The sequence below is a fragment of the Streptococcus suis genome (genome assembly GCF_002960625.1).
Classification (GTDB): domain Bacteria; phylum Bacillota; class Bacilli; order Lactobacillales; family Streptococcaceae; genus Streptococcus; species Streptococcus suis_T.
Genome location: NZ_POJH01000028.1, coordinates 1 through 52,144 on the forward strand (window position 1 = coordinate 1; position 52,144 = coordinate 52,144).

General features: G+C 41.8%; 54 protein-coding genes and 1 other annotated feature. Of the genes, 39 read left to right on the forward strand and 15 right to left on the reverse strand.

Features of this window, described 5'->3' with window-relative positions:
• The first annotated feature begins 173 nt into the window (after nucleotides 1–173).
• Nucleotides 174–1,247, forward strand: a complete 1,074-nt coding sequence (locus tag C1G49_RS04905) for a transglutaminase domain-containing protein (RefSeq protein ID WP_238595847.1) — start codon at nucleotides 174–176, stop codon at nucleotides 1,245–1,247.
• 44 nt (nucleotides 1,248–1,291) lie between these two features.
• Here the strand turns inward: C1G49_RS04905 and rpsT are convergent, their stop codons facing one another.
• Together rpsT and coaA are read right to left on the reverse strand one after the other, a co-directional pair.
• Nucleotides 1,292–1,540, reverse strand: coding sequence for a 30S ribosomal protein S20 (gene rpsT, locus C1G49_RS04910; RefSeq protein WP_012027069.1), 249 nt, complete (start codon nucleotides 1,538–1,540; stop codon nucleotides 1,292–1,294).
• Between the two features lie 58 nt (nucleotides 1,541–1,598).
• Nucleotides 1,599–2,519, reverse strand: a complete 921-nt coding sequence (gene coaA / locus C1G49_RS04915; protein WP_105114818.1) for a type I pantothenate kinase — start codon at nucleotides 2,517–2,519, stop codon at nucleotides 1,599–1,601.
• A gap of 112 nt (nucleotides 2,520–2,631) precedes the next feature.
• Here coaA and C1G49_RS04920 point away from each other — a divergent pair, with 112 nt between their 5' ends.
• The 9 genes from C1G49_RS04920 (at nucleotide 2,632) to C1G49_RS04960 (ending at nucleotide 11,057) form a co-directional block, all read left to right on the forward strand.
• Nucleotides 2,632–3,222, forward strand: a complete 591-nt coding sequence (locus tag C1G49_RS04920) for a class I SAM-dependent methyltransferase (protein WP_105124838.1) — start codon at nucleotides 2,632–2,634, stop codon at nucleotides 3,220–3,222.
• Nucleotides 3,219–4,496, forward strand: a complete 1,278-nt coding sequence (locus tag C1G49_RS04925) for a pyrimidine-nucleoside phosphorylase (protein WP_105124839.1) — start codon at nucleotides 3,219–3,221, stop codon at nucleotides 4,494–4,496. The genes C1G49_RS04920 and C1G49_RS04925 overlap by 4 nt, the downstream gene beginning before the upstream one ends.
• 14 nt (nucleotides 4,497–4,510) lie before the next feature.
• Nucleotides 4,511–5,173, forward strand: coding sequence for a deoxyribose-phosphate aldolase (gene deoC, locus C1G49_RS04930; protein WP_105124840.1), 663 nt, complete (start codon nucleotides 4,511–4,513; stop codon nucleotides 5,171–5,173).
• Nucleotides 5,160–5,549: a cytidine deaminase gene (locus C1G49_RS04935; RefSeq protein WP_105114814.1), complete on the forward strand. Its 390-nt coding sequence runs from the start codon at nucleotides 5,160–5,162 to the stop codon at nucleotides 5,547–5,549. The genes deoC and C1G49_RS04935 overlap by 14 nt, the downstream gene beginning before the upstream one ends.
• A gap of 82 nt (nucleotides 5,550–5,631) precedes the next feature.
• Nucleotides 5,632–6,693, forward strand: coding sequence for a BMP family lipoprotein (locus tag C1G49_RS04940; protein WP_105124841.1), 1,062 nt, complete (start codon nucleotides 5,632–5,634; stop codon nucleotides 6,691–6,693).
• Between the two features lie 139 nt (nucleotides 6,694–6,832).
• Nucleotides 6,833–8,368, forward strand: a complete 1,536-nt coding sequence (locus C1G49_RS04945) for an ABC transporter ATP-binding protein (RefSeq protein ID WP_105124842.1) — start codon at nucleotides 6,833–6,835, stop codon at nucleotides 8,366–8,368.
• Nucleotides 8,361–9,422: an ABC transporter permease gene (locus tag C1G49_RS04950; protein WP_105124843.1), complete on the forward strand. Its 1,062-nt coding sequence runs from the start codon at nucleotides 8,361–8,363 to the stop codon at nucleotides 9,420–9,422. Before C1G49_RS04945 ends, C1G49_RS04950 begins: the two co-directional genes overlap by 8 nt.
• Before the next feature lies 1 nt (nucleotide 9,423).
• Nucleotides 9,424–10,377: an ABC transporter permease gene (locus tag C1G49_RS04955; protein ID WP_105124844.1), complete on the forward strand. Its 954-nt coding sequence runs from the start codon at nucleotides 9,424–9,426 to the stop codon at nucleotides 10,375–10,377.
• A gap of 146 nt (nucleotides 10,378–10,523) precedes the next feature.
• Nucleotides 10,524–11,057 carry a dihydrofolate reductase family protein gene (locus C1G49_RS04960; protein ID WP_105124845.1) on the forward strand — a complete coding sequence of 178 codons (534 nt, stop codon included), beginning with the start codon at nucleotides 10,524–10,526 and terminating at the stop codon, nucleotides 11,055–11,057.
• A 39-nt stretch (nucleotides 11,058–11,096) separates the two neighbouring features.
• Here the strand turns inward: C1G49_RS04960 and C1G49_RS04965 are convergent, their stop codons facing one another.
• The gene (locus C1G49_RS04965) at nucleotides 11,097–12,080 is read right to left on the reverse strand and encodes an L-lactate dehydrogenase (protein ID WP_105124846.1); all 984 of its coding nucleotides are present in this window, start codon (nucleotides 12,078–12,080) and stop codon (nucleotides 11,097–11,099) included.
• A gap of 187 nt (nucleotides 12,081–12,267) precedes the next feature.
• Between C1G49_RS04965 and gyrA the strand changes: the two genes are divergently transcribed.
• The 3 genes from gyrA to radC all read left to right on the forward strand — a co-directional run bounded on the left by gyrA (nucleotide 12,268) and on the right by radC (nucleotide 16,230).
• The gene (gene gyrA / locus C1G49_RS04970) at nucleotides 12,268–14,718 is read left to right on the forward strand and encodes a DNA gyrase subunit A (RefSeq protein ID WP_105124847.1); all 2,451 of its coding nucleotides are present in this window, start codon (nucleotides 12,268–12,270) and stop codon (nucleotides 14,716–14,718) included.
• A gap of 4 nt (nucleotides 14,719–14,722) precedes the next feature.
• A complete protein-coding gene (locus C1G49_RS04975) occupies nucleotides 14,723–15,472 on the forward strand; it encodes a class A sortase (RefSeq protein WP_105124848.1) in 750 nt (249 codons plus the stop codon).
• 77 nt (nucleotides 15,473–15,549) lie between these two features.
• Entirely contained in the window at nucleotides 15,550–16,230 is a 681-nt protein-coding gene (radC, locus tag C1G49_RS04980; RefSeq protein WP_105117928.1) for a RadC family protein, read from the forward strand.
• A gap of 42 nt (nucleotides 16,231–16,272) precedes the next feature.
• On the opposite strand, the gene C1G49_RS04985 is transcribed toward radC, so the two are convergent.
• From C1G49_RS04985 to C1G49_RS05010, 6 genes are all read right to left on the reverse strand, one after another.
• Complete coding sequence (locus tag C1G49_RS04985; RefSeq protein ID WP_105124849.1) at nucleotides 16,273–16,914, reverse strand: redox-sensing transcriptional repressor Rex; 642 nt, start codon at nucleotides 16,912–16,914, stop codon at nucleotides 16,273–16,275.
• 144 nt (nucleotides 16,915–17,058) lie between these two features.
• The gene (locus C1G49_RS04990) at nucleotides 17,059–17,262 is read right to left on the reverse strand and encodes a DUF4649 family protein (protein WP_105124850.1); all 204 of its coding nucleotides are present in this window, start codon (nucleotides 17,260–17,262) and stop codon (nucleotides 17,059–17,061) included.
• A 2-nt stretch (nucleotides 17,263–17,264) separates the two neighbouring features.
• A complete protein-coding gene (locus C1G49_RS04995) occupies nucleotides 17,265–17,609 on the reverse strand; it encodes a DUF1831 domain-containing protein (protein ID WP_105124851.1) in 345 nt (114 codons plus the stop codon).
• Nucleotide 17,610: 1 nt separating this feature from the next.
• Entirely contained in the window at nucleotides 17,611–18,726 is a 1,116-nt protein-coding gene (locus tag C1G49_RS05000; protein ID WP_105124852.1) for a cysteine desulfurase family protein, read from the reverse strand.
• 11 nt (nucleotides 18,727–18,737) lie between these two features.
• Complete coding sequence (locus tag C1G49_RS05005) at nucleotides 18,738–19,715, reverse strand: ribose-phosphate diphosphokinase (RefSeq protein ID WP_105117085.1); 978 nt, start codon at nucleotides 19,713–19,715, stop codon at nucleotides 18,738–18,740.
• A gap of 122 nt (nucleotides 19,716–19,837) precedes the next feature.
• Nucleotides 19,838–20,413, reverse strand: coding sequence for a CYTH domain-containing protein (locus C1G49_RS05010; RefSeq protein ID WP_105124853.1), 576 nt, complete (start codon nucleotides 20,411–20,413; stop codon nucleotides 19,838–19,840).
• Between the two features lie 86 nt (nucleotides 20,414–20,499).
• Here C1G49_RS05010 and C1G49_RS05015 point away from each other — a divergent pair, with 86 nt between their 5' ends.
• From C1G49_RS05015 to mutY, 8 genes are read left to right on the forward strand one after another with little or no spacing between them, the layout of a single operon-like run.
• Nucleotides 20,500–21,171: a GTP pyrophosphokinase gene (locus C1G49_RS05015; RefSeq protein ID WP_105114800.1), complete on the forward strand. Its 672-nt coding sequence runs from the start codon at nucleotides 20,500–20,502 to the stop codon at nucleotides 21,169–21,171.
• Nucleotides 21,155–21,973, forward strand: a complete 819-nt coding sequence (locus C1G49_RS05020; protein ID WP_105124854.1) for an NAD kinase — start codon at nucleotides 21,155–21,157, stop codon at nucleotides 21,971–21,973. Before C1G49_RS05015 ends, C1G49_RS05020 begins: the two co-directional genes overlap by 17 nt.
• Nucleotides 21,973–22,866, forward strand: a complete 894-nt coding sequence (locus tag C1G49_RS05025) for an RluA family pseudouridine synthase (protein WP_105124855.1) — start codon at nucleotides 21,973–21,975, stop codon at nucleotides 22,864–22,866. The genes C1G49_RS05020 and C1G49_RS05025 overlap by 1 nt, the downstream gene beginning before the upstream one ends.
• 19 nt (nucleotides 22,867–22,885) lie before the next feature.
• Nucleotides 22,886–23,872, forward strand: coding sequence for a phosphate acetyltransferase (gene pta / locus C1G49_RS05030; protein WP_105124856.1), 987 nt, complete (start codon nucleotides 22,886–22,888; stop codon nucleotides 23,870–23,872).
• A 4-nt stretch (nucleotides 23,873–23,876) separates the two neighbouring features.
• A complete protein-coding gene (locus C1G49_RS05035; protein ID WP_105124857.1) occupies nucleotides 23,877–25,613 on the forward strand; it encodes an ABC transporter ATP-binding protein in 1,737 nt (578 codons plus the stop codon).
• Complete coding sequence (locus tag C1G49_RS05040; RefSeq protein WP_105124858.1) at nucleotides 25,600–27,330, forward strand: ABC transporter ATP-binding protein; 1,731 nt, start codon at nucleotides 25,600–25,602, stop codon at nucleotides 27,328–27,330. The genes C1G49_RS05035 and C1G49_RS05040 overlap by 14 nt, the downstream gene beginning before the upstream one ends.
• Nucleotides 27,331–27,720 (forward strand): PaaI family thioesterase, encoded by a 390-nt coding sequence (locus C1G49_RS05045; RefSeq protein ID WP_105124859.1) that lies wholly within the window; start codon nucleotides 27,331–27,333, stop codon nucleotides 27,718–27,720.
• Nucleotides 27,721–27,772: 52 nt separating this feature from the next.
• A complete protein-coding gene (gene mutY, locus C1G49_RS05050) occupies nucleotides 27,773–28,918 on the forward strand; it encodes an A/G-specific adenine glycosylase (RefSeq protein WP_161942086.1) in 1,146 nt (381 codons plus the stop codon).
• A 575-nt stretch (nucleotides 28,919–29,493) separates the two neighbouring features.
• On the opposite strand, the gene C1G49_RS05055 is transcribed toward mutY, so the two are convergent.
• Entirely contained in the window at nucleotides 29,494–30,294 is an 801-nt protein-coding gene (locus tag C1G49_RS05055; protein ID WP_105124861.1) for a helix-turn-helix domain-containing protein, read from the reverse strand.
• Between the two features lie 130 nt (nucleotides 30,295–30,424).
• Between C1G49_RS05055 and C1G49_RS05060 the strand changes: the two genes are divergently transcribed.
• From C1G49_RS05060 to C1G49_RS05085, 6 genes are all read left to right on the forward strand, one after another.
• Entirely contained in the window at nucleotides 30,425–30,898 is a 474-nt protein-coding gene (locus C1G49_RS05060; RefSeq protein ID WP_105124862.1) for a hypothetical protein, read from the forward strand.
• Nucleotides 30,899–30,908: 10 nt separating this feature from the next.
• On the forward strand, nucleotides 30,909–31,457 hold the full coding sequence (locus C1G49_RS05065) for a hypothetical protein (RefSeq protein ID WP_238595848.1): 549 nt from the start codon (nucleotides 30,909–30,911) through the stop codon (nucleotides 31,455–31,457).
• A 183-nt stretch (nucleotides 31,458–31,640) separates the two neighbouring features.
• Complete coding sequence (locus tag C1G49_RS05070) at nucleotides 31,641–32,792, forward strand: iron-containing alcohol dehydrogenase (protein ID WP_105124864.1); 1,152 nt, start codon at nucleotides 31,641–31,643, stop codon at nucleotides 32,790–32,792.
• A 201-nt stretch (nucleotides 32,793–32,993) separates the two neighbouring features.
• On the forward strand, nucleotides 32,994–33,845 hold the full coding sequence (gene ylqF / locus C1G49_RS05075) for a ribosome biogenesis GTPase YlqF (RefSeq protein ID WP_024404263.1): 852 nt from the start codon (nucleotides 32,994–32,996) through the stop codon (nucleotides 33,843–33,845).
• Nucleotides 33,832–34,611 (forward strand): ribonuclease HII, encoded by a 780-nt coding sequence (locus tag C1G49_RS05080; RefSeq protein WP_105124865.1) that lies wholly within the window; start codon nucleotides 33,832–33,834, stop codon nucleotides 34,609–34,611. Before ylqF ends, C1G49_RS05080 begins: the two co-directional genes overlap by 14 nt.
• Nucleotides 34,608–35,615 (forward strand): YdcF family protein, encoded by a 1,008-nt coding sequence (locus C1G49_RS05085; protein ID WP_105124866.1) that lies wholly within the window; start codon nucleotides 34,608–34,610, stop codon nucleotides 35,613–35,615. The genes C1G49_RS05080 and C1G49_RS05085 overlap by 4 nt, the downstream gene beginning before the upstream one ends.
• A 37-nt stretch (nucleotides 35,616–35,652) precedes the next feature.
• Here C1G49_RS05085 and trhA read toward each other — a convergent pair whose 3' ends face one another.
• The 4 genes from trhA to C1G49_RS05105 all read right to left on the reverse strand — a co-directional run bounded on the left by trhA (nucleotide 35,653) and on the right by C1G49_RS05105 (nucleotide 38,925).
• Nucleotides 35,653–36,303 carry a PAQR family membrane homeostasis protein TrhA gene (gene trhA, locus C1G49_RS05090; RefSeq protein ID WP_105124867.1) on the reverse strand — a complete coding sequence of 217 codons (651 nt, stop codon included), beginning with the start codon at nucleotides 36,301–36,303 and terminating at the stop codon, nucleotides 35,653–35,655.
• Nucleotides 36,293–36,844, reverse strand: coding sequence for a DUF1836 domain-containing protein (locus C1G49_RS05095; protein ID WP_105124868.1), 552 nt, complete (start codon nucleotides 36,842–36,844; stop codon nucleotides 36,293–36,295). Before C1G49_RS05095 ends, trhA begins: the two co-directional genes overlap by 11 nt.
• 108 nt (nucleotides 36,845–36,952) lie before the next feature.
• On the reverse strand, nucleotides 36,953–38,605 hold the full coding sequence (locus C1G49_RS05100; RefSeq protein ID WP_105124869.1) for an FAD-dependent oxidoreductase: 1,653 nt from the start codon (nucleotides 38,603–38,605) through the stop codon (nucleotides 36,953–36,955).
• Nucleotides 38,602–38,925, reverse strand: coding sequence for a rhodanese-like domain-containing protein (locus C1G49_RS05105; protein ID WP_105124870.1), 324 nt, complete (start codon nucleotides 38,923–38,925; stop codon nucleotides 38,602–38,604). The genes C1G49_RS05100 and C1G49_RS05105 overlap by 4 nt, the downstream gene beginning before the upstream one ends.
• A 106-nt stretch (nucleotides 38,926–39,031) precedes the next feature.
• Here C1G49_RS05105 and C1G49_RS05110 point away from each other — a divergent pair, with 106 nt between their 5' ends.
• From C1G49_RS05110 to C1G49_RS05155, 10 genes are all read left to right on the forward strand, one after another.
• Nucleotides 39,032–39,292 (forward strand): metal-sensitive transcriptional regulator, encoded by a 261-nt coding sequence (locus tag C1G49_RS05110; RefSeq protein WP_023370330.1) that lies wholly within the window; start codon nucleotides 39,032–39,034, stop codon nucleotides 39,290–39,292.
• A 10-nt stretch (nucleotides 39,293–39,302) separates the two neighbouring features.
• Nucleotides 39,303–39,860: a sugar O-acetyltransferase gene (locus C1G49_RS05115; protein ID WP_105124871.1), complete on the forward strand. Its 558-nt coding sequence runs from the start codon at nucleotides 39,303–39,305 to the stop codon at nucleotides 39,858–39,860.
• A 58-nt stretch (nucleotides 39,861–39,918) separates the two neighbouring features.
• Nucleotides 39,919–40,761, forward strand: coding sequence for a DNA-processing protein DprA (dprA, locus tag C1G49_RS05120; RefSeq protein WP_105124872.1), 843 nt, complete (start codon nucleotides 39,919–39,921; stop codon nucleotides 40,759–40,761).
• Between the two features lie 92 nt (nucleotides 40,762–40,853).
• Complete coding sequence (gene topA, locus C1G49_RS05125) at nucleotides 40,854–42,947, forward strand: type I DNA topoisomerase (RefSeq protein ID WP_105124873.1); 2,094 nt, start codon at nucleotides 40,854–40,856, stop codon at nucleotides 42,945–42,947.
• Nucleotides 42,948–43,059: 112 nt separating this feature from the next.
• Nucleotides 43,060–43,194: a sequence feature (ribosomal protein L10 leader region), on the forward strand.
• Between the two features lie 26 nt (nucleotides 43,195–43,220).
• Nucleotides 43,221–43,715 (forward strand): 50S ribosomal protein L10, encoded by a 495-nt coding sequence (rplJ, locus tag C1G49_RS05130; protein ID WP_002936486.1) that lies wholly within the window; start codon nucleotides 43,221–43,223, stop codon nucleotides 43,713–43,715.
• A gap of 66 nt (nucleotides 43,716–43,781) precedes the next feature.
• Nucleotides 43,782–44,147: a 50S ribosomal protein L7/L12 gene (gene rplL / locus C1G49_RS05135; protein WP_105117900.1), complete on the forward strand. Its 366-nt coding sequence runs from the start codon at nucleotides 43,782–43,784 to the stop codon at nucleotides 44,145–44,147.
• A gap of 270 nt (nucleotides 44,148–44,417) precedes the next feature.
• On the forward strand, nucleotides 44,418–44,690 hold the full coding sequence (gene rpsP, locus C1G49_RS05140; protein ID WP_105124874.1) for a 30S ribosomal protein S16: 273 nt from the start codon (nucleotides 44,418–44,420) through the stop codon (nucleotides 44,688–44,690).
• 21 nt (nucleotides 44,691–44,711) lie between these two features.
• Nucleotides 44,712–44,954, forward strand: a complete 243-nt coding sequence (locus tag C1G49_RS05145; RefSeq protein WP_002940680.1) for a KH domain-containing protein — start codon at nucleotides 44,712–44,714, stop codon at nucleotides 44,952–44,954.
• A gap of 281 nt (nucleotides 44,955–45,235) precedes the next feature.
• Complete coding sequence (locus tag C1G49_RS05150) at nucleotides 45,236–46,972, forward strand: ABC transporter ATP-binding protein (protein WP_105124875.1); 1,737 nt, start codon at nucleotides 45,236–45,238, stop codon at nucleotides 46,970–46,972.
• A gap of 9 nt (nucleotides 46,973–46,981) precedes the next feature.
• Nucleotides 46,982–48,751, forward strand: coding sequence for an ABC transporter ATP-binding protein (locus tag C1G49_RS05155; protein ID WP_105124876.1), 1,770 nt, complete (start codon nucleotides 46,982–46,984; stop codon nucleotides 48,749–48,751).
• Between the two features lie 39 nt (nucleotides 48,752–48,790).
• On the opposite strand, the gene C1G49_RS05160 is transcribed toward C1G49_RS05155, so the two are convergent.
• Complete coding sequence (locus C1G49_RS05160) at nucleotides 48,791–49,735, reverse strand: polysaccharide deacetylase family protein (RefSeq protein ID WP_161942087.1); 945 nt, start codon at nucleotides 49,733–49,735, stop codon at nucleotides 48,791–48,793.
• A gap of 105 nt (nucleotides 49,736–49,840) precedes the next feature.
• On the opposite strand from C1G49_RS05160, the gene C1G49_RS05165 reads away from it, so the two are divergent.
• Together C1G49_RS05165 and thrB are read left to right on the forward strand one after the other, a co-directional pair.
• A complete protein-coding gene (locus tag C1G49_RS05165; RefSeq protein ID WP_105124877.1) occupies nucleotides 49,841–51,127 on the forward strand; it encodes a homoserine dehydrogenase in 1,287 nt (428 codons plus the stop codon).
• Between the two features lie 3 nt (nucleotides 51,128–51,130).
• Nucleotides 51,131–51,991, forward strand: a complete 861-nt coding sequence (thrB, locus tag C1G49_RS05170) for a homoserine kinase (RefSeq protein ID WP_105124878.1) — start codon at nucleotides 51,131–51,133, stop codon at nucleotides 51,989–51,991.
• The last annotated feature ends 153 nt before the right edge of the window (nucleotides 51,992–52,144 follow it).

A 52,144-nucleotide genomic window follows, 5' to 3' on the forward strand; every position in this document is an offset into this window, starting at 1 on the left:
ATTTTAGGCAAAAACAGAACTTAGTCTGAGACTAAATTCTGTTGGTTTTATGCAGTTTTCTCAGAGTAACTTCTAGATGGACGGGAACTAGAACTTACTTTGAGAATTTACCAGACAAACTAAAAGACCTGCAATTTGAATTTGTTCAGGAGAAAAAAGAACGTGAGGCAGAATTGTCTGCACTAAGGGAAGAAGTTGCGGGGAATTTTTATTTTCAAGAGTTGGATACAGACAGGGAACGGCGTGTCTATCTCCAATTTGTTAATGGCTTGAGAAAAAGAGAAAGCAGGATTGAGATTGATTCGGTCAACCAGGAAACCTATACTCGTGTCTATTTTTCTGTTGCCAATGATTTCCCAGAATACTATTGGTTAACGGATGCCATGGTTGATGGCATTGGTTTTTCAGACTTATCAAATCCTACCTATCCTGATGATGTTGAGCAAGTCAGTCGGCAACTTGAAAATCTTGCCCGAACTATTATCGAACAGGCTCCCAAGGGTTCAGATTATGAGATGGTCAAGTTTTTCTACGAAACCATTATCAAACAAACTGACTATGATTTAGAGGCCCTGTCCAATGACAGTCTTTCTTGGAAAGAACAGGGCATTACTAGTGTTCTTCTTGAACAGAAATCTGTATGTGCAGGCTATAGTCGAACCTTTCAGTATTTATGTAAATTAGCTGGTATAGATTGTATCTATGTGAGTGGAATGGCCAATAGTGAGCAGGGAAACCAAATCGGCCATGCATGGAACCTGGTTCAGATTGATGGTCAGTACTACGGTATTGACACGACCTGGGGTGATCCTGTCTTTGAAGAAGCCATGGGTGGTCAAGCGAAATCAGATATTTCCTATGACTATCTCTGTGTTACGGATGAATTTTTAAATAGAAGTAGAAAGGCTGATAGTGATTTACTGACTTACTGGGGCAAGGAATACCCTTTTCAGTCAAGGCCCTTGGCCTATCCATCTGCTCAAGACAATTCCCTTAATTATTATATGCAGATGGGAGCCTATTTCCCAAGCTTTGATGAGCTAGCTATCTTAGAAAGTGTTCGTCAGCAGAAAGAGCAGGGAGCAGAGAGGATTTTTCTGCAATTTGCAAACCAGCAAGCTTTGCAGGAAATGGTAAACCTGGCAGGAAGTGATAACAATTCCCTCTTTGATGCCCTGGGGTATGTCTATACCTATCAGTACTACTATAATAACCAGACCTATACATTTGAAGTGACAGGTTGGTGAGTATGAGAGAATAAAAAAAGGAAACCCGAAGGTTTCTTTTTTTATTAAGCAAGTTTTGATGCAAGACGTGCTTTGTCGCGGCTTGCTTTGTTTTTGTGAATCAAACCTTTAGTTTCTGCTTTATCGATTGCTGAGCTAGCAGCGCGGAAAAGCTCTTCAGATGGGTTAGCTTCAAATGCTTTGATTGCAGTACGCATAGCTGATTTTTGTGCTGAGTTTTTTTCGTTTTGTTTAACGTTCAATTCAGCGCGTTTGATAGCTGACTTAATGTTTGCCAATGGTTTCACCTCCACCCTTTCTTGTACTAACTATACCATTATATCTGAAAAGATAGGTTTTGACAAGTGAAATTTATTTTTTTAGATAAATTTTATCAATCTCATGGTTATCAGCCTTATGGAGAATAATGTCTGCACGGTTTCGGGTAGGTTCGATGAACTTTTCCAAATTAGCTAGGTTTATATTTTTCCAAGTATTTTGGGCAATGGCAATGATTTCTGGATAGGTCATCTGAGTAAAACGATGGTAGTAGTTGTTGGGATCATTCTTTGCTAGAGTTAATAATTTTTGGAAACGTTCTAGGTACCAGGTTTCAATATGTTCTACATCGGCATCAACGTATATTGACAAGTCGAAATAATCGCTGACATAGAGGCGCTGGTTTTGTGGATTTTGAAACACATTGATCCCCTCGACAATGAGAAAGTCAGGGGCCTTAATTTCCTGAAGCTGATCAGGTACGATGTCATAAATCTCATGAGAATAGACAGGGATTTGACAATCATAACCATTTTTTATCTTATCCACGAAATCAATCAATTTTTCCATATCATAGGACTCTGGAAATCCTTTTTTGTTCAGTATCTGCCGCTCTTCCAGAATGGCATTTGGATAGAGGAAGCCATCTGTTGTGACCAATTCAACCTTGGCGTGTTTAAAGGTGCGGGCGATTAGGATTTGAAGCAGGCGGCTGGTTGTAGATTTTCCTACGGCCACACTACCAGAAACACCGATAATAAAAGGCTGAGGCTTGATGGATTTTTGCAGGAAGAGGCTCTTGGTGAAATTAAGGTCCTTTCTAGCCTTTCGATAAATATGGATGAGGTTGATAAGAGGAAGGTAAATATCAGAAACTTCGTGCAGTTGGATTCGGTCATTGAAACTCTTGATTGAATTGAGCTCTTTTTGGCTCAGGGGAATAGTGGTCTTCCGATGGAGCTGTTGCCAGGTTTTCCGGTCGATTTCTTCAAAATTTAAAAATTCATTCTTCATAGTTTATTCTTTCTAATAGAAGTAAGCGTTTTACATAATACTTACATTTTAACATATTTTCCAATCTTGCAAAACTCTTGAAAACGTTTTTAAGAAATGGTATAATCAGGGTATGTCTAATATGTATTATGAAAAGAATCCAAGTGCAGCACATGATATTCATGAACTCCGTGTCAGCTTGCTGGATACTCCGATGACTTTCTTAACAGATGCCGGTGTATTTAGTAAGAAAATGGTTGATTATGGAAGTCAGGTGCTTTTGAATTCCCTTGAACTAGCGAAGGGAAAAAGCCTCTTGGATGTAGGTTGTGGCTACGGACCTCTGGGATTGACCCTAGCAAAAGTCTATGACTTAGATGTTACGATGATTGATGTCAATAGCAGAGCCTTGGAGTTAGCTGAGAAAAATGCCACCAAGAATAGTGTGTCAGCCACTATTTTTCAATCTAATGTTTATGAACAAGTAGAGGGGCAATTTGATTATGTCATTTCCAACCCTCCTATTCGGGCAGGCAAGTCCGTTGTGCATGAAGTGATTACAGGTGCTAAGGAACATTTGGTTGACGGTGGAAGCCTGACCATTGTTATCCAGAAGAAACAGGGGGCACCAAGCGCAAAAAAACGGATGGAAGAAGTGTTTGGAAATTGCCAAATTATAAAAAAAGATAAGGGTTATTACATCCTTGAAAGTGTGAAAGAATGAGAACAGTTGATTTAATTCAGAAAAAACGTGACGGCTTGGAGTTATCTACTGAAGAAATCCAATGGTTGATTGATGGCTATGTAGACGGTAGTGTTCCAGACTATCAGATGTCTGCCCTGGCAATGGCCATTTACTTTAAAGGGATGTCTACAAGAGAAATTTCAGACTTGACCATGGCTATGGTGCATTCTGGAGAAGAAATTGACCTTTCGGCAATTGCAGGTGTCAAGGTTGATAAGCATTCGACTGGTGGTGTAGGTGACAAGGTTACCTTGATTTTGGCACCGCTTGTGGCAAGTTTTGGTGTTCCTGTTGCCAAGATGAGTGGACGTGGTTTGGGGCACACAGGTGGTACTCTGGATAAACTGGAGTCTATCAAGGGTTACCAAATCGAAGTGAGCCAAGAAGATTTTATTAAACAAGTTCAAGAAACGGGTGTGGCTGTTATCGGTCAATCGGATAATCTGGTTAAGGCAGATAAATTGCTTTATGCCCTGCGTGATGTGACTGCCACGGTGGATATCATTCCGCTGATTGCCAGTTCGGTTATGTCTAAAAAGATTGCGGCGGGTGCGGATGCCATTCTTCTTGATGTTACTGTTGGCGAAGGCGCCTTCATGAAGAACATCGAAGACGCGCGTGTCTTGGCTCGTACCATGGTTGACCTTGGAAAAGCTGTCGGTCGTAAGACAGTGGCTGTTTTGACAGACATGTCCCAGCCAGTAGGCACTTCCATCGGTAATCGTTTGGAAATTCTTGAAGCCTTGGACATTCTTCAGGGTAAAGGTAGAGCAGATGTGACCGAGTTCATCTGTGAATTGGCTCAGATTATGCTCAGCTTGGCAAATGTTGAAAAAACAGTAGAAGAAGTCCGTCAGCATATCGAAAACGGAGCTGCCCTCAAGAAATTTGAAGAGATGGTTGTCGCACAAGGTGGTGATTTGGAAGACTTGTATCGTCCAGTTCAGGTTTCACATCAAGTAGATGTCTTGGCAGATGAAGACGGCTATATTGTTGGACTTCCAGCCTTGGAATTCGGACTATTTGCTATGAGAATTGGAGCTGGTCGGGCTGTGAAGACAGATGATTTGGACTATGAAACAGGCATTGTTTTCCATAAAAAAGTCGGAGAAGTGATTGCCAAGGGAGAAAAAATCGCAACAATTTACGCAAATGAAAATATTTCGGAAAATTTGCTTACAAATTTCAAGAAAAATGTTAAAATAGATAAAGATAGTGTAAAAACGAAAGAAATTATTGAAATTATTTCTTAATGTACGGAGAAAGTATGAAACTGAATAAATATATCGACCATACCATTTTAAAGCCAGAAACCAGTAAAGAACAAGTTGCACAAATCTTGGCAGAAGCCAAAGAATATGATTTTGCCAGTGTCTGTGTCAATCCGACTTGGGTGGCTTATGCAGCTCAAGAGTTGAAAGACAGCGATGTAAAAGTTTGTACCGTCATCGGTTTCCCTTTGGGTGCCAATACCCCAGCTCTTAAGGCGTTCGAAACCAAGGATGCTATTGAAAATGGTGCTGATGAAATTGATATGGTCATCAATATCGGTGCTTTAAAATCTAAAAACTACGATTTGGTCTTAGAGGACATTAAGGCTGTTGTTACTGCTAGTGGCGATAAGCTTGTCAAAGTCATTATCGAAACTTGTCTGTTGACGGATGAGGAAAAAGTAAAAGCTTGTGAACTATCAAAAGAAGCTGGTGCTGATTTTGTCAAGACTTCAACTGGTTTCTCAACGGGTGGTGCAACTGTTGAAGACGTTGCTCTTATGAGAAAAACAGTTGGTGCTGAGATGGGTGTTAAAGCTTCTGGTGGTGCTCGTTCTTATGAAGATGCCATTGCTTTTATCGAAGCAGGTGCAACTCGTATTGGTGCTTCATCAGGTGTTGCAATCATGAAGGGAGAAAAGGCGGATGGAGACTACTAATCTGATTGATTTGGTCGTGGAAAATAGCCGCCATGCTTATGTTCCCTATTCCCACTTTCCAGTAAGTGCAGTCTTGGTTGCCAAAAACGGCCAAGTATTTACTGGAGTAAATATTGAAAATGCCAGTTTTGGGTTGACAAACTGTGCAGAGAGAACAGCCATTTTTAAGGCTGTTTCAGAGGGAGTTCTTGATTTTTCTGAAATCGTCATTTATGGTGAAACAGAAAAGCCAATCTCCCCTTGTGGAGCTTGCCGTCAGGTGATGGCAGAATTTTTTGAACAGGATCTAAAAGTGACCTTGGTCGCTAAAGATAAATCGACAGTCGAGATGACAGTCGGGGAATTACTTCCATACTCTTTTACAGACTTGACCTAAGTTTGTAAGCCAGTCGTTAAGACTGAAACCATTTATCATCGCAACGACATGTTGCCAAAGAATTTTTTAGGAGGGTTCAGAAATGAACAAGAAACTTGTTGGTTTGGGTGTTGTATCACTTGCAGCACTTACTCTTGCTGCCTGCGGTAGCCGTACATCAAATAGCTCATCAAGTAGCGAATCAGCTGAGTCATCAGTAAAAGCTGCAATCGTTACTGACATCGGTGGTGTTGATGACCGTTCATTCAACCAATCAGCTTGGGAAGGTTTGACTGCATGGGGTAAAGAAGCTGGTCTTGAAAAAGGTAATGGCTATGATTACTTCCAATCAGCTAGCGAATCTGACTACGTAACAAACCTTGATTCAGCTGTATCAGGTGGTTACAACCTTGTATTCGGTATCGGTTTTGCCTTGGAATCTGCAATCGCTGAAGTAGCTCCAAACAACACAGATACACATTATGTAATCGTTGACTCTGTTGTTCCAGATCTTGATAACGTTGTGAGCGTAGGCTTCGCAGATCACCAAGCATCTTACTTGGCTGGTGTTGCAGCTGCTAAATCAACAAAATCTAACCACGTAGGTTTCATCGGTGGTATGGAAGGTGTCGTAATCGACCGTTTTGAAGCTGGTTTCGTAGCTGGTGCTAAATCTGTTAACCCCGATATTAAAGTAACAGTTGACTATGCAGGTTCATTCGGTGATGCTGCTAAGGGTCAAACATTGGCTTCTGCTCAATACGCTGCAGGTGCTGACGTAATCTTCCACGCTTCAGGTGGTACTGGTAACGGTGTATTCGCAGCAGCAAAAGCTGAAAACGAAACTCGTAACGAAGCTGATAAAGTTTGGGTTATCGGTGTTGACCGTGACCAATCAGCAGAAGGTGAGTACACATCTAAAGATGGTAAAGCTTCTAACTTCGTATTGGCTTCTACAATCAAAGAAGTTGGTACTGCTGTAAAAGACATCGCAACTAAAGCTGTTGCAGGAGAATTCCCTGGTGGTACTGTAGTTCAATTCTCATTGAAAGATAAAGGTGTAGAATTAGCTGAAACTAACCTTTCAGAAGATGCTTCAAAAGCTATTGCTGAAGCAAAACAAGCTATCATTGATGGTAAGGTTGAAGTTCCAGAAAAACCATAAAAACAAACAATTATTGTTTTTTCCGAATCGGCGGCTGAAATCGGTCGCCCTTTTCGGAGCTGAGAATTTTTCTCAGTAAAGCCTATCAGTGTCTGGTAGGTTTTACTGACAAAAATGATAGTCAGAAAGGAAGAAGATTATGACTAGGGATAATGTCATTGAAATGCGCAATATCACCAAAATTTTCGGTGAATTTGTAGCGAATGACCACATCAACTTACATGTCAGACGAGGTGAAATCCACGCCCTTCTCGGTGAAAATGGTGCTGGTAAATCAACTCTTATGAATATGTTGGCAGGTCTTTTGGAGCCTACCAGCGGAGAAATTGCAATCAATGGTGAGGTTGTATCAATTGACTCACCTTCTAAAGCTGCCCATCTGGGTATCGGTATGGTTCACCAACACTTTATGTTGGTTGATGCTTTCACAGTTGCGGAGAATATCATTCTTGGTTCGGAAACGACTAAGGGTGGTGTGATTGACCTCAAAAAAGCCATTACTGAAATCAAGGAATTGTCAGAGCGTTATGGTCTTGAAGTTGATCCGACAGCAAAAGTAGCAGATATTTCTGTTGGGGCCCAACAACGTGTAGAGATTTTGAAAACCCTCTACCGTGGTGCAGACCTCTTGATTTTCGATGAGCCGACAGCCGTTTTGACACCTGCGGAAATAGCAGAGCTTCTTAAAATCATGAAGAAATTGATTGAAGAAGGTAAGTCTATCATTCTGATTACTCACAAGCTGGATGAAATTCGTGCCGTTGCAGATCGTGTAACTGTTATTCGCCGTGGTAAATCTATTGAAACAGTAGATGTAGCAGGTGCAACCAACGAAGATTTGGCGGAGTGGATGGTTGGACGTTCTGTATCCTTCAAAACAGAGAAAATTGCTTCAAATCCTAAAGAAGTTATCCTTTCTATCAAGGATTTGGTAGTAAATGAAAACCGTGGTATTCCAGCTGTTAAAGGACTAAACCTTGATGTTCGGGCTGGGGAAGTCGTTGGTATTGCTGGTATCGATGGAAATGGACAGAGCGAGCTCATCCAAGCTATTACAGGCTTGCGTAAGGTTAAATCTGGCTCTATTACCATTAAAGGTGAAGAAATTGTCGGGAAAACACCTCGTAAAATCACTGAAATGCAGGTCAGCCACGTTCCAGAAGACCGTCACCGCGATGGTTTGGTCTTGCAAATGTCTGTCGCAGAAAACATTGCCCTACAGACCTACTATAAAGAGCCAAACTCTAAGAATGGTATTCTGAACTACAATAAAATCAATGAAAAGGCTCGTCAACTCATGGAAGAGTTTGATGTACGTGGTGCTAGTGAGTTAGTACCTTCTAAGGCCTTGTCAGGTGGTAACCAGCAGAAAGCCATTATCGCCCGCGAGATTGACCGTAACCCAGATCTTCTAATCGTTAGCCAGCCAACTCGTGGATTGGACGTTGGTGCTATCGAATACATTCGTAAACGTTTGATTGCAGAGCGTGACAAGGGCAAGGCAGTTCTTGTAGTCAGCTTTGAATTGGATGAAATTTTGGATGTTTCAGACCGTATTGCCGTTATTCACGATGGTACCATCCATGGTATCGTAGATCCTGCGACAACAAACAAGCAGGAGCTTGGTGTCTTGATGGCAGGCGGAAAATTAGAGAAGGGAGAAAGTCATGCCTAAGAAATATCACAATGTGGCCCTTCCATTTTTGGCAGTATTTTCTGGTCTGTTGCTAGGTGCCATCATCATGCTTGTCTTCGGTTACGACCCAATTTGGGGCTACGAAGAACTATTTTATTCAGCCTTTGGTAATATTAAATCAATCGGAGAAATCTTCCGTGCCATGGCACCGCTAATCTTCACTGCATTAGGTTTTGCTGTAGCTAGTCGTGCAGGTTTCTTCAACGTTGGTTTGCCTGGTCAAGCCTATGTTGGTTGGGTATTTGCAGGGTGGTTTGCCTTGTCAAATCCTGATATGCCTCGTCCAATTCTTATTCTAGCAACAGTCATCATCGCTATGGTCGCTGGTGGTATTGCAGGTTCTATTCCAGGTATTTTGCGTGCCTACCTTGGAACCAGTGAAGTTATCGTCACCATCATGATGAACTACATCTTGCTCTACTCATGTAACTATATCATTCGTGAAGTATTTGCAGATAATTTGATGAAGAATACGGATTCGACCATCAACGTCTCAGCCAACGCTTCTTATCAAATGGAATGGTTGCGTGCATTGACAGATAATTCCCGTATGAACCTGGGTATCTTCTTTGCAATCATTGCCGTAGTGGTTATTTGGTTCCTCTTAACCAAGACAACCCTTGGTTTTGAAATTCGTTCAGTTGGTTTGAACCCAACAGCCTCTGACTACGCAGGTATGTCAGCTAAACGTACTATTATTCTTTCAATGGTTATCTCAGGAGCTCTTGCAGGTCTTGCAGGTGCTATTCAAGGTCTTGGAACCTTCCAAAATGTCTACATTCAAAGTGGTAACTTGGATATTGGTTTCAATGGTATGTCTGTTGCCCTCTTGGCTTCAAACTCACCACTGGGAATTCCTTTGGCGGCCTTCCTCTTTGGTGTCCTTTCTGTTGGTGCACCAGGTATGGTTCGTGCCCAAATTCCACCTGAATTGATCAACGTTGTTACAGCGTCTATCATCTTCTTTATCGGTGTGAAATTTATCTTTGAGCAGTTGCTTAAAGCCAAAAATAAAGCGAAAGGAGCGAAATAAGATGAATATTTCAATTCTTGCCTTACTCATTTCGCAGATGTTGATTTACTCAGCACCATTGATTTTTACCAGTCTTGGTGGTGTCTTCTCTGAACGTGGCGGTATTGTAAACGTTGGTTTGGAGGGTATCATGGTTATTGGGGCCTTTGCCGGCGTTGTCTTCAACATTGAGTTTGCTGAAACATTCGGTAAAACAACTCCATTGCTAGCTATTCTTGTTGGAGGGCTAGCAGGTGTCCTATTTGCTGCAATTCATGCGGTAGCAACGATTTATCTCCGTGCAGACCACGTTGTATCTGGTACGGTATTGAACCTCTTAGCACCAGCCCTAGGCGTCTTCCTTGTAAAAGTTATTTACAACAAGGGTCAAACAGATAGTATCACTCAGTCATTTGGTAAGTTTTCATTCCCTATCCTAGCTGATATTCCTGTTATTGGAGATATTTTCTTCAAGAATACGAGTTTGATGGGTTATGTTGCCATTGCAACGGCATTCTTGGCTTGGTTCATCCTTTATAAGACCAAGTTTGGACTTCGTCTTCGTTCAGTTGGTGAACACCCACAGGCTGCTGACACGCTTGGTATCAATGTTTATGCAATGCGTTCTGCTGGGGTATTGATTGCAGGCTTCCTTGGTGGTGTTGGTGGTGCCGTAAGTGCCCAATCCGTAAACATTAACTTCTCGGCAACAACTATCGTGGGTTCAGGTTTCATCGCCTTGGCCGCAGTTATCTTTGGTAAGTGGAATCCAATCGGTGCTATGTTAGCCAGTCTCTTCTTTGGTTTATCTCAAAGTTTGGCAGTAGTTGGAAGTCAGCTTCCAGGTTTGAAAGATATCCCAACCGTCTATCTTCAAATCGCCCCATATCTTATCACAGTAGTTGCCCTCTCTGCTTTCTTCGGAAAAGCAGTCGCACCAAAAGCAGACGGTATTAACTATATTAAATCCAAGTAAGGTGGTTGGATAAAAATCTCCATCTAATTGAGATTTGAATAGATTAAATAGCTTAGAATGTAGGTCTCTGACAAGGCTATTCTAAGCTATTTTTTTATATTTTTATGGTATACTGGATAATTGATAATTAGGCTAGGAGGATAGATATGACTAGACGTTTGGTGCTAAACATTGCCATGAGTTTGGATGGTTTTATTGCCCGAACAGATGGAAGCTATGATTGGATAGAAGGGCATGGAACAAATCAATATGATACTGCCCTGCAATTTGATAATCCTGCTTTTTTTAGTGCTTGTGATACAGTCATCATGGGGCGAAAATCGTTAGAGGATTGTCCTTTGGAAATGATTGAGGGCTATCAGAATAAGCAATTTATTATCGCTAGTCGTAGGGCACAGACGGATTATGACAATGTTCGATTTGTGCAGGATATTGTTGCAGAAATTGAGCGATTGCGAGCTGAAGAAGGCGGGGATATTTGGCTTTTTGGTGGTGCAGGGTTGGTACAGACTTGTTTGGAAGCCAAGTTGATTGACCATTTCATTATCGGTATCATTCCGACTATTTTAGGAGATGGGATTTCGCTCTTTGATAAGCTTTCAGATGAGCAGAAGTTGACCTTGGTAGAAACTACAGTTACAGAAGGCATTGCTATGTTGCGCTATGACATTCGGAAATAAAAAAGGTGGACCGCAATGGGTTCACCTTTTCTATATATCTTAGTTTTTAACACCAGCAGCAATTTCTGGGTTTGCGAAAGCATCATCGATGATGTCTTTCAATTGTTTAGCAGATGCTTGCATTTTTTGCAATTCAGCATCATTCAATGGGATGTTTACTGGACGAACGATACCGTGTGCACCGATGATAGCTGGTTGACCGATGAAGACATCTTCAACACCTTCGTATTGACCTGCTTGATATACAGACAATGGAAGAACAGCATTTTCATCGTCAAAGATTGCTTTTGTGATACGAGCAAGAGCAACACCGATACCGTAGTAAGTAGCACCTTTTTTGTTGATGATAGAGTAAGCAGCATCGCGAACAGATACGAACAAGTCAACAAGACCTTGTTCATCGATGTCGCGGTTGTCTTGCAACCAGTCGTACAATTTCACACCAGCAACGTTAGCGTGTGACCATACCGCAAATTCAGAGTCACCATGCTCACCCATGATGTAGGCGTGAACAGAACGTGCGTCGATACCGATTTTTTCAGCCAAAGCATGACGGAAGCGAGCTGAGTCAAGAGAAGTACCTGAACCGATAACGCGCTCTTTAGGGAATCCTGAGAATTTCCAAGTTGAGTAAGTCAATACGTCAACTGGGTTAGCAGCAACAAGGAAGATACCGTTGAAACCAGAGTTAACGATTTCAGAAACGATTTGTTGGTTGATACGAAGGTTTTTCTCTACCAATTCAAGACGAGTTTCACCTGGTTTTTGTGGCAAACCAGCTGTCAAAACAACTAGGTCTGCATCGTGAGCATCTGAATACTCAGCAGAGTAGATTTTTTTAGGTGAAGTGAAGGCCAATGCGTGGCTCAAATCTTCTGCGTCACCTTGTGTACGGTCTTTATTGATATCGATGATACCTAATTCTTGACCGATACCTTGGTTAACAAGGGCATAAGCATAAGCTGAACCTACGGCACCATCACCGACAAGGATAACTTTTTTGTGTTGTTTAGTTGCAGTCATTCTAAACATCTCCTTAGTTTTATTTGGGGATGATATCATCCCAACCATCTACCATTCTAGCACTTTTTATACATTTTGTCACTTGTGAAAGGGACTTTGAAAATGTTTACATGATAGTTTTCAATAAAGAGTTTTGTCGTAAAATATGGTATAATAGAGGCACAATGACTGTTGAAAGAGGCATAAGATGCAAGATAAAAACTTAGTAACGGTAAACCTGACAAATGAGATGAAATCTTCCTTCATCGACTATGCGATGAGTGTTATCGTTTCACGTGCTTTGCCAGATGTGCGTGATGGTCTCAAGCCTGTTCATCGCCGTATTTTGTACGGAATGAATGAGTTGGGGATTACACCAGATAAACCTCATAAGAAATCTGCCCGTATCACAGGGGATGTTATGGGTAAATACCATCCGCACGGGGATAAGGCCATATATGATGCCATGGTTCGTATGGCGCAGTGGTGGAGCTATCGCCATATGCTAGTTGATGGCCATGGAAACTTCGGTTCTATGGATGGTGACGGAGCCGCTGCCCAGCGTTATACAGAGGCTCGTATGAGCAAGATTGCTTTGGAAATGCTCCGTGATATTAACAAGAACACGGTAAATTTTGCGGACAACTATGATGCCAGTGAGCGTGAGCCGGAGGTTCTGCCAGCCCGTTTTCCTAATCTTTTGGTTAATGGTACGACTGGTATTGCCGTTGGTATGGCGACCAACATTCCGCCACATAACTTGGGCGAAACCATCGAAGCTGTGAAGCTGGTGATGGACAATCCAGAGGTAACAACTCGGGAAATCATGGAAGTCCTTCCTGGGCCAGACTTTCCGACTGGTGCCTTGGTCATGGGGAAATCAGGTATCCACCGTGCCTATGAGACAGGTAATGGCTCTATTACCCTTCGTTCTCGTACAGAGATTGAAGAGTATGGAAACGGCCGAGAGCGCATTGTCGTTACTGAGTTTCCATACATGGTTAACAAGTCCAAGGTACAAGAGCATATTGTCAAATTAGTTCAAGAGAAGCGTATAGATGGAATTACAGCTGTTCGGGATGAATCCAACCGTGAGGGTGTGCGATTTGTCATCGAAGTTCGTCGCGATGCTTCTGCCAATGTTATTTTGAATAATCTCTTCAAGCAAACTCAGTTGCAGACTAATTTCAGTTTCAATATGTTGGCCATCCAAAACGGGGTGCCGAAAATTCTTTCTGTCCGTCAGATTTTAGAATCTTATATTGAACACCAGAAGGAAGTAGTCACTCGTCGTACGCAATTCGATAAAGAAAAAGCAGAGGCGCGTGCTCATATCTTGGAAGGCTTGCTGATTGCCCTTGACCACATTGATGAGGTCATTCGAATTATCCGTAACTCTGAAACCGACGCAATTGCCCAGGCTGAGTTGATGGAGAAATTTGACCTTTCTGAACGTCAGAGCCAGGCCATTCTTGATATGCGCCTCCGTCGGTTGACAGGCTTGGAGCGTGATAAGATTCAGTCAGAATATGATGAACTGATTGCTTTGATTGCTGATTTGGCAGATATTTTAGCTAAGCCAGAGCGTGTTGTGATGATTATCAAGGAAGAATTGGATGAAGTTAAACGCAAGTATGCAGACCCACGCCGTACAGAATTGATGGTCGGAGAAGTTCTTTCTCTTGAAGATGAGGACTTGATTGAGGAAACAGATGTCTTGATTACTCTGTCAAACCAAGGTTACATCAAGCGTTTGGCACAAGATGAATTTCAGGCTCAGAAGCGTGGAGGACGTGGGGTTCAAGGAACTGGCGTCAAGGATGATGACTTTGTGCGTGAATTAGTTTCAACTAGTACGCACGACCGCCTTTTGTTCTTTACCAACAAAGGTCGAGTTTATCGCTTGAAAGGGTATGAAATTCCAGAGTATGGCCGTACGGCTAAAGGCTTGCCGGTTGTCAACTTGCTCAAGTTGGAAGAAAATGAGTCCATTCAAACCATTATCAATGTGACCAAGGATCAAGAAGCAGATAGCTATCTTTTCTTCGCAACCCGTCAAGGTGTGGTCAAGCGGACTAGCGTTTCAGAATTTGCCAACATCCGTCAAAGTGGTCTTAAGGCCTTGAACTTGAAAGAAGATGACGAGCTGATTAACGTTTTCTTGACAAATGGCCATGCGGATGTTATAATGGGGACTAAACTTGGCTACTCTGTTCGCTTCACTGAAACAGATGTTCGGAATATGGGACGTACTGCTGCAGGTGTTCGAGGTATCAAGTTACGCGAAGGCGACCATTTGATCGGCGCGACTATGATTACAGATGAACAGGAAGTCCTTGTTTTGACAGATAAAGGATATGGTAAGCGTACTCCTGCGAGTGAATACCCAACAAAAGGTCGTGGTGGTAAGGGGATTAAGACCCTTAAAGTTGCTGAGAAAAATGGTTCTCTGGCAGGTTTGACAACGGTATCTGGTGATGAGGACATTATGGTCATTACCGATACAGGTGTAATTATTCGTACAAGTGTTGCCAATATTTCCCAAACTGGTCGTTCAACCATGGGTGTCAAGGTAATGCGTCTAAACGATGAGGCAAAAATTATGACATTTGCACTGGTAGATGCTGCAGATGCTAAGAATGAAGAAGAGCAGGAGTAGTTGTATGTCAAAACGTACTAAAAATAAAAAAGGAAAAAGTGGGATTTGGCGTAATCTTCTAGCTTTGCTGCTGGTTTTGATTTCCCTGGCTCTCATCTTTAACACCTCTATCCGTAATTTTATAATTGGATGGAATACCAATAAATATCAGATTTCAAAAGTCACTGCTGAGGACATTGAAAAAAACAAAGAGGCAGAAACTACTTTTGATTTTGAACAGGTTCAGGCAATTTCAACGGAAGCCATATTAGCGGCCCAGTGGGAAGCCCAACGGTTGCCTGTAATTGGAGGTATTTCAATCCCAGAACTTGGAATCAATTTACCTATTTTCAAAGGTGTGGGGAACACATCTTTAATGTATGGTGCTGGAACCATGAAGGAAACCCAGGAAATGGGGAAAGGGAATTATGCCTTGGCTAGTCACCATATTTTTGGTGTAGCTGGTGCGGCGGATGTTCTCTTCTCCCCGTTGGACCGTGCTCAGAATGGTATGAAAATCTATATCACTGATAAGACCAATGTCTATACTTATGTGATTGACAGTGTGCAGACAGTTACACCTGAGAGTGTCTATGTCATTGATGATGTAGAAGGACGTACAGAAGTAACATTGGTAACTTGTGAAGACTATGATGCGACTGCACGGATTATCGTAAAAGGTGTGCTAGAATCAACAACGCCTTATACTGAAACCTCACAAGATATACTTGATTCATTTAATAAATCATATAATCAATATGATTATGGTCAGTAAGGTTTAGGACTGAGAATTTTCTCAGTCTTTTTTCATTTTCTTGCTTGTTTACGAATAAAATAAGTGAGGAGGATTTTATGTACCAAATTGATTTTAAGGAAGAGGCACTTTTGCCACGAGAAAGATTGTTAGAAGTTGGGGCAGAAAGATTGAGTAATCAGGAATTATTGGCTATTTTCATCCGAACTGGAACCAAAAATGAGCCTGTTTCTATCTTGTCCAATAATCTACTCAATCGCTTGGAAAGTTTGGCTGCCCTAAGGGAGCTGTCTATTGAAGAATTGCAGAGCTTGACGGGCATCGGTCGTGTTAAAGCAATTGAAATCAAGGCCATGATTGAGCTAGGAAAACGGATTAACCAGTCGGAGCTTTTATTGAATGAACGTATTTTAGGCAGTGAGAAATTGGGCCGAAAGATGATCCAAGAACTTGGAGATAAAAAGCAAGAACATCTAGTTGCCCTCTATCTCAATACGCAAAACCAGATTATCAGCCAAAAAACGATTTTTATTGGTAGTGTTAATCGGAGTATTGCAGAGCCAAGAGAGATCTTGCATTACGCGGTAAAATGCATGGCAACATCCATTATCATTGTTCATAATCATCCATCGGGATCCGTTGAGCCAAGTAGGAACGATTTGTTGTTTACAGAGAATTTAAAAAAGTCCTGCGAAACACTAGGGCTGGTCTTGTTGGATCATTTGATTGTAGGAAATAAGGACTATTATTCCTTTAGGGAAGAAAGTGAGCTATTTTAGAGGATAAAAATAGAGGAGCCGGGAATTCGGTTCCTCTGTTCATTATTCACCCTTGCGCATGAAATAGAGCAGGGTTTGCAACTCGCTGGTCAGGTCAACATACTGAACGACTACATCTTTTGGAACCGATAAATTGATCGGAGAGAAACTGAGAATGCCTTTGACACCAGCTTCGACTAATATATCGGTTACCTCTTGAGCCTTGATACTTGGGACAGTCAGAATTGCTGTTTGGGCATCTGCTTCCAAAATGCGTTCCTTGATTTCGGAAATGGCATGGATGGGAATATTTTCGTCAACCGTTCCAACTGCAGGATTATCATCGGCTTCAAAGGCCATAACAATTTTCATCTTATTGCGCTCATGGAAACGGTAGTGGAGAAGGGCACGGCCCATATTTCCGACACCAACAAGCATGACATTTGTAATCGAATTGTCATTGAGAATTTCCGCAAAGAAATCCATCAATTCTTTTACATTGTAACCAAAGCCACGGCGACCTAGTTCACCGAAGTAGGAGAAGTCACGGCGTACTGTTGCTGAGTCGATACCGATTGCTTCAGCGATTTCCTTAGAACTAGCCTTTTCAATATTTCCAGCATAAAAGCGTTTGAAAATACGGTAATAGAGAGAAAGTCGTTTGGCAGTGGCGCGTGGGATATCTGCTTTTTTATCGTTTTTCACAAGTTGCTCCTTCAATTTGATAGGTAATTATCAATTCCTAGACCTATCATCTATCATTCTAAATCAATTCTTTCTTCTATTCTAGTCCAAGATTGTGAAAAAATCAACAGATTGGATTGAAAAAGACTAAGCATGAAATCTTGCCTAGTCTAGTGTTTGAAAGTAGCGGTAGAGGTCACCAATGGTTCCTTTATAATCTAACTCGTGACCATCTCGTATTAGTTTGGTTACAGGATAGTAATCAGGAAGAGTGAGGCAACCTGAGAAGGCCAGTTTGGCTGCATCCAGATTGTCAAATTCCTGTTTTCTGTCTATTTTGTAAGCATCTTGATAGTGAATAATAATCATGCTTAACCTTCCTTGGTAAATAGGTCACGGTCCACTAAGCTATCCATCAAGAAGTAGAATTTTTCCTGGATGACCTTGTTTCCATTTTCTTTAAAGATATTGACCAAGTGCAAGCCAGATTTGTCTGTGATGTTGATTTTAAAGCCAGTAAGTTCTTTATTGACAATAATCTTTAAAAGAAAACCCTGATTTGAGTTAGGAACTTCTTCCAAGAGGCGCGTGAGTTGGTAGTGCCCTGCTTTTGTTTGTTCAAAAGTGGTATCTCGCAGGGTGTATTTTTTGATGTTAGGGCTAATGTGATAGGTAAATGCGCAATCTTTTAGGCTAACTGATTGTTGAAAGGCCATTTTATCCTCCAATGATTTTTTGTAATTCTGTAAGAAGAATATCTATCTCTTCTAGGGTATTTGTTTCAGATAGGCTGATACGGATGGATTCTTTTAGCCGATGGGAATTTGTTCCGTACATGGCTTCAAGTACATGACTGTTCTGAACAACGCCAGCAGTACAAGCTGACCCACTAGATACAGCAATGCCTGCCAAGTCTAGTCGCATGAGGACTTGCTCATTGAGCTTATTAGGGAAACCGATGTTGATAACATGAGGGAGATGGGGACCTGCTTGGTTGATGTAAAATGAATAGCCATCTAATCCAGCTAGGAGGTGATTTTTCAAGCCTTGGATGTGATGAACATTACTGTCAAGTTGATAGACCTGTTCTTGAAGAGCAAGTGCCATGGCAGCAATGGCTGGAAGGTTCTCTGTGCCTGCTCGGTGTTGATTTTCTTGCTTCCCTCCATGAATAAGGGAATCAAATCCCTGCAAGCGACTGTATAGAAAACCGACTCCTTTTGGTCCGTGGAACTTATGGGCAGAAGCAGCTAGCAAATCAATGCCATAGTCAGCAGGCTTTACATCCATTTTTCCGACGACCTGCACAGCATCTACATGAAATACGGCCTGATGGTTGGCCAATAGTTGACCAATTTCCTTAATAGGAAGGACTTGGCCTGTTTCATTGTTGGCAAACATGGTGCTGACCAAGATAGTATCTGGTCGCAGGGCTTCTTGGATTTGCTGGGCAGTGATGACCTGATTGATGGGTTGAATGTAGGTAACCTCAAATCCGAAGCGGTCTTCGAGGTATTGCATGGTATGAAGAACCGCATGGTGTTCAATAGCAGTTGTAATCAGATGCTTGCCCTTGGCTTGATTGGCAAGGGCATAGCCTTGAATAGCTAGATTATCAGCTTCTGACCCACCAGCAGTAAAAATAATGTGATCAGGATGGACGTCAAGAACTTGAGCAATGTCTTGTCTAGCCTGCCGCAAAATTTGATTGGCTTTTCGACCAGCCTGATGGATACTGGAGGGATTGCCGTAGGTTTCTTGCGCTACTTCCAACATCCGTTGGAGAGCAGTGGGAGATAGGGCAGTGGTAGCTGCATTATCTAAATAAATCAAAGAAGGTACTCCTAGTTTTCTTTTTCAGGATTGGTAAACTTGAAGAGTGGGCTGAGTGGTTGGTGCTCTTGGATACGATGGATGGCATTAGCAATCAAGTCACTAGCTGTTAGGAAGGCGATATTCTTAGGTTCTTGTTCCTTGCTTGCAACTGAGTCGGTCACCAAAATTTCCTTAATTGGAGAAGCGTCTAGCAGTTCAGCCGCACTACCAGCGAACAGACCGTGGCTGGCAACGGCGTAAATTTCAGTGGCGCCACCTTCTTGGACAATTTTAGAAGCTTGAGAGAAGGTACGACCAGTATTTAAAATGTCGTCAACCAAGATAGCTTTCTTACCAGCAACCTCACCAATGATGTAGCCCTCTGCACGCTCTGAATCATCTTGGGCATAGTCGATAATGGCAATAGGTGCGTTCAGGAATTCTGCGATGTTACGCGCACGTTTGATACCAGAGTTTTTTGGACTAACGATTACAACGTCATCACCACAGAGCCCTTTTTCCATGTAGTAAGATGCAAAGAGTGGTTCTGTAAGAAGGTTATCAACCGGAATATCGAAGAAACCTTGAATTTGTGAAGCGTGTAGGTCCAGTGTCAATACACGGTCAACACCTGCTTTGACCAGCATATTTGCAACGAGTTTAGCAGTTATTGGTTCGCGTGGAGATGCCGTGCGGTCCTGACGAGCATAGCCAAAGTAAGGCATCACCGCTGTAATAGTGTTGGCACTTGCACGCTTGCAGGCATCAATCATAATCAGCAATTCCCACAAGTGATTGTTGACTGGGTAGCTGGTTGATTGGATGATGTAGACATCGACACCGCGGACAGATTCTTCAATGTTGATTTGGATTTCACCGTCTGAAAACTGGCGTGAAGATAGTTTTCCAAGTGGAAGACCAGCTGATGCAGCAATTTTTTCAGCAATATCACGATTGCTATTGAGTGAGAAAATTTTAATGTTGTTTTCACCAAGTGGTTGACCCATTTTCAAGTAACTCCTTTAAATGTTAGGCTTTTATAAAAAGCATAAAAGTAAAATTAACAATAGATAATTTTATTCTATCAAAAAAATGAAATTTTTTCAGTATCCAAGTAAAAAAATCAGCCTTATTGGACTGATTTTTGATGGGAAGCAGTTCGTGCAACCTTACTGCTGGCATATTTAAATTGGATGGCCTTCTTCTTGAGAAATTCTTCGAAGAGAATTTTGCCCTCATGGGCATCCGTTACTTCGACTTCAAGCTCGTAGTCTATTTGATTGGCGTATTGATTTTCGTCCAGGGCCATTAGTCCGATAGAGGTTTCTTTTTCATAGCGCTTTGTAGTCAGACTGCCCCAGACAGCTAGTTTGTCAATCGGAACATCTGTTGCGGAGATGATATCGGCAATTTGTCCAGCAGGTAGTTGAAAGTTTTCTAATAGCTGTTGAGCAGTGAGGATGTCCAAAACTTGGTTATACTCTTGGTTGCCAACTTCCTGGGGAATTTTTAGGGTCAGCTCTGCTATTTCTTCAAAAGTCCGAATACGGAGTGAAAAACGGTGCTTTCTCATGTCCAGGTCAGGCGTGTCGATGTAGTGATTGGTTTGAAGAACGGGGCTTATGTCTGAAAAGTCAGAAAGAAGGCGGAGGTACTCGGATTTGGTTAATAAGGTTTTATACTCAATTTCAAGGTGGTTTTTCATGCAGTAAACCCTTTCAATGTGTTATAATAGAATAGTCTTTGTGTTATTCTAATACAATTTAAAAATTTTGACAAGAAAGGGGCAGTATGGACTTTAACTGGGAAGAATTTTTAGACCCCTATATCCAGACAGTAGGTGAGTTGAAGATCAAACTGCGTGGTATTCGCAAGCAGTACCGGAAAGCCAATAGGCACTCTCCTATAGAGTTCGTGACTGGTCGGGTAAAGCCTATTGAATCCATTAAGGAAAAGATGGCCCTACGACAGATTAAGTTAGAAAATCTTGCTCAAGATATGCAGGATATTGCTGGGCTTCGAATTATGGTTCAATTTGTGGACGATATTGAGGAAGTCTTGGCGATTTTACGCAAGCGCAAGGATATGCAGATTGTTCACGAAAGGGATTATATCAACTACCGAAAGGCTTCTGGCTACCGGTCCTATCATGTAGTTATTTCATACCCCGTGGACACTATAAATGGCAATGAAACGGTTCTTGCAGAAATCCAAATCCGTACCCTTTCTATGAACTTCTGGGCGACGATTGAGCATTCCCTCAACTATAAATATAAGGGGAATTTTCCTGAAGAAATCAAGAAGCGCTTGGAAGTGACAGCAAAGATTGCCTATGAATTAGATGAGGAGATGCGAAAAATCCGTAACGACATTCAGGAGGCCCAGGCCTTATTCGATCCTGCACATAGGAAGCTGAATGACGGTGTCGGAAATAGTGATGATACAGATGAAGAATACAGGTAGAAAAAAAATCGCTCTGCTCGCTAGCCGAAATCCAAAGAGTGAGGCAGTTTCCAAAGAACTTTGGACAAAATTGAAAGAAGCAAATTTCATACTGACACCTAAAAATCCTGATATTGTGATTTCAATCGGTGGTGATGGTATGCTCCTGTCGGCCTTTCATAAGTATGAAAAGTTGATTGACCGTGTGCGTTTTGTCGGTATTCATACAGGCCATCTAGGATTTTATACGGATTACCGTGACTTTGAAGTAGATAAACTGATTGAAAATCTTAAATTAGATACAGGTGCAAGGGTGTCCTATCCCATTTTGAATGTAAAGGTCAAACTACTGGATGGTCGGGTTGTGGAGGCGCGTGCTCTGAATGAGGCGACTATCAAGCGTTTATCCAAAACCATGGTGGCGGATGTCATTATCAACAATGTACCGTTTGAACGCTTTAGGGGAGATGGCATCTCAGTATCTACTCCAACAGGTTCGACGGCCTACAATAAGTCCTTAGGTGGTGCTGTTTTACATCCGACTATTGAGGCATTGCAGATTGCAGAAGTAGCCAGTCTAAATAACCGTGTTTATCGGACCTTGGGTTCTTCTATTGTGGTTCCCAAAAAAGACAAGATAGTCATTGAGCCCAAACATAGTGACCGCTATTCTATTGCCGTTGATAACAAGACCTATGTTTATGATAATATCGAAAAGATAGAGTACCAGATTGACCAGCATAAAATTCATTTTCTTGCTACGCCAAGTCACACCAGTTTTTGGAATCGGGTCAAAGATGCTTTTATCGGAGAGGTGGAGTAATGCGGTTTGAATTTATAGCTGACCAGCATACCAAGATTAAAACCTTTCTGAAGAAACACGGTGTTTCCAAGGGCTTATTGGCAAAAATCAAGTACACAGGTGGCAATATTTGGGTCAATGATATGGAACGCAATGCAACTTACTTGCTTGATATTGGAGATAGGGTTACAATTGATATACCAGCTGAGGAGGATTTGACTGGAAGTTTGAAACCGATTTCTTTTCCGCTGGATATTATCTATGAAGATGACCACTTTCTTGCTATCAATAAGCCAGTTGGATATGCTTCGATACCCTCAGCACTCCATTCTTCTACCATTGCCAATTTTGTCAAGGGCTATCTGGTCGATCAGGCTTATGAAAACAAACAGGTTCACATTGTCACGCGCCTGGATAGGGATACTTCGGGGGTCATGCTCTTTGCCAAGCATGGCTATGCCCATGCTCGACTGGACAAGCAGTTGCAGGCCAAGCTTATTCACAAACGCTATTATGCCCTAGTTAAGGGGGATGGCGTTTTGGAAGCTGAGGGGGATATCATTGCTCCAATTGGTCGTCCAGAGGATAGTATTATCACACGCTGTGTGACCAAGACGGGTAAATATGCCCATACTTCCTATCGACTTGTTCAATCATGGGGAGATATTCATTTGGTCGATATTCAACTCCATACTGGTCGAACCCACCAAATTCGTGTTCATTTTTCACATATTGGTTTTCCTTTATTGGGAGATGATATGTATGGTGGCAGTTTAGAATGTGGTATTCAACGTCAGGCCTTGCATTGTCACAACTTGGCCTTTGACAATCCTTTCTCAGCCAAAAGGATTGACTTGGAAGCAGTTCTTCCCGACGATTTTCAGGCTGTTATCAAAATGTTAACTAATAAATAAAATTTTAAGGAGAATTTAGATGGAAATTCGGAATTTATTTGGTGAAATGAAGCAAAAAATCGTAGGTAAAAGACTACGTATCGTTTTCCCAGAAGGTACAGATGAGCGCGTCGTGCGTGCAGCAGCTCGTTTGAAATTTGAAGGTTTGGTAGAGCCAATTATCCTCGGTGTGCCGGAAGCTGTCCATACTTTGTTGACAGACTTTGGCTTCTCAAACCCTGGTATTACAGTTATTGACCCTAATAACTACGGAAACTTTGATGCCATGAAACATGAATTTGTTACTCTTCGTAAAGGCAAGGTTGATGAAGCGCAAGCTGATGAAATTTTGCGTGATGTCAACTACTTTGGTGTTATGTTGGTGCAAATGGGATTAGCAGAAGGTATGGTTTCTGGTGCAATCCACTCAACAGCAGATACTGTACGTCCTGCCCTTCAAATTATTAAAACTAAGCCAGGTGTTAAGCGTACTTCGGGTGTCTTCTTGATGGTTAAAGACCAGCACAAGTTTGTCTTTGGTGACTGTGCAATCAACATTGAACCAGATGCAGAAACCTTGGCAGAGATTGCAATCCAATCAGCAGAAACTGCTAAAACATTTGGTATCGATCCGAAAGTAGCAATGATTTCATATTCTACAAAAGGTTCCGGTTCAGGTCCACGTGTTGATAAGGTAGTGGAAGCAACTCGCTTGGCTCAAGAACTTCGTCCAGACCTCTTGATTGACGGTGAACTGCAGATGGATGCTGCCTTGGTTCCTGATACAGCTCGTTTGAAAGCGCCTGGAAGTCCAGTAGCAGGTCAAGCCAATGTCTTTGTCTTCCCAGCTATTGAAGCAGGCAACATTACTTACAAAGTAGTTGAGCGTCTTGGTGGTTACGAAGCGGTAGGTCCGGTCTTGCAAGGTTTGAATAAGCCTGTGAACGATCTTTCACGTGGATGCAGTTCAGAAGATGTTTACAAGCTTGGTATCATCACAGCTGCACAAGCAATTGCTGCTGAATAAACGGATGAAAAGATTTTTTAGATATTTTAAACCCTATCAGAAGGAAGCGATCCTAGGTCCCATTTTTAAACTATTAGAAGCTAGTTTTGAGCTCCTAGTCCCTTTAATTATCGCTTTCATTGTTGATACAATCATTCCAAATGGCAATCAGGGGGACCTGGTTGCCATGCTTTTATTATTGGTTGGTCTAGCTTGTGTCGGTATTCTCGTTTCACTTACTGCCCAGTATTTCTCAGCTAAGGCGGCGGTTGGAGTGACAAAAGCTTTGACCAATGACTTGTACCAGAAGGTTCTTTCGCTTCCAAAATCTAGTCGGGATATTCTTTCGTCTTCAAGTCTATTGACCAGACTGACCAGTGATACCTTGCAAATTCAGACAGGAATCAATACATTTTTACGCTTATTTTTACGGGCGCCGATTGTTGTATTTGGTTCGCTGATGATGGCCTTCTACATTAGTCCTAGTTTGTCTGTCTATTTTCTAGGAATGATTATCCTCTTACTTATCATAGTGACAGGAATTTCCATTATTACTAGCCGCATGTATCAATCCATCCGCAAGGATGTAGATAGTTTGGTAGGGCAGGTAGGAGAAACGGTTATGGGTTGGAGGGTTATTCGTGCATTCGGACAAAAAGCGCGTGAAATCAAGACTTTCCAGGGCATCAACCGGACATACAAGAAACACCAGTTGCAGGCTGGTTTTTGGTCTAGCCTCCTATCTCCCCTGACTTTTCTTGTTGTTAATACCACCTTGCTCATTCTCATCTGGCAGGGAAATGGTGCAGTTTCACAAAACTTACTTGAACAAGGGATGTTGGTTGCCCTCATCAACTATCTTTTGCAAATTCTGGTTGAGCTGGTTAAGATGATTATGGTTGTTTCTACCCTTAATCAGACCTATATTTCAGCCCAGCGTATCCAAGAGGTTTTTGAACAAGAATCTGAGGATGTGGAAGCTGATTTGCCTGTGATTAATAGTAGGGACCAGGAATTGGTTTTCTCAGTTCATGATCTTACATTTGCTTACCCAAAATCAGCTGAAGAATCCTTGGTTAACATAAACTTCCAACTGCGCAAGGGGCAGTTTATGGGGATTATCGGCGGTACAGGTTCAGGTAAATCTACCCTAGTAGATTTACTACAGGCTCTCTATGCCATGCCGACCAAGCAACTTTCTCTTTATATTGATGGGAAAAGTCCTCGGAATTTGAAAACTTGGCGGCAACAAATAGCGATAGTTCCTCAAGAGGCACAACTCTTCGCCGGAACTGTTCGTTCCAATCTCTCATTGGGATTAGACACTGTGGCGGATAGCGACTTGTGGTCTGCATTGGAAATTGCACAGGCTAAATCTTTCGTTGAGGAAAAAGGTGGTCTGGATAGTTCTGTAGAAGCCTTTGGGAAGAATTTTTCTGGCGGACAAAGACAACGCTTGACCATTGCGCGTGCTATTTTACAGAAGGCTCCAATATTGATTTTGGACGATGCAACATCCGCTCTGGATTATTTGACGGAAAGCCGCTTATTGGCAGCAATTCGTCAAGAATTTCCGGAACAGACCTTGATTATGGTGTCACAAAGAACCAATAGTTTGCGTAGGGCAGATCAGATTTTAGTTTTGGATCAAGGTCACCAAGTTGGACTTGGTCGCCATGAAGATTTGCTAAGAAGCTCTGCTATTTACCAAGAAATCGACCAATCTCAACATAGGGAGGAGGACAGCCATGAAACAATCTAGTTTTAAGCAACTGATTCGATTGGTTTTAAAGCAGCCTCTTAGAATAAGTTTCATGCTGGTGGGAACCTTGGCACAGGTCTTGTTAACAGTCTATCTACCAATATTGATTGGTCAAGCTGTTGATGCGGTGTTACTAGTAGATAGGCAGATTTTGCTTGTCTTACTGGGGAAAATGGTCCTTGTTATCGTGCTCAATACCTTGGTGCAATGTTATCTCCCCCTTGAAACCAATCGTTTGGTCTATGGTATGGTAGCTGATTTGCGTGAGCAGGTCTATATTAAGTTGCATCAGCTGCCTTTATCATATTTAGACCGACAGTCTGTTGGTGACTTGGTCGCTCGTTTTGCCAGTGATAGTGAGCAGTTAACCAATGGCTTGCTAATGATTTTTAACCAATTATTCATTGGTATCTTAACCATATTACTAACCATTTTTACAATGGCTAGGCTAGATATGACCATGATGTTGGTCGTCGTAGCCTTGACCCCGCTTTCGCTGATTATAGCACGCTATATCGCCAAGAAGTCCTACGGTTATTATAGAAAGCAAACTCAGGCGCGTGGTCAACAGTCCCAGTTGCTTGAGGAATCCATTAGCCAATTGACCTTGGTTCAGTCTTTCAATGCTCAGGAGCAATTTACAGAGCATTTTCAAGCAGTAAATGACCAGTATGCGACCTATTCTCAAAAAGCGATTTTCGCCTCTTCAACGGTCAATCCAAGTACCCGCTTTGTCAATGCTCTCATCTATGCCTTGCTAGCTGGTCTGGGCGCCATGAGGATTATGGCTGGTCATTTTACCGTTGGCTCGCTGACAACTTTTCTCAATTATGCTAGTCAATACAGCAAGCCCTTTAATGATATTTCTTCGGTCCTTTCGGAATTGCAGAGCGCTCTAGCTTGTGCAGACAGGTTGTTTGTTATCTTGGGTCAAGCTAGTATTGACGATCAGGCAGAGCGGAAAATCGATTCAGAGGAGTTAAAGGGAGCTATTTCCTTTGAAAATGTTTCTTTTTCTTATAGAGATGACCAATCTTTGATAGAAGACCTGAATATTGATGTCAAATCCGGCCAGAAAATTGCTATTGTTGGACCAACAGGAGCAGGTAAATCAACCATGATTAACCTACTTATGCGCTTCTATGATGTGACGGCTGGTCAGATTGTTTTGGACGGTGTTCCGATTAGCCAGTATAGCCGAGAGGACCTTCGCAGACAGATTGGCATGGTTTTACAGGAGACTTGGATAAAATCTGGGACCATTCATGACAATATTGCCTATGGCTATCCCAATGCCACAAGGGAATTGGTCATTGAAGCAGCCAAAGCAGCCAATGCAGACTTCTTTATTCGACAGTTGCCAGAAGGGTACGATACGGTATTGACAGACGGAGGTGCATCCTTATCACAAGGGCAACGTCAACTCTTGTCCATAGCGCGTGTCTTTGTCAAAATTCCTAAAATCCTGATATTAGATGAAGCTACCTCATCCATTGATACACGGACGGAACTCTTGGTACAAGAAGCCTTTGCCAAGTTGATGGAGGGGCGAACCAGCTTTATCATTGCCCACCGATTGTCAACCATTCAATCAGCTGACTTGATTTTAGTTATGGTGGATGGAAAAATTGTTGAGCAAGGCAATCATGATGATTTAATGGCTAAAAAAGGTATCTATTACCAAATGCAAACAAGCCAGCAATTGGAGGAGGATTAGATGTTAGATAAACTGAAATTAAACTCTATTACAGTATTGGACGACTATTCGGTCGAGATGCTTGATAATCAACGAGTTATGTTAACAACTACAGTGTCAGAGAGTTCTTTAAATCCATATGGAATGGCACATGGAGGCTATCTCTTTACGCTTGCCGATTCTGTTGCAGGATTAACGATTGTGGCCCAAGGTTCATATGCAGTAACTCTGCAATCCAATATCCATTATATGAAAGCGGCTAAACCTGGTGATGACCTATCTGTCATTGGAGCTTGTAGCCATGATGGTAACAGAACAAAGGTCGTTGAGGTAAAGATAGAAAATCAAGATGGTAAATTAATCGCCTCAGCAAGTTTTACCATGTTTGTGACTGGAAAGATAGAAAAATAAATAGTTGGAGTTAGCAAAAGCTAGCTCCTTTTCTTTGTGTTATACTAGATTTATGTTAGATTTGAAAGAATATGGAATTGATATGTGGCCTGAAGAAAAGGTTCAAGCTTTTCGTAAGGCACTTTTGGACTGGTATGATGCCAATAAAAGAGATTTACCGTGGAGAAGAACCAGGGATCCTTATGCAATCTGGGTGTCCGAAATCATGCTCCAACAGACACGGGTGGATACTGTTATTCCTTACTACGAACGTTTTCTCCATCACTTGCCTACGATTAGAGATTTAGCACAAGCACCCGAAGAGGTCATTCTCAAACTCTGGGAAGGACTGGGCTATTATTCACGTGTTCGAAATATGCAAAAGGCAGCCCAGCAAATGGTGGAAGATTTTAATGGACAATTTCCTACCACTCATGCAGCAATTTCCAGCCTAAAAGGCATAGGTCCCTATACAGCGGGGGCGATTTCAAGCATTGCTTTTGATTTGCCAGAGCCAGCAGTAGACGGCAATGTCATGCGGGTTCTTAGTCGATTATTTGAAGTGGATTATGACATCGGCTTGCCAACCAATCGCAAGATTTTTCAAGCTATGATGGAAATCTTGATAGACCCTGACAGACCAGGAGATTTCAACCAAGCTTTGATGGATTTGGGGTCGGATATTGAATCACCAGTCAATCCTCGTCCTCAAGATAGCCCTGTCAAAGACTTTAGTGCTGCCTATCTAAATGGCACCATGAATAAGTACCCTATCAAAGCACCGAAGAAAAAGCCCGTTCCTGTAGCCTATCAAGGCTTTATTATCCGCAATAAAGATAATCAATTTTTATTGGAAAAAAATAATGAGGCTGGGCTCTTATCAGGTTTTTGGTCCTTTCCGCTTTTAGAAAAAGGGGCTGTCGTAGCCAAACAAGTTTCACTCTTTGAAGTCGCAGAAGAAGTTGTGCAATCCGATATGCAGCAGAGCTTTACGGAACTTTACGGCATGACTGTTGACTGGCAGAAGCAAGAATTTGATACCGTTCAGCATATTTTCAGTCACCGCAAATGGCAGATAGAATTGATTGAAGGACTTGCAGAAACAACCAAACTTCCAGAAAATAGGGAATTAAAATGGGTTTCCGTAGAAGACTTTCCTACCTATCCCTTTGCCAAACCCCAACAAAAAATGTGGGAATCCTATGTAAAAGCGAAATAGAATTAAAAAATAGACTTTCGAGCACATAATTGTTTGATAGCGTTTTCTAAAAGTGTTATACTATTCTTAGAAGAAGTCAGATAATGAAGTTGAGATGCTGAACGCCATCTACCCTGCTTGAAAGGAGTATCCTAGCGTTCACCTGATGGTGCTAACTACTAGCCACTTCCTCCAAAGGATGGTGGCTAATAGGGGAAAAGTCCGTTATCCCTACTTTGATGCCTAAGGCATCTGTTGGCAAAATGCATAGCATTCACTCACACTTAGCCTTGCTACCCAGTTCAATCAAAAGTAGGCTAATCCTTATTCGTGTTGTAATACTGTATGGTCAAGGTAGGTCCTTGGCTAGCAACCAAGAAAATCAGAAAACCTCTAGTGATTTTCATCATAATAAGCAATCTCCACACTTAGACAACAAAATAAGAGGACAATCAAAGACATAAGGGTAGCAGAATAATTATTTAATCATTAACTAATTGTCGTGTAACTTTGGTAATGGACTTTTCCGATTTTAAAGACAAAAAGGAGGCTAAGGGGCCTCCTTTTCTGTATGGTCATGCTATGGATTGTTGCTATTAGGATGGACTATAGACATCTACCACTCGACCAATAGGGCGAATATGGTCTTCTTCGCTAAGGTAAATATCCTCATAGTCTGGATTGAGGGACTGCAGGTAGGTCCCCTTGTATTTCTTAACAAAATTTTCCCCGTTGACTGAGAAAATTCCAATGCTATTTAGAGGGATATCAGGTGTCAGACGAATGAAGAGGTAGTCTCCATCCTGAATACTAGGTGCCATGGAATCACCGACAACCTGAGCGATAGTATCGTATTGCTGACTATCAGGGATATCCTCACTATAAAAGGACACTAGGTTGTCGAAATCACTATCCTGCCAGTAACCAGTACCAGCCGACACCTTTCCTGGAACAGCTAAGTCAATTTGTTCACGGTAGTCATCTAAACGAAGTATGCTTGCTGATTGAGGAGTAGATACGGTCTGCATGATTGTCATTTGTTCTTGTCCAAAGGCAATCCATCTGTCATGAAATTCCCCTTCAAGTGTTTGATCTAAGAACTGTGCCTGCTCGGAAATGGCTTGATTAAATTGTCCAAATTGAGCAGGTGTAAGCGTTAGGGCGATGGCTTGGTTGTCATCAAGTTTCTGAATTAAATCTGTAACAGCTATGTTCATACCTTTGGCAACTTTCTCCAATGTTTCCATGGTGGGCAGGAGAGCTTTTTTTGTTTTGGGGTGCTGATTTTTTTCCAGCATCGAAATATAGCCCTTTGTTAAGCCAGATAGTTCTGCAAACCTATCCATAGAGAGCTTATTTTGGCTTCTGAATTCTTTTAAAATATCACCTAGAATCATGCTAGTACCTCGCTTTGTTTAACATATTATACCATAAGCATATTTTTTTGACAAGTTCTGTTTAACGTGTTTGACAAAAATAAAAAATGGTGTTATGATGGTATCACATTAAAGTTGGAGAGTGAAGAAAATGAAACAAGAACATGAGATTACTTGGGCAGATATTTACAGAGAGTGGGAAGTCTATGCAGAACATTTCCATTTGCATCCTGTGATGAGCAAAGAGAGTAAATTTCAAGTAGCCAGTACTGAAATGAGTAGAGGTAGCCAGCTAACATTTCAGTTATTAAAACATTATCAAGATGATGAAGTAAAGTATGCGGCGGTATGGCTAGCGTCATTTTGTCGTGATTTAATGCAGGATTATGCCTATTTGTTAAATAGCAAAGCCTATATGATGGTTAGTCAAGTATATTTTCAGTCGGTCAAACAGTTTGATGTCGGTGTTCAAGCTTGGGCAAAACCGCTCACAAGATTGCAGCCAAAATCGTTTATCTCCCATCGTCTGTTTGAAAGTATAGACTTAACCAATCTTGCTTGTCTTGTAGAATTAGCTATGATACAAGCTAGTTTAGTTCAAGCCCAAATGCTAGAAAGAATGTAGAAAGGTAGATATGAACATGTTTATTTGGAATAAGAAAACGACAAATCTTTTATCAGTTGTAGAATATTGGGCAGATCGCTTGCTTGCCTTGGGGATTTTAAAGGATACTGAAGTATTAAATCCTTCTTGTTGGCGTTGCCACACCAGTTATGGAGTAAAAAATGTTCCGATTCTTTCAGGGCAATGGTTTCATGCAGAAAGTTTGTCCAATCAGCTATTGCTGTGCCAGGCCTGTGAAGTAGAGAAGCCAAAGACTAAGCAAGCTGATGTTGTTTGGAAGTGGTTAAAAGATGAAAGTAGTGAATATTACTGGACCATTGAGGCCATGAAAGAATACGAGAAGCAGTTTCACACAAGTGTCCTTCAAGAACTTTGGAATATGGGGATTAGGGATGGAGAAGAGGTAGAGATCCTAGTTCAAAAAGTGATGAAAGATATTCCTAAGAAGTCACCATCATTCAATCGTGCCAGCCTTGCCCAAGCATTCCGAGTGGAAATTGAAAAAATGCGTAAAGAAGCTTTTACAAACTGGACAGGAGTATTCCAAGTGGCTAGTTGAATGGACTAACATTCAAGCTGACAGGAACACTAAATAAGTCTAGGCCTTCCCGATAGAATTGTATTTTGTTTATAATATCACATACTATTTGCAAAAACCATTTATATATAGTATAATAATATAAAAGAACTCATAAGTAATCAATAACATAATACGTCATATAAATCTAAAAGGAGGTTGTCTATGGCAACATTTTACGTCCCAGCGGTCAACTTGATTGGTCGCGGTTGTGTCAATGAAATCGGTGGTTACGTTAAGGATTTGGGTTATAAGAAGGCTCTGCTTGTGACGGATGAATTTATCCGCACTAGCGATATTCTTCCTAAGGTAACCAAGCCTCTGGATGAAGCAGGAGTAAACTATGTGGTATTCAGTCAGGTTGATCCAAACCCGACCTGTAAAAATGTTTATGATGGACTAGCTACTCTTCAAGAAAATGACTGTGATTTCATCATCTCAGTTGGTGGCGGTTCTCCTCAAGATGCGGCAAGCTGTATTTCTATCATGGCAACCAATGGCGGTAAGCCACAGGACTATGAAGGTCTTCATAAGTCTGAAAAACTTGGCTTGCCTGTTGTGGCCATCAATACAACAGCAGGTACTTCAGCAGAAATTACTATCAACTATGTTATTACCGATGAAGATCGTAAGGTAAAAATGGTTATGGTAGACAAAAATAGCTTGGCTGTCATGTCAGTCAATGACCCTGAACTGATGCTCTCTAAACCAGCGGATCTGACAGCAGCGACAGGTATGGATGCTCTAACTCATGCTATTGAAGCTTTGGTAACACCGGGTGCTTATGGCGTGACTAAGAAACTTTCTATGGGTGCGATTGAGCTTATTAAAGAGTACTTACCTCGTGCAGTTGAGAATGGACAGGATATCGAAGCTCGGGAAGCTATGGTTCATGCTATTTTCCTTGGAGGTATGAGTTTCAATAATGCTGGCTTAGGCTATGTTCATTCAATGGCTCACCAGTTGGGTGCTGTCTATGATCTGCCACACGGTGTGTGCTGTGCTATGATTTTGCCAATCATCGAACGTGAGAATGCCAAACGTGTGCCTGCAGCCTTCCGTGATGTTGCTAAAGCACTGGGACTTGATATTGCAGGTAAATCTGATGAGGAATGTGCAGACTACGCCATTGCACAAATTGAAGAATTGTCTGCTAAAGTTGGTATTCCTAAGAAATTGACAGAGTTGGACATCAAGGAAGAAGAGTTTGACTTTGAATACCTATCTAAGAATGCCTTGATTGATGCCTGCGCACCGGGTAACCCATTCATGCCAACATTGGAAGAAACCATCGCTTTTTATAAAGAATTGTTTTAACCAATAGATTTTAGAATTTAAATACCTACAATTAAGTATGTAAACGAAGATTGTAGGTATTTTTATTTTTGTTCCCCTAATAAGCAACTATTCATATTCATTTATCAATGAATATGACAAACTGTCTTAATTTTGCTATAATAGGACAAAACAAGCCGTTTGACGGCTTTTTTCAATGAAGTAATACAAAGGAGGTTTTACATGGCAATTATTCAATGGTTTCCGGGCCACATGTCCAAGGCTCGTCGACAGGTACAGGAGAATATCAAGCACGTTGATTTCGTGACTATTTTGGTCGATGCCCGTCTGCCCCTATCCAGCCAAAACCCCATGTTGACCAAAATTGTTGGTGATAAGCCCAAGCTTATGATTTTAAATAAGGTTGATTTGGCAGACCCTGTTCGTACCAAAGAATGGCAGAGCTACTTTGAAGGTCAAGGAATTCGCACCCTTGCCATCAACTCAAAGGAACAAGCGACGGTGAAAAAGGTGACCGACGCAGCCAAGAGCCTGATGAAAGACAAGATTGAACGCCTACGCGAGAGAGGTATTCAAAAAGAAACCTTGCGGACCATGATTATCGGTATTCCAAATGCAGGCAAATCCACCCTCATGAACCGTCTGGCTGGGAAGAAGATTGCCGTTGTCGGTAACAAACCAGGTGTAACCAAAGGCCAACAGTGGCTCAAGTCCAATAAGGACCTTGAAATCCTTGATACGCCAGGAATTCTTTGGCCAAAGTTTGAGGACCAAGAAGTCGGGCTCAAATTGGCTCTGACAGGAGCTATCAAGGATCAGCTCTTGCCTATGGATGAAGTGACTATTTTTGGTTTGGACTACTTCAAAGCCAACTACCCAGAACGCCTACAAGAGCGGTTCAAAGGCATGGATTTGGAGCAGGAAACGCCTGAACTCATCATGGACTGGACCAAGAAATTAGGCTTCCGAGATGATTATGACCGTTTTTACAATCTCTTTGTCAAGGACGTTCGGGACGGGCGTTTGGGCACCTATACATTGGACAAGGTGAGTGACTTAGATGGCAACGATTAAGGAAGTGACTGCTCTGCTGGCTCAGGTAGACAGTCTGGACAGTCAAGTCTGGGACCAAATATCTCAGGATGAGCGAGCAGGGGTTCAGGCTGCTATTAAGAAACGCCGTAAGGAGCTGGAAAAAGAAGCAGCAGAAGACACTCGCTTAGAAGCTATGCTATCTTACGAAAAAGCCCTTTATGAAAATGGGGTGGAGTTCATCGCTGGTATCGACGAAGTCGGCCGGGGGCCTCTAGCAGGTCCTGTGGTGGCAGCGGCGGTGATCTTGCCCAAGGGTTGCAAAATCCGCTACCTCAACGACTCCAAGAAAATCCCTAAGTCCAAGCACGAGGCCATTTACCAAGAGGTCATGGAGCGGGCGGTGGCAGTCGGTGTGGGAATAAAAGATGCAACAGTCATCGACCAAGTCAATATCTACGAGGCGACCAAGTTAGCCATGTTGGAGGCTTTGGGGAAATTAAGCCAGAAACCTGACCACCTGCTCATCGATGCCATGAACTTGGATACGCCTATTTCGCAAACTTCCATCATCAAGGGAGATGCCAATAGCCTATCTATCGCAGCGGCTTCAATCGTTGCCAAAGTGACGCGGGACAAGATGATGGCGGACTATGACAAGGAGTTTTCTGGCTATGGTTTTGCTAAAAACGCAGGTTATGGAACAGCGGAACATCTGGAAGGCTTGAACAAGCTAGGTATCACGCCCATTCACCGTAAGACCTTTGAGCCGATTAAATCTATGCTAGCAGGAGGGAAATCGTCATGACGGTCTTTTTCTGGCTTTTACTAGCTTCCATCGGATTATTTGCTCTTCTTTATTTCCGGGAGCGACGGTCGATTTTTATCTCCCTATTTGCCTTGAACATCCTTGTCTGGGCTTTGGCCTGGGTCGTGTCAACAGGCATTTTAGAAAATAACGAAATCTTGCGGTTGTTGGCAATCGCTCTGGCAATGGTATTGGCTCTAGCCTTCTTGAGTGGTCCATTTGTCTTGCTGATTACCCTCTATCTGAACGGTTTTCGGATTTTGAAGCGAGAAGGTGTCCGTTTTCATAACTTTTTATCGTTAGGATTAGCTATCGGCTTAACTTTCTATCTCTTTATCGCGCCGTCTGTAGCAAGCACCCTTTCTGCTATCAGCTTTTTCAACATGGTGTTTGTCTATGTTGGATTTTTAGTGTCCTATGCCATTATCATCAGTATGCTTTATACGACATCTAGCTTTGTCAATTTGGTCAATTTTTTCCCTGGAAAACTTGATTATGTGGTGGTTCTTGGAGCTGGTTTGATTGGTGACAAGGTGACGCCACTTTTGGCTTCGAGGATTGACAAAGGCATAGCGGTCTACCAGAAACATCCTGGCAGCAAGCTCATCATGTCAGGCGGACAAGGTCCTGATGAAATCATAGCAGAAGGACAGGCAATGGCAAATTATGCTATGGAACAGGGTATCCCTGCGGGAGATATCATTATTGAAAACCAATCGACCAATACAGAAGAAAATTTGAAATACTCCTATGCCTTGATGAAATCAGGCAGTCGATTTGCCCTTGTAACCAATTACTATCACGTTTTCAGAGCTCTGCTATTGGCCCGACAATTGAAAATCAAATGTATCGGCTATGGCGCCAAAACCAAATTTTACTTTAGCCTTAATGCCTTCATTCGTGAATTTGTGGGTTATGTGGTCATGAGTCGAAAGGCGCATTTGGTATTTTTGGGCATCGTGTCAGTTCTTTACTTGCTTGGTATGATAGTTAGTTTAATGTAGTAAAAACAGCCTCTAGAACAATCTAGAAGCTGTTTTCTTATAGCATAAAATAGACAATGGCCATATATTGTAGTGCGGAAGCCAGTAGAATAAAGAGATGCCAAATCATGTGGAAGTAGGGCTTTTTCTTGGCGTAGAAGAGGGCTCCAATAGTATAAGATAATCCACCAGCCAGCATGAGAATGCCGAATACCATTCCAGTCTTTTGCAGAATGGCTGGCAAGATAAAGACCACCAACCAGCCCATAAAGAGATAGAGAAAGAGGCTAAATTTTTCATTGATTTTTTTGGCAAATATTTTGTATAGAATACCAAAAATAGTCAATCCCCACTGCAAACCAACAATCAGATAGCCCAGCCAGCCACCGACCAAGGAAAGGGCAACAGGTGTGTAGCTCCCAGCGATGGCAATGTAAATCATGCTATGGTCGATAATCCTCAGGATGTACTTGTGAGTAGAAGCATAAGGCATGGAGTGGTAGATAGAAGAGGATAGGAACATGAGGAAAAGGCTGATGACAAAAATGGACATGCCGACCACCGCTGTCACATTATAATCTTGAAAAGAATGAATAGCAGTAATAGGTAGTAAAACCAGCATGAGTAGGGCCCCAACTGCATGTGTCACACTATTTGCGACTTCTTCACCAAAGGAAAGTTTTAGACTTAATTTCACACTAGGATTCATGAAATTTCCTTTCTAATTCAACAGTGAGTTGACGGGTTTTGTAATATAGTTTAACAGACTGGCAGGCATAACGAATGATTTCAGGCGTTTCGTCGCTCTCCTCATTTCGCATGCAGTCAACAAAATGATTGTATAAGGTTTCTGAGTTGCTTGACTGGAGAAGAAGATGTAAGGTCTGACTGATTTCTTGAATGGAAAAGACATTTTTTAAGATGGTCAAGGCAATCAAGCGGGCCACTTGTTGTTTTTGGTATTTTTTCTTAACAGGTTTTTCGAGCTGCTTGTGCTTGACATAGTTGTTTATCATGGCAGCCGTTAATACTCTTCGAAAATCAACATTATCCGTTGTCAACTTGCCTTGATGAACCCCAGTTCTATCATCGGCTTCGTTTTCTAGGCTACTATTGATTTTCATTGAGTATAAACTATTCTGTTCAAGGCTTTCCTGAGAATTGACTACTTGATTAACATAGAGCAGAACTTGGTCTAAATAGAGGTCCAAATCAGGTAATTTATGCCAGTAGGGGAGGGAATGTTTCATATATTATCAACTTTCTCATATCTAGTAATAATAACTAGATTGTACGATATACAATATTTAAAGTCAAGAAAAAACCTTCTGGATCCAAAATCACAGAAGGTTAGTTGCTTATGGTTGGATGATATTTTCAGGCAATGCCATCTTATATAGTGAATAGGCTCCGTCTAGGTTTTTAACGTCAAAACCCTTTTCTTTTAAGATACGTTCGGCAATATAGGAACGAAGTCCACTATGGCAGCTGACAATGTATTCTTTCGAAGCATCCAGTTCTCCAATTCGTTCACGGAGTTGGTCTAAAGGAATATGAATGAATTCCTTGAACTGCCCGTTTGCGACCTCGCCAGGATTGCGGACATCTAATAAAACTTTACCAGTAGCTAACTCGTCGTCTAGTTGGTGCCACTGGATGTTTTGGCTAATCCCTTCTGCGATGTTCATAGTAGCGTAGCCAATCATATTGACTGGATCTTTGGCAGAGCCAAATGGCGGAGCGTAAGTCAATTCAAGCTCAGGCAAATCAAAAATCGTTAGTCCAGCCTTGATAGCAGTGGCAAGGACATCAATTCGCTTATCAATACCTTTTTGACCAACGGCTTGCGCACCGAAAATTTTGCCGTCAGTCGGTGAGAAAATGAGTTTCAGCACAATATCAGTCGCACCAGGATAATAACCAGCATGGTCTTTTCCAGTAGTATGAATAACGGCATGCTCATATCCGAGTGATTGAACAGTACCTTCGCTTAAACCAGTTGAAGCGAAGGCTAGGTCAAAGACTTTAACGATAGCTGTTCCAATAGAACCTTTGTTTTTTCTATCAAGTCCAGCAATGACATCCGCTACCTGTCGTCCCTGACGATTGGCAGGAGAAGCCAGAGAAATCAAGGCATCTTGACCTGTAATTTCTTGTTTAACAACAATAGCATCACCAACGGCATAAATATTCTTCTGACTAGTTTGGTAGTTTTGGTCCACGAGAATACCACCGCGGAGGCCCAGTGCAATTCCAGCATTTTTAGTCAGTTGACTATCAGGCGCAACGCCAACCGATAAAATGGTCACATCAGATGACAAGGTTTGTCCGTTAGACAATTCTAGAACCTGTCCTTTTTCATGAAAAGCAGTGACAGACTGCCCAGTGATAACATTGACACCCTTACTTGTCAGCTCTGCTTCCACATATCGAGCCATCTCTAGGTCAAAAGTAGGCAAAACATGGGGAGCTTGTTCGATAAGCGTGACCTTCAAGCCTTTTAAAGCTAAGTTTTCAGCCATTTCCAGACCGATAAATCCTGCGCCAATTACCACAGCATGACCAGACTTGATCTGGTCTAGTTTAATCATAATCTTGTCCAAATCAGGTACATTCCGAAGAGTAAAGAGATTGTTTGCTTCTTCAATACCAGATAGATTTGGAATGACAGGCTTGGCGCCGGGTGATAAAATCAATTTGTCATAGTTTTCTGTGATTTGTCCACTTGGAGTATTCACTGTGACAGTCTGCTTGTCAGCATTGATACTAATGACTTCATGAAAGGGGCGGACATCTAGATTGAAGCGTTGTTTCAAACTTTCTGGCGTTTGAAGCAATAAACTGTCATGCTCTGCTATTTCTCCAGAAATGTAATAAGGTAAACCACAGTTGGCAAAGGAAACATAAGGTCCTTTCTCAAAAACGATGATTTCAGCATCTTCCATCAGACGACGGAGACGAGTAGCAGCAGACATACCGCCAGCGACACCACCTACAATAATTATTTTCATGCTATTCCTCCTGTCCAGGCATTCATACCGCCTTTAATGTTGATTGCTTGATAGCCTTGAGATTTTAGATATTCTGTCGCCCGTTGGCTACGCATGCCAGATTGACAGATGATAAGATAGTTCTTGGTTTTGTCGCCTTTAAATTGGTCAAGTTGACTTAAGGGCTGGTTGATAGCCTGTGGAATATGACCACTAGCAAATTCTTCAATCTCACGGACATCAAGCAAAACAGTATTTGATGATTGTATTGCTTGTTCTACATCAGTTATCGGAAGACTGTCAGTATTTGAAAACATTCCTGAAAATAATTGTTTAAACATTGTCACTCCTTTATACCCTGTAGGGTATCTAAAATATAACAAGGAATTCGAAAGATGTCAAGGTAAAAAATTGACATTTTTCACTTCAAGCAGTACCATATAGGGTATGAATACTGATAAGAAAAAGATGATAAACCGTTTGAAACGGGCCGAAGGTCAACTCAGAGGCATTCAGAAAATGATTGAAGAAGATCAGGAATGTATTGATATCGTAACTCAGTTGAGTGCTGTTCGTTCCAGCATCAATAGTATGATGGGAATGGTCATTGCTCAGAAGGTCCAAGACTGTATTGCTCATCCGTCTGAAAACCCTGAAGAACAAGAAGCTCGTCTTGCTCAAGCCATCAATCTAATCATTAAAAAATAGGAGTAGGGGTATGTCGACAGAAAGAGAAAAAATGATTACAGGTCAGTTTTATCAGGCTGGTGATCCAGAATTGGTTCAGATGCGGATTTTAGCTCGTCAAAATATGAAACGATTTAACGATGAACTTGATGGTAAGGTTCGTTCGGAGCAATTGAAGAGCTGGTTTGGAACTACAGGCCAACGCATCTATATGGAGCCAAATTTCTACTGTGACTACGGAAGTAATATTCATGTCGGAGAGGATTTTTACGCAAATTTTAACTGTACCATGTTGGATGTTTGTCCCATTACCATTGGGAAAAATGCTATGTTGGGACCCAATGTGCAATTGCTAACTCCTCTTCATCCACTGGATCCTGATGAACGGAATTCTGGCTTGGAATACGGGGCTCCAATTACCATTGGTGATAATTTCTGGGCTGGCGGTGGCGCCATTATCTTACCAGGCGTGACCTTGGGCAACAATGTCGTTGTTGGTGCTGGTTCCGTTGTGACCAAGTCTTTTGGTGATAATGTCGTTTTAGCGGGCAATCCTGCGCGTGTTATCAAAGAAATACCTAAAAAATAATTCTTCTTCGGGAGAATTTTTTCTTTGCCTTGCGAATAGACTAGATGAGGTGAAGAAAATGAATAATTTTGAATTGTATAAATGGAAAAAAGCAGGTTTGACAAATCTCAACATTAACAAGGTCTTAACCTATCAGGAAACAGTTGGCAAAAAGTTATCCCTACGCAATATTGCAGTGGTATCCGAGTGTAAAAATCCCATTCTCTTCATGGAGAATTATAAGAATTTAGATGTCAAAGCCTGTCGGGAAGAATTTAACAAGTTTCCTTCTTTTTCGATTTTGGATGATGTCTATCCACTAGCATTGAAGCAAATTTACAATCCACCTGTACTTTTGTTTTATCAAGGGGATTTAGAATTGCTGGAAAAATCTAAGCTGGCAGTCGTTGGTACACGAAATGCCAGTAAAAATGGTATTCAGTCTGTCCAGAAAATTATCAAGGAATTAAACAATCGTTTTGTCATTGTTAGTGGTCTGGCTAGAGGGATTGATACAGCTGCCCACATTGCCAGCCTAAAAAATGGCGGACAGACAATTGCCGTTATTGGAACAGGTTTGGATAAGATTTATCCCAAAGAAAACAGGGAATTGCAGACCTACATCGGAAAACATCATTTAGTTTTGACTGAATATGAACCAGGTGCAGAACCTCTCAAATACCATTTTCCAGAACGCAATCGCATTATAGCTGGTTTGGTGGAAGGATTGGTAGTCTGTGAAGCTAAGATGCGGTCTGGTAGCCTGATTACCTGCGAACGTGCTTTAGAAGGAGGAAGAGAAGTCTATGCCATTCCTGGTTCCATTTTGGATGGGAAATCAGATGGTTGCCATCATTTGATTCAAGAAGGCGCAAAGTGCATTACATCAGGCTTGGATATCCTTTCAGACTATCAATTATAAAATAAGTTCTCCTATAGGAAAATAAAAATCTTGACACTGACTGAAAAATAGTATATTCTTTGTGAGGTTAAACATATTTGTAAGGAAATAGAATGGCTACAAAATCAGTTAGTAAGAAAAAAACAGTAAGTAAGAAAAATCTTGTTATTGTAGAGTCGCCTGCAAAGGCAAAGACCATCGAGAAGTATCTTGGTAAAAATTATAAGGTTGTTGCCTCAGTCGGACACATTCGTGATTTGAAAAAATCCAGTATGTCTATTGACTTTGATAATGACTATGCGCCAGAGTATATCAATATCCGTGGTAAAGGTCCGCTTATCAATTCTTTGAAGAAAGAGGCGAAAAATGCCAAGCAAGTCTACCTGGCAAGTGACCCGGACCGTGAAGGAGAAGCGATTTCTTGGCATCTGGCTCATATTTTAGGATTAGATGAAAAGGATAAAAACCGGGTTGTTTTCAATGAAATCACCAAGGATGCTGTAAAAAATGCCTTCAAGGAACCACGCGCTATCAATCATGACTTGGTTGATGCCCAGCAGGCTCGTCGTGTCTTAGACCGTATCGTTGGATATTCGATTTCACCCATTCTCTGGAAGAAAGTCAAAAAAGGCTTGTCAGCAGGGCGAGTACAATCCGTTGCCCTCAAGCTCATCATTGACCGTGAAAATGAAATCAACAATTTCAAACCAGAGGAATATTGGACAATTGATGCCACCTTTAAAAAGGGTACTAAGAAATTCCAAGCAAGTTTCTATGGACTAGATGGCAAAAAAGTTAAGGCTGAAAACAATGAGCAGGTCAAGGAAATTCTGGCTCGTTTAAATAGCGATGATTTCTTGGTAGAGCAGGTAGAGCGTAAGGAACGCAAGCGAAATGCACCGCTTCCTTATACAACCTCGACCATGCAGATGGATGCGGCCAATAAAATCAATTTCCGTACCCGTAAAACTATGATGGTTGCCCAACAGCTCTATGAAGGGGTTAGTCTTGGTACAGGTGGTACACAAGGTTTGATTACCTATATGCGTACGGATTCGACTCGTATCAGTCCAGTTGCTCAGGCTCAGGCAGCGGAGTTTATCACAGAACGTTTTGGAGAAAAGTATTCCAAACATGGTAGCAAGGTCAAGAATGCGACCGGTGCCCAAGATGCCCACGAAGCCATTCGACCGTCCAATGTTCAATTAACTCCGGAATCCATTGCCAAATATTTGGATAAGGATCAACTTCGTCTCTATACTTTGATTTGGAATCGTTTTGTGGCTAGTCAGATGGCTGCAGCGGTCTTTGATACCATGAGTGTTCGTCTAGGTCAAAATGGAGTGATTTTCGCTGCCAATGGTAGCCAAGTTAAATTCGATGGTTACATGGCTGTTTATAATGATTCGGATAAGAATAAGATGTTGCCAGATATGGAGCAAGGCGATACAGTTGTACGCACCTCAACAAATCCTGAACAACATTTCACGCAGCCACCTGCTCGCTATTCTGAAGCTACTTTGATTAAGACCTTGGAAGAAAATGGTGTAGGGCGTCCGTCAACTTATGCCCCAACTATTGAAACCATTCAGAAACGTTATTATGTTAAACTTGCTGCTAAGCGTTTTGAACCGACTGAGCTTGGCGAGATTGTCAACAAACTCATTGTCGAATTTTTCCCTGATATCGTCAATGTCAAGTTTACGGCTGAAATGGAGCAAAAACTAGATGATGTTGAGATCGGAAAAGAGCAGTGGCAGAAGGTCATCGATGGATTTTACCAACCATTTAAGGTAGAACTGTCTAAAGCAGAAGACCAGATGGAAAAAATCCAAATCAAAGATGAACCAGCTGGATTTGATTGTGAAGTTTGTGGACACGAAATGGTTATTAAACTTGGTCGTTTTGGAAAATTCTACGCATGTAGCAATTTCCCTGATTGCCGCAACACCAAACAAATTACCAAGGAAATCGGCGTGACTTGTCCAGTTTGTCAACAAGGCCAGGTCATTGAGCGCAAGAGCAAACGTAATAGACTTTTCTATGGTTGTGACCGTTATCCAGAATGTGAATTTACTTCATGGGATAAGCCGGTTGGTCGTACCTGTCCCAAATGTGACCACTATCTCGTTGAGAAAAAAGTCCGTGGAGGTGGTAAACAAGTTGTCTGTCCAAATGGTGACTATGAGGAAGATAAAATTAAATAAGATAAGACTGCTATTCTCAAGGGAATGGCAGTTGTTTTTAGCCTAGCAGGAAAAAAAGTAAAAAAATAATAAAAAAGTCTTGCATTATTGAAGATACTGTGTTATGATAATTGAGGTTTGAAAAAACTGACCTAAGACAGTAGGGGAGCTGGACTCATAAACATCCTACCGAGGCACAAAACGATTATTGAGATAAACGTATTTGTACTTTCGTGTCTAGGTTTAGGTACGATTTTTTTGTGCCTAGCCCAAAATAAAAACGGAGGTAAAAAAATGAGTGAAGCTATTATCGCTAAAAAAGCGGAATTAGTAAATGCCGTTGCTGAGCAAATGAAAGCTGCAACATCTATCGTTGTTGTAGACGCTCGTGGTTTGACAGTAGAACAAGATACAGTTCTCCGTCGTAACTTGCGTGGTGCAGAAGTTGAGTACAAAGTTATCAAAAACTCAATCTTACGTCGTGCTGCTGAGCAAGCTGGTCTTGAAGGTCTTGCAGAATTGTTTGTAGGTCCATCTGCGGTTGCATTCTCAAACGATGCAGTTGCTCCAGCTAAAACAATTTACGATTTCGCGAAAACTGCTGATGCTCTTGAAATCAAAGGTGGTGCTGTAGAAGGTAAAGTTTCTTCTAAAGAAGAAATCGAAGCACTTGCTACATTGCCAAACCGCGAAGGCATGCTTTCTATGTTGCTTTCTGTACTTCAAGCACCAGTTCGCAACGTTGCATACGCTGTCAAAGCTGTTGCAGAAAAAGAAGACGCTGCTTAATGCGTCAGAGCGTAGCTGCTTAGTGCTACAAACTATTTAAAAAACCTAAATTGGAGGAATATCACAATGGCATTGAACATTGAAAACATTATTGCTGAAATTAAAGAAGCTACTATCCTTGAGCTTAACGACCTTGTTAAAGCTATCGAAGAAGAATTTGGTGTAACTGCAGCTGCTCCTGTAGCTGTTGCTGCAGCTGGTGCTGCTGCTGAAGAAGCTAAAGACTCATTTGACGTTGAATTGACATCTGCTGGCGACAAAAAAGTTGGCGTTATCAAAGTTGTACGTGAAATCACAGGTCTTGGTCTTAAAGAAGCTAAAGAACTTGTTGACGGTGCACCAGCACTTGTTAAAGAAGGTGTTCCAACAGCTCAAGCTGAAGAAATCAAAGCTAAATTGGAAGAAGCTGGTGCTTCAGTTACTCTTAAATAATCGAGTAACTACTCAAGTAGCTTAAAAACATGATTAAACCGCTATTCTTCGGAGTGGCGGTTTTTCTTCTTGTCTGAAAAGGGGCAAATTATCCCATTTAACCATAATACATCATACTATTTTCCAATCAATTTTAAGATGGATGGATTTTTTTAATATCTGTCAAGTTTTTTTCTTGACACCTGCTTAGAGTGTGTTATAATAGAACATGTGCTAAATAGCTCTGCTATTTCACCGAATAAAAAAATAAAGAAAAGAGAACATTTTAAAATGGCAGTAAAAATCCGTTTGACTCGTATGGGTTCTAAAAAGAAACCTTTCTACCGTATTAACATTGCAGACTCACGTGCACCACGTGATGGTCGTTTCATCGAAACAGTTGGTACTTACAACCCACTTTTGGCTGAAAACTCAGTAACTCTTAAAGAAGAGCGTGTACTTGAGTGGTTGGCAAAAGGTGCACAACCATCTGATACAGTTCGTGCCCTTCTTTCAAACGCTGGCGTATTGAAGAAATTCCACGAGCAAAAATTCTCTAAATAAGAACAGTAAGCGAGAACACTTATGGACATGATTGAAAATCTCATTATTGCGATTGTGAAACCTTTGATTTCACAGCCTGATAGCTTGACAATTAAAATTGTTGATACACCTGAATTTTTAGAATATCATTTGGATTTGGATAAATCTGATATTGGCCGTATCATTGGGAAAAAAGGACGCACAATTTCTGCAATCAGAACGATTGTTTACTCTGTTCCAACAAGTGATAAAAAAGTTCGTTTAGTGATTGACGAGAAAGAATAGAAAGTCACCATTTGGTGGCTTTTAACTTAGATAAAGGGGCTATGCCCCTTTTTATACTTTTTGAAAATCAAAAGCAGATATTGTTGACTTGATTTGATGAGTGAAAAGCTCCAGTGGAGGTTTTCATCCTGTTACCTTGAAACAAAATAGTAACAGGTTTCTATCCGTTCAGAGAATCAAAGATGTTCGCTCTATCACCAAGCTCCAAAGGTTCCACGAACCTTTAGAGTTGGTCTATTTTTGATTTTCATTGAGTATGAACATATAGAAAGGGTGAAAAGATGAATCTGATTTGGACCTATTTGAAAAAATATCCTAAGTGGATTGCCTTGGACTTGTTGGGAGCCTTCTTATTTGTAGTGGTAAACTTGGGCTTGCCGACATTTTTGGCGAGAATGATTGACCAAGGAATTACAAAAAATGATGTTGGTCAGCTCTATTATTGGGCGGGCATGATGGGCTTAATCGTCTTGCTTGGAATTCTTGGACGAATAACGCTTGCCTATGCAGCTGGTCAGTTGACAACCAATATCGTCAAAGATATTCGAAATGATTTGTACGAGAAAATTCAGGACTATTCTCATAACGAGTATGAGCAGATTGGTGTTTCTTCTCTGGTTGCTCGTATGACTAATGATGCTTTTGTCTTGATGCAGTTTGCGGAGATGGTATTGAAGCTGGGAATTATCACTCCTTTGATGATGATTGCTTCTGTCATTATGACCTTGGTAACCAGTCCGAGTCTAGCTTGGACAGTCGCAGTAGCCATGCCGTTTCTTGTTATCGTTATTTTCTATGTAGCAACTAAAACCCGCCCTCTATCAGAAACACAGCAAAAACGCTTGGATACCATCAACCAGTATGTTCGTGAAAACCTCATGGGCTTGCGGGTTATTCGAGCTTTTACTCGGGAAGAATTTCAAGAGGAGCGTTTTGCGGCAGTCAATGAAGAATACACAGAAACATCCAAAAAACTCTTTAATCTGACTGGTTTAACAGAGCCTCTCTTTGTGCAGATTATCATTGCTATGATTGTGGCCATTGTCTGGTTTGCTTTGGAACCCTTGAAAACAGGCAGTCTGCAAATCGGTGATTTGGTAGCCTTTATAGAATATAGTTTCCACGCGCTTTTCTCATTCTTGCTCTTTGCCAACTTGTTTAACATGTATCCACGGATGTCAGTATCGAGCCAACGGATTCAGGAAGTCTTGGACATGCCCATTTCCATTTCTAAGAATGAAGACGGCATAACTGAAACAGACACTCGTGGTTACTTAGAATTTGAAAATGTGACTTTTGCCTATCCTGGTGAAACAGAGTCGCCTGTGTTGCACAATATTTCCTTCAAAGCTAAGCCTGGTGAAACCATTGCTTTTATTGGTTCAACAGGTTCTGGTAAGTCTTCCTTGGTCAACTTGATTCCGCGTTTCTACGATGTGACACTAGGACGAATCTTGGTGGACGGGGTGGATGTCAGACGTTACAATCTAAAGGCACTTCGCAGCAAAATTGGCTTTATTCCGCAGAAAGCTCTGCTATTTACCGGAACCATCGCGGAAAACCTCAAGTACGGGAAGCTGGATGCGAGTTTGGCGGAGTTGCATGAGGCGGCGGATGTGGCCCAGGCCAAAGATTTTATCGAGAGCAAGGAAGAGCAGTTTGACACCCACTTAGCAGAGGGCGGTAGCAACCTGTCAGGTGGTCAGAAGCAACGCTTGTCCATTGCCCGTGCCATTGTCAAGCAGCCAGATATCTATATCTTTGATGATTCCTTCTCTGCCTTGGACTATAAGACAGATGCCATTTTGCGGGCTCGCTTGAAAGAAGTGACAGAAAATGCGACGGTGCTGATTGTTGCCCAACGGGTCGGAACCATTATGGATGCCGACCAGATTATCGTGCTAAACGAGGGTGAAATCGTTGGTCGCGGAACCCACAATGAATTGTTGAAAAGCAATGAGATTTACCGTGAAATTGCCAACTCCCAGCTTAACCGTCAATCCTTGATAGAAGAATAGGAGGAATGTATGAAGAATTCATCAGTATTTACCCGTGTTTGGGGCTACCTACGTCGTTACCAATCTTCTGTCTATTTAGCTGTTTTTCTGAAGACCATCAGTGCAGTGATGAATGCCTTGGAACCCTTTGTGTTGGGGCTTATCATCACAGAATTGACCAAGAATTTGCTGGACATGGCAAATGGAGTAGCAGGGGCTCAACTAAACTATTCCTACATCGCCATCATGCTTGCCATCTATGCCCTGCGCGCTCTGATGTATGAAATCGGTGCCTATGGTTCTAACTATTTTATGACCAAGGCAGTGCAGGGGGCGACCAAGGAACTGCGTCAGGACTTGAGCCATAAGATTAACAAAATTCCTGTTTCTTATTTTGACAAGCACCAGTATGGTGATTTACTTGGACGTTTTACAAGCGATGTGGAAACTGTGTCGAATGCCCTGCAACAAAGTTTCCTCCAGCTAGTTAATGCTGTATTGACCCTTTCCCTAGCCCTCTTCATGTGTTTCTGGCTAGATGTTTCACTAGCTCTTGTGGTCGTGACCTTGGTTCCTGTGACCTACTTTGGTTCCAAGTTTGTCATGGGCAAATCCCAGCCTTATTTCAAGCAACAGGCTGATGCGCTTGGTCGTTTGAATGGCTTTGTCCAAGAAAACCTCACTGGTTTTAACGTCCTCAAGCTCTACGGTCGTGAAGAACTGTCCACGCAAGAATTTCGCCAGATAACTGCTGACTTGCAGGAAGTTGGCTTCAAGGCTAGTTTTATGTCTGGCTTGCTCATGCCCCTGGTACACGGCTTGTCAAACATTGCCTACGTCGTCGTGGCTCTGCTATCTGGTCTGAAAGTCCTTGCAGGTACATTGACGGTGGGTAATATGCAGGCCTTCGTCCAATACGTCTGGCAGATTTCTCAGCCTGTCCAAACCTTGACCCAGTTGGCACCCCAGTTGCAGTCTGCTAAATCTTCCCTTGAACGCATTTTTTCAGTCCTAGATGAGCTTGATGAAGAAGACGCCAATGCGCTGGAGTTGACAGCTAGTCTGACCGGACAAGTCAGCTTTGAACAGGTCGAATTTGGCTATTCAGAAGATAAGCCCCTCATCCGAAACTTTAATCTTGATGTTCAACCAGGTGAAATGGTGGCCATCGTTGGACCAACAGGAGCAGGTAAGACAACCCTTATCAATCTTCTCATGCGTTTCTATGATGTGACATCAGGTTCTATCAAAGTGGATGGTCAGGACATTCGAAATATTTCCCGTCAATCCTACCGTAGTCAATTTGGTATGGTCTTGCAGGATGCTTGGCTCTATGAAGGAACCATCAAGGAAAACCTGCGTTTTGGACGCTTGGATGCGACGGATGAGGAAGTTGTGGAAGCTGCCAAAGCCGCCAACGTTGACCACTTTATTCGTACCCTGCCTGGCGGTTATAATATGGAAATGAACCAGGAATCCAGTAATATCTCCCAAGGTCAGAAACAGCTTTTGACCATTGCGCGTGCCTTGTTGGCGGATCCTGCTATTCTGATCCTTGATGAAGCGACTTCTTCAGTCGATACACGTTTGGAACTCTTAATTCAAAAAGCCATGAAACGCTTGATGAAGGGGCGGACAAGTTTCGTCATTGCCCATCGCTTATCAACCATTCAAGAAGCGGATAAGATTTTAGTCTTGAAAGATGGGCAGATTATCGAACAAGGTAATCATGAAAGTCTTTTGGCAGATAAAGGTTTCTATTACAATCTGTATCAAAGTCAGTTTAGTCAATCCAAATAAAATAACTCCCTTGTCAGTGAAGACAGGGGAGTTTTGAACTTAATAGGCGATTTCAGCTAGTAGATTTTCTGCTGTAGTAGTTGGTAGAATTCGAACGCGATTGAGGGTCAGTAGCCCATCACTTGCTGAAGCCAAGCCGTTATTAGTTGTCACGCCAAGCTTGTAGCCAGTTTGCTCCGTCAAGGCAACGGTATCAGCTGAATAGCGTCCACCTGGATAGGCAATGGCGATGGTTTCTTGATTTAATTGGCTATCTAGATAGGCCTTGGACGAGGTTAATTCAGTTATTTGCGTTTCTATGCTGCTATATTCCAAGTCAGGATGGTTGACAGTGTGGCCTTGGAAGGAGAGCCCTGCTGCCTGCATTTCCTTGATTTGTTCAATGGTCAGGTGTCCAGCCTGTCCATACTCAGTAAAACCTGTAATGACATTGTTGGTTGCTTTCATTTGATACTGCTTGAGCAGGGGGTAGGCGTGGCTGTAGAAATCCCATAGGCTATCATCAAAGGTTAGCCAGACCACTTTTTTCCCAGCTGGTAGGACGTTTTCAGTAAGCACCTTATAGGCCTCTTCAGGTGAAAGGGTGTAATAGCCTGCCTCTTGTAAGGCTTTGAGGTGACTTTCAAATGTTGTTGGATCTACTATCAAATTTGCATTGGCTTCTTCCTCAGGCGCCATGACATGAATGGCATGGTACATGAGAATAGGCAGTTTGACAGGTTCAGACTGAACTTCCCAAGTAATAGCAGTTGAGTTAGAAGTGTTGGATGTTGTAGTAGCAGTAGCAGTAGTTTCTTTTATCTGCGTGCTAGAGGAATAAGTGCTAGCATGTTTTACAGTTATTTGTTGTGTGACTTGAAAGATGAGGAAGCCAAGTATGGTAAACAAAACAATTAGGGGGAGTAGGTCTAAGAAACGCTCAATTCTAGTCCTTCTTTTTCGCTTTTGTTTTCTATTCAGAGTATTCAGTCTGGAATGTTTCATGAGAAATTCTCCCTATAAATATGTATATAACAATTATATCAAATTTTTTGCCAAATGGTTAGCCAATTTGATATAATGGGAGAAATACTTTCTAAAGGAGATCACATGGTAGTTAAGATTGGATTATTAGGTTTTGGTACAGTTGCAAGTGGCGTGCCGTTTTTATTAGCTGAGAATACAGAAAAGATTGAAAAGGCAGCGCAGGACAGTATCGAGGTTGCAAAAGTTCTTGTCAAAGATGATGCAGAGAAAGAACGCTTGTTGGCTGCGGGACATAACTATAATTTTGTTACAAATATTGACGAGATTTTAGCTGATGAAGATATTGCCATCGTCGTTGAATTGATGGGCCGTATCGAACCAGCCAAAACCTTTATCACACGCGCCTTGGAAGCAGGTAAGCATATTGTTACAGCGAACAAGGATTTGTTGGCGGTTCATGGTAGCGAATTACGTGCCTTGGCTGAAGAAAAGGGGCTGGCACTTTATTATGAGGCTGCTGTAGCAGGCGGTATTCCAATCTTGCGTACTTTGGTTAACTCATTGGCTGCTGACAAGGTTACTCGTATCCTTGGTGTTTTGAATGGTACATCAAACTTCATGTTGACCAAGATGGTGGATGAAGGCTGGACCTATGAAAAAGCCCTTCAAACAGCTCAGGAACTTGGTTATGCAGAATCAGATCCAACCAATGACGTTGAGGGTATTGATGCAGCCTACAAGGCAGTTATCCTCAGTCAATTTGCCTTTGGTATGACAGTTGATTTTGAACATGTGGCTCACAAGGGTATCTCAACTATCACGCCAGAGGATGTGGCAGTGGCTCAAGAATTGGGCTATGTTATCAAACTAGTGGGAGATATTCAAGAAACCACCACAGGTATTTCTGCCGAGGTATCCCCAACATTCCTACCGAAAAATCATCCACTGGCTAGCGTAAATGGTGTGATGAACGCTGTTTTTGTGGAATCAATCGGTATCGGCCAATCTATGTATTATGGACCAGGTGCAGGTCAAAAGCCGACTGCAACAAGTGTTACAGCAGATATTATTCGTATCGTTCGTCGTTTGAAAGACAAAACTATCGGCAAAGCCTTTAACGAATACAGCCGTCCGCTTCAATTAGCTGCTCCAAGCGATGTTAAAAGTGAGTACTATTTCTCAATTGTTGCACCAGATAAGAATGGAAAAATGCTTCGTTTGGCAGAGATTTTCAATTCTGAGGAGATTTCCTTTAAGCAAATTCTGCAACAAGCTGCCAATGGTGAAACTGCTCGCTTGGTCATTGTAACTCATGAAATGAGCAAGACACAATTAGAAAATGTGACTGCTAAATTGGCTCAAGAATCAGACTTTACAGTCTTAAATACATTTAAGGTGTTGGGAGAATAAGGTATGAAAATTATTATCCCTGCAACATCTGCTAATATCGGACCAGGATTTGATTCAGTTGGTGTTGCCCTTTCAAAATACTTGACCATTGAAGTTTTAGAGCAGACGGATGAGTGGGTCATCGAACACAATCTTGACCATGTGCCGTCAGATAAGAACAATCTTCTTATCAAAACTGCTTTGAAGGTAGCTAAAAACCTCCAGCCTCATCGGATTAAAATGTTTAGTGATATTCCTTTAGCGCGTGGATTGGGCTCTTCAAGTTCTGTTATTGTAGCAGGTATTGAGTTGGCCAACCAACTGGCTGACTTGAATATGTCTGCAGATGAAAAATTGCTTAAGGCTACTGAAATTGAAGGTCATCCTGATAATGTGGCTCCTGCAATTTACGGTAATCTGGTTATTGCTAGCTATGTCAACAAAAAGGTACAGGCAGTCGTAACAGAATTCCCAGAAGCAAGTTTTGTTGCCTTCATTCCAAACTACCCATTGCGCACAGTTGAAAGTCGTGGGGTTCTACCTTCGCAAATGGGCTACAAAAAAGCTGTTGCTGCTAGCGCCATTTCTAATGTGGCTGTTGCTAGTTTGATGGCTGGTGATTTGGAGAAGGCTGGTAAGGCCATTCAGTCAGATATGTTCCACGAACCCTTCCGTCAATTGTTGGTCAAAGAATTTTGTCCAATCAAGCAAACAGCACAAGAACTGGGAGCCTACGCAACCTATCTATCAGGTGCAGGACCAACTGTCATGGTTTTGACTTCAAAGGATAAGGAAGCTGCCCTTGTAGCTGCCCTTGAACAATTAGACTTGGATGGAACGGTTCATCCTCTTCAGGTGGATACAAAGGGTATTCAAGTGATATAATATTCAGCTCCACGAGAGCTGATTTTTTTATAAAAATTTCGGTAAATTCTCAAAGTAAGTTCTAGTTCCCGTCCATCTAGAAGTTACTCTGAGAAAACTGCATAAAACCAACAGAATTTAGTCTCAGACTAAGTTCTGTTTTTGCCTAAAATT

What these genes read in the sequence shown, in the direction of transcription:
- coaA (WP_105114818.1), bottom strand. Translation starts at nt 2,519, where the DNA reads ATGAAGAATGAATTTTTAAATTTTGAAGAAATCGACCGGAAAACCTGG.
- C1G49_RS04920 (WP_105124838.1), top strand. Translation starts at nt 2,632, where the DNA reads ATGTCTAATATGTATTATGAAAAGAATCCAAGTGCAGCACATGATATT.
- C1G49_RS04925 (WP_105124839.1), top strand. Translation starts at nt 3,219, where the DNA reads ATGAGAACAGTTGATTTAATTCAGAAAAAACGTGACGGCTTGGAGTTA.
- deoC (WP_105124840.1), top strand. Translation starts at nt 4,511, where the DNA reads ATGAAACTGAATAAATATATCGACCATACCATTTTAAAGCCAGAAACC.
- C1G49_RS04935 (WP_105114814.1), top strand. Translation starts at nt 5,160, where the DNA reads ATGGAGACTACTAATCTGATTGATTTGGTCGTGGAAAATAGCCGCCAT.
- C1G49_RS04940 (WP_105124841.1), top strand. Translation starts at nt 5,632, where the DNA reads ATGAACAAGAAACTTGTTGGTTTGGGTGTTGTATCACTTGCAGCACTT.
- C1G49_RS04945 (WP_105124842.1), top strand. Translation starts at nt 6,833, where the DNA reads ATGACTAGGGATAATGTCATTGAAATGCGCAATATCACCAAAATTTTC.
- C1G49_RS04950 (WP_105124843.1), top strand. Translation starts at nt 8,361, where the DNA reads ATGCCTAAGAAATATCACAATGTGGCCCTTCCATTTTTGGCAGTATTT.
- C1G49_RS04955 (WP_105124844.1), top strand. Translation starts at nt 9,424, where the DNA reads ATGAATATTTCAATTCTTGCCTTACTCATTTCGCAGATGTTGATTTAC.
- C1G49_RS04960 (WP_105124845.1), top strand. Translation starts at nt 10,524, where the DNA reads ATGACTAGACGTTTGGTGCTAAACATTGCCATGAGTTTGGATGGTTTT.
- C1G49_RS04965 (WP_105124846.1), bottom strand. Translation starts at nt 12,080, where the DNA reads ATGACTGCAACTAAACAACACAAAAAAGTTATCCTTGTCGGTGATGGT.
- gyrA (WP_105124847.1), top strand. Translation starts at nt 12,268, where the DNA reads ATGCAAGATAAAAACTTAGTAACGGTAAACCTGACAAATGAGATGAAA.
- C1G49_RS04975 (WP_105124848.1), top strand. Translation starts at nt 14,723, where the DNA reads ATGTCAAAACGTACTAAAAATAAAAAAGGAAAAAGTGGGATTTGGCGT.
- radC (WP_105117928.1), top strand. Translation starts at nt 15,550, where the DNA reads ATGTACCAAATTGATTTTAAGGAAGAGGCACTTTTGCCACGAGAAAGA.
- C1G49_RS04990 (WP_105124850.1), bottom strand. Translation starts at nt 17,262, where the DNA reads ATGATTATTATTCACTATCAAGATGCTTACAAAATAGACAGAAAACAG.
- C1G49_RS04995 (WP_105124851.1), bottom strand. Translation starts at nt 17,609, where the DNA reads ATGGCCTTTCAACAATCAGTTAGCCTAAAAGATTGCGCATTTACCTAT.
- C1G49_RS05005 (WP_105117085.1), bottom strand. Translation starts at nt 19,715, where the DNA reads ATGGGTCAACCACTTGGTGAAAACAACATTAAAATTTTCTCACTCAAT.
- C1G49_RS05010 (WP_105124853.1), bottom strand. Translation starts at nt 20,413, where the DNA reads ATGAAAAACCACCTTGAAATTGAGTATAAAACCTTATTAACCAAATCC.
- C1G49_RS05015 (WP_105114800.1), top strand. Translation starts at nt 20,500, where the DNA reads ATGGACTTTAACTGGGAAGAATTTTTAGACCCCTATATCCAGACAGTA.
- C1G49_RS05020 (WP_105124854.1), top strand. Translation starts at nt 21,155, where the DNA reads ATGAAGAATACAGGTAGAAAAAAAATCGCTCTGCTCGCTAGCCGAAAT.
- C1G49_RS05025 (WP_105124855.1), top strand. Translation starts at nt 21,973, where the DNA reads ATGCGGTTTGAATTTATAGCTGACCAGCATACCAAGATTAAAACCTTT.
- pta (WP_105124856.1), top strand. Translation starts at nt 22,886, where the DNA reads ATGGAAATTCGGAATTTATTTGGTGAAATGAAGCAAAAAATCGTAGGT.
- C1G49_RS05035 (WP_105124857.1), top strand. Translation starts at nt 23,877, where the DNA reads ATGAAAAGATTTTTTAGATATTTTAAACCCTATCAGAAGGAAGCGATC.
- C1G49_RS05040 (WP_105124858.1), top strand. Translation starts at nt 25,600, where the DNA reads ATGAAACAATCTAGTTTTAAGCAACTGATTCGATTGGTTTTAAAGCAG.
- C1G49_RS05045 (WP_105124859.1), top strand. Translation starts at nt 27,331, where the DNA reads ATGTTAGATAAACTGAAATTAAACTCTATTACAGTATTGGACGACTAT.
- mutY (WP_161942086.1), top strand. Translation starts at nt 27,773, where the DNA reads ATGTTAGATTTGAAAGAATATGGAATTGATATGTGGCCTGAAGAAAAG.
- C1G49_RS05055 (WP_105124861.1), bottom strand. Translation starts at nt 30,294, where the DNA reads ATGATTCTAGGTGATATTTTAAAAGAATTCAGAAGCCAAAATAAGCTC.
- C1G49_RS05060 (WP_105124862.1), top strand. Translation starts at nt 30,425, where the DNA reads ATGAAACAAGAACATGAGATTACTTGGGCAGATATTTACAGAGAGTGG.
- C1G49_RS05065 (WP_238595848.1), top strand. Translation starts at nt 30,909, where the DNA reads ATGAACATGTTTATTTGGAATAAGAAAACGACAAATCTTTTATCAGTT.
- C1G49_RS05070 (WP_105124864.1), top strand. Translation starts at nt 31,641, where the DNA reads ATGGCAACATTTTACGTCCCAGCGGTCAACTTGATTGGTCGCGGTTGT.
- ylqF (WP_024404263.1), top strand. Translation starts at nt 32,994, where the DNA reads ATGGCAATTATTCAATGGTTTCCGGGCCACATGTCCAAGGCTCGTCGA.
- C1G49_RS05080 (WP_105124865.1), top strand. Translation starts at nt 33,832, where the DNA reads ATGGCAACGATTAAGGAAGTGACTGCTCTGCTGGCTCAGGTAGACAGT.
- C1G49_RS05085 (WP_105124866.1), top strand. Translation starts at nt 34,608, where the DNA reads ATGACGGTCTTTTTCTGGCTTTTACTAGCTTCCATCGGATTATTTGCT.
- trhA (WP_105124867.1), bottom strand. Translation starts at nt 36,303, where the DNA reads ATGAATCCTAGTGTGAAATTAAGTCTAAAACTTTCCTTTGGTGAAGAA.
- C1G49_RS05095 (WP_105124868.1), bottom strand. Translation starts at nt 36,844, where the DNA reads ATGAAACATTCCCTCCCCTACTGGCATAAATTACCTGATTTGGACCTC.
- C1G49_RS05100 (WP_105124869.1), bottom strand. Translation starts at nt 38,605, where the DNA reads ATGAAAATAATTATTGTAGGTGGTGTCGCTGGCGGTATGTCTGCTGCT.
- C1G49_RS05105 (WP_105124870.1), bottom strand. Translation starts at nt 38,925, where the DNA reads ATGTTTAAACAATTATTTTCAGGAATGTTTTCAAATACTGACAGTCTT.
- C1G49_RS05110 (WP_023370330.1), top strand. Translation starts at nt 39,032, where the DNA reads ATGAATACTGATAAGAAAAAGATGATAAACCGTTTGAAACGGGCCGAA.
- C1G49_RS05115 (WP_105124871.1), top strand. Translation starts at nt 39,303, where the DNA reads ATGTCGACAGAAAGAGAAAAAATGATTACAGGTCAGTTTTATCAGGCT.
- dprA (WP_105124872.1), top strand. Translation starts at nt 39,919, where the DNA reads ATGAATAATTTTGAATTGTATAAATGGAAAAAAGCAGGTTTGACAAAT.
- topA (WP_105124873.1), top strand. Translation starts at nt 40,854, where the DNA reads ATGGCTACAAAATCAGTTAGTAAGAAAAAAACAGTAAGTAAGAAAAAT.
- rplJ (WP_002936486.1), top strand. Translation starts at nt 43,221, where the DNA reads ATGAGTGAAGCTATTATCGCTAAAAAAGCGGAATTAGTAAATGCCGTT.
- rplL (WP_105117900.1), top strand. Translation starts at nt 43,782, where the DNA reads ATGGCATTGAACATTGAAAACATTATTGCTGAAATTAAAGAAGCTACT.
- rpsP (WP_105124874.1), top strand. Translation starts at nt 44,418, where the DNA reads ATGGCAGTAAAAATCCGTTTGACTCGTATGGGTTCTAAAAAGAAACCT.
- C1G49_RS05145 (WP_002940680.1), top strand. Translation starts at nt 44,712, where the DNA reads ATGGACATGATTGAAAATCTCATTATTGCGATTGTGAAACCTTTGATT.
- C1G49_RS05150 (WP_105124875.1), top strand. Translation starts at nt 45,236, where the DNA reads ATGAATCTGATTTGGACCTATTTGAAAAAATATCCTAAGTGGATTGCC.
- C1G49_RS05155 (WP_105124876.1), top strand. Translation starts at nt 46,982, where the DNA reads ATGAAGAATTCATCAGTATTTACCCGTGTTTGGGGCTACCTACGTCGT.
- C1G49_RS05160 (WP_161942087.1), bottom strand. Translation starts at nt 49,735, where the DNA reads ATGAAACATTCCAGACTGAATACTCTGAATAGAAAACAAAAGCGAAAA.
- C1G49_RS05165 (WP_105124877.1), top strand. Translation starts at nt 49,841, where the DNA reads ATGGTAGTTAAGATTGGATTATTAGGTTTTGGTACAGTTGCAAGTGGC.
- thrB (WP_105124878.1), top strand. Translation starts at nt 51,131, where the DNA reads ATGAAAATTATTATCCCTGCAACATCTGCTAATATCGGACCAGGATTT.